The organism is Acidovorax sp. FG48, from assembly GCF_057809085.1.
The window spans coordinates 54804-110006 of record NZ_JBMDJH010000004.1; the positions used below are offsets into that span (position 1 = coordinate 54804).

Here is a 55203-nt window from a genome sequence, read left to right on the forward strand (position 1 = left end):
ATCGGCCCTCGACGGCCAGACACCGCGCGCCGCACTTGAGCAGGGCGTCCCAGCGAAACACATCCTGGCATTGGCAACGGCTGAGGCTCACTGAATGACCTCGCCTCATGAACCTGACAGACCTCAATCCGCCATTCATTGAACTTCCTGACCGCCAAATCTGGCACCGCATCCAGCGCACCAGCTGGCGCAAAGACAGCGTGCGAACGCGCGGGTTCATCCTCCCGCCCTTCGGCATTCCCACTGGCCGTTTCGATCTGTCCGACGAGCCCACTGCCTACCTCGCCGATAGCGAGCAGACCTCGTGCTACGAGGCGCTTTTTCGGCGGGACACGCGCAGCTACACGTTGGATCAGCTGCGGCAACGCTCATTGGTCGCATTTCGCACGGCTGCGGGCATCCGTCTTGTCGATCTGCGCGGGCTGGAGGAAAACTACCCAGTGCTGCAATCTCTGCGTTACGTGACCACGCAGGCCTTTGCCGCCGACGCCCGAAAGGCGGGAGCCCATGGTGTCATGTACGCATCCGCGCAGCACCCGTACCACGCGTGCATCTGCCTGTTCGAACGCGGTGTGGCCAGCATGACGAAGCTCTCAAGCACCCCGCTCGTGCAACCCGGCAGTGATCGGCTCCACCTCAGTGTTCTGCGCGCCGCCCTGGGCTCTCAAGTGGCCATCGTCTCGTGAAACAAGAGTGCAACCAATGCCCATGACCCCGCGCCCCTCAGTTGTGCGAACCGATGCCGCTGGCCTCGCCACCTTTCAAGGGGAGGCGCTGCTGGTGCTGGAGATATCCACGCGCGAAATTGAAACGGGCAACATCGCCAGCTCCCTGGAGCGCCTGCACGCAATCGCCGAGTCCCGAGAGACGGCCCTGCGTTACCAAGAGTGCCTGGTCATACAGGTGGTGGGGTATGACGCTGACACTCGTGAGTTGGCGGAAATCCCCGAGGTGCGCGCCTTCTTTGCCCGACTCGCCCAAGAATGGCCGCATTGGATGTGGTTCCTGCACAGGCATGTTGGGGCGATCCATCTGCTGTTGGCACTGCTGTGCAAGGTCAAGATCCATCGCCGGGGGAGCAGTACAGGGACCGAGTTTCTGGACCGCCATGAGCTTGCGGCCCAGATTGCTGACCTGTTCCAGCGCGGCAACGCCATGTTCGAGGCGTTCGGAATCAGCGAAGGTGAGGCCGAAGCTTCATGCGAGAGTGCTTGCGCTGAGTTGGTCCCCTAGAAGACACCTGCCCCGGCCTTCTCTAGATGATCAACCAAATAGGATGGCTGGGACCCCTTACCTGGCGCGGTATCAGCGGATATTCTGGGCTCGTGTGTCCACTACCATTTCCAAATGATTGAACCGCCCGTGACAACTAAATTCGATTTGTCGCCTGAATTGGAAACCGCAAAGGCCGAAAACAGCTCATCCTTTGGGCAGCGACTGAAATTGGAGAGGCTCAGGCTACAGCTATCTCAACAGGAAGTGGCGACACATTGCGGCGTCGCGAGGACAACGCAGAACATCTATGAAAGAGACGGACGCTCGCCAGGTTTAAGCTACGTGCAGAAACTCGGAGATCTAGGTTTCAATCTCCCCTACCTGCTGAACGCAAAACCACCGCCGCCATCTATCACTGAGGGACTTCAGGTAACCGCTGTGGCACTTGGGAACGCGTACCGCATCGTTGACGAATTCTGTGTAGACAGTGCTGGCAATCGATTTCCCCTGGAAAGTAGGCTCCAATTTTTTCAGCTTTTGTGCATGACCATGCACGAAGACTGTAGAAAAGATTCGACCATGGCCACGCTGCGGGATGCGATCAAGAAATTGCCCGCCACAGGATCTACCGAGCGAAAAGGTCAGTCCTGGTAGACGGACACACGCCGCAGCGTCTTCCCCAAAACGACCACCTCCACACTGCCGACCGTGTAGCCACCGAGATGCCATCGGCGGCTACCATCTGACGCCCGCTGCTGCTCCCCAAAGGCACCTGCCATCCGCTGCTCGAACGCAGACATGTCCTCTGCATTGACGCTGCAGGTGACACCCACCATACCCCTGCGAGGCGGGAAGTCGAATTGCACAGGTCCATCCACCGAACAGGGAACGAAACCGTCGCTCAAGCGGATGGGCGGCGGCATCCCGGCCTGGTAGCCCATGCCGCAACCGATTCCGCCTCCAAACGAATAGGCGCTGCAGTTGCTGATATCGAAGCCATAGAGATCGCCTGCATCTCTGGGTGACATCCCCAGCGGGGCGGCGACCGACACGCCGCCTTCAACCCCAGGCTTGGCGATGTAGACCATCAGGGCCGAACCGCAGCTGGGGTACAACCGCACCTTGTAGCTGGTGCCATCCTTGAGCTGGCTGGACACGTCGAAGAAGCCCTCTTGCGAAAACGAGGTCTTCACGTTCCATGGGCCCTCGTGCTCCAGGACCTTGCTGATGGCCTCGATCAGACTGGACTCTCGACAGGACCCGTTTTGGGTCCCAGCGAACCAGTTTGACTTGGCCTGCGCTGATTTCGTCACGTCATCGGTGCATCGCAGCCAGGACTTGTCAGAGTTGGCGGCGGCATAGGGCCCCCAGCACCAACCACGAGATTCCGCGATCTCCTCTGCGAGGTTTGCGCGGTTGCAGGGAGAACTGGGCTTGTCGGAGTCCTGCGTCGCGGCGCGGCACTCTACACGCTGGTGCAGGGCCTCTGCCTGCAGCTTCTCGTCGCTCATGGCACCGTATGCCTTCCGCACGTCTACGACGGTCGGTTCACCGCAACCGACCAGCGCCAATGCTGCGACTGACACCAGGGGGAACAGGAGAGGAAGTTTCATAGGGTTGAACGGTAACGCGCTGTGGTGAGCGTAGCTAGGAGCGTCCTCAACGTGCGCCCGTTGGCGTCCAGTTCGGTGAAGTCGTTCATGCTGGACGCCTAAAAGCAAAGGGCTGGCCATTGGTCAGCCCTTAGGCAAAGAAGCGAGCGAAATGTGAGAGCGCTGCTCTTCGCGAACCCCGCTCCAAGGATCAGTATCCCTTTTTTCTACCCGAGTGCATCACACGAAACGAATGCCGGTGGAAACTCGCAGCCCCGCTCTAAAAACTATGCCTGCGTTTATGCGCTCATGGTGCGCGGATTTCGTTAAGCTTTAGAAAATGATCACTTGATGGAGGACCAAATGGGACAACTGATAGCTAAGCGATACCGAACATCGATGATGGCTTACATGGCCGATCACACCTACGTGGAATGCGGAGCAGGCAAATCTTGGGGGTGCTTCGGCGGCTCCAAGAATGGGGAGGCAATCAGCGCGGGCGAAGGAAGTACGGCACGGGCAAACGCGATTGCAGAACCCAACGGCGAGGCCGGTGTCGGCCGTTATTTGATCGATGGCGTATGTCACCAAGCCGCCAACCGAATTCTCCTCCCTGCGAATCGACTTGTTACTGAGGCCCGTGGGTACTGGCTATCCGTATCGATATTTGGTACATATGGACGATCGGCTTTCAACATGAGGCCCGATGTCATGGGAGATCTTGAAGCTTGCGTTACCAGTAAAACCTCAACGACGCTCAGAGCTAGAGATATTCCTTCTGGCACGTTGCGTCTCATTCGCTCAAATAGAGCCTCAATGGCAAGATTCGATTTCAAAACGTCTTCATCAGAATTGGCGACATTCAATGTCAACCGTTTTATGAAAGATCTAAGCCTTCAACACCAAATACAATCTCCGAAATCTTCTTTGAGTGGGTTGAAGCTAGCCAAAAATACTACAGAGTTATTCTTGGATTTCATGGGTAAAGAGCTGCGGAATGACAAGATCGGACCAGTTGAGTATGTCCGCGAATTTGACAGAATGACTGACAAGTTTCAGGATGACGCTGCCAACGCACTTTCGACAGACGATTTCGTAAGAGTCTTCCGGGTCAGCCCCGAAGAACGCATTAGGCTCAGCGACCCCGAATCGGTTGATATGGCCTTCGGTCGAGGCGTTTTTTCGGCGGCTGCTAGTAAAGCTCCACGGTAACTGTGAACCAGATACCGCCCTCCAAACTACCGCATGGCCAAAAGTTAACGCCCGCAGAGTACGAGCGCGCTGTCATTTCCCTCTATCAATCTGCTCAGGGAACCGGTGACACTGCCGAAGAGCGGCGATCTTTGCGACGCAGCGAACTGAACCTTCAGATCGATCACAGACTAGGGGTTGATTTCCCGCAATCCAGGCGCGAGGAAATGTGGCGCATTCAGGAGCAGGCAGAGCGAAGGCGACTCCGCAGCCTGGCGAAAAGCCTTCTCGTACGACTCCTCCCCCGCTCCTTCGCTCTGAGCCGACTGTCCAGACTGGCTGACTTGCTCATCTCCGATTACTCCAAGGTTCTCACACCCGAAGAGCTGCGCGAATTCCTTGGACTGCATCCAAGCGAATGACGAAGGACGCCCCCTCCTGAAGACGCCGAGGGCAGACTTTAAGAAGAGTTAGGCAGGCAATTCTTTACTTGTCTCTTCTCGGACTTGCCGGGTATGTTGCGACCTCTACCAATTCCATTGAGAGGGCCAACATGATTCACATCAGAGCATTCCCCATACTTGGTGCCATTACAGTCGCCACCCTCACAGCCGGGTGCAGCACAACATCACCGGGTGTCACCTACTACGACGTTTCGACCCTTTCGAAAACAACGTCACAAAAAGATATGAGCGATGTGTTCGTTCTTGATAAAGCCACTCTCAAAGTCTCATTTCCTGCGGGCTCAAAACCCAAGAATCCCGATTCAAAAACCTCATCAGACACAACACCCCAATCAAATAGCGCTGCCGCTTCCGATGGAAATGCTAAAGCGACCAAGCCAGCGGAGGCATCGAAAGCTCAAGTCAAAGTAGAGCTGGAAATATCTGAAGACGCAAGTCGCCGCATTGGTATTGCAGGAACCAATGACTATCGAAAAACAACTATGGTCAACTTGACCAAGCGTGAAAACACTGACATGGTTAAATCGGTTGGAGTAGCGACAACCGAAAACCTGAAGAATAGCATCACCAAAATAGGCGCGCTTCTTACGGGGTTTGTAACAGTTTCAAGTGCAGGCAGCTGTTCAGATACCAGTATCGATATCGATACCAAAGGGAACCCAAATGAAATTTCAGGAACCAGCGGTGGTTCATGCATCAAATACAAAATAGGAAAACTTCCAGGCGATGCAATAAAATCCAGCGACATCCCCTGGGGAACTGAGGTTCCATATTTTTACTACGCCGCATGCAGAAGCGTTGACGTAACGATAAATGTACAGGGGGCGACGAGCGAAACGCTGAAGTTCAAGATGCCAGATCCGCACTTTGTTCAGGCAGTGCAAATACCATTCAAAGGATCCATTCAGAAGCACAGCACTTGTGGCGTGTCCACAGTAACTGAAGGAACCGCTAGTCCAACTGCCTCCATCGAAGCGTTAACCGAACTTATTACACAGATCAACGCCATAAAAGACGCCCGCGATAAAAATTGAGAGCCTACTGAATCGTGTGAGCAACGCGAGTGATCATTGTTTATTTAATTGACACAACAGCCAATCATCAATAGAATAATTCATCAATCAAACAATCGGAGGATTGAATGAGAATGGTGACAATTGAAATGGCTGCTCAAATGATGGGCGTTCCCGTTCAATGGGTGAATGGGATGATCAACAAAGGTGAGATCGAGTTGATCGATGGCGCAACGGGGCAACACATCGATGTGGCAGAAATCAATGTGAACGGCTGGAATGCAAGCCAAGACCTTGATGCAGTGTCCTATGGTCATGTGAACACACTGATGGTCAACCTGGGGCTTCGCACCCTTCACTAAAAAGATCCCTCCCAGGCCTGCATGGCCCTTCAAGCCACCCCAGTAGGGGTGGTTTTTTTTTGGTCGAATTGAGGACTTTGTGAGCAGCTCGGCGTTAGGTGAGGACACCTCTTCGTACCCACAGTACAGACTAGCTGCTTGCCGATCTGGCCTGCTCAACTGCCATCCGTGCAGACGCAGCAGCTTCAAGGTCGAGCATCACCGATGGCGGCGGTGACCAGGCCAGAACACAGTCTGGGTAAAACCCGGTGGGGCCACCATGTTCATTCAGAATGAATGGAATGTTCCCCCTTTTAACCACTCTTCCAAACAACCCTGTGAAGCCTGACTTTAAGACCACAGGAATACCCAAGTGCTTAAGGAATGGGCCAGGATCGCCCGCCACGACCTCGAAATACTCACCGTTGTGTGTTCCTGACCATTTACGACAGGACAAGTAGCAAGCATCTTCTGTTGGTGGATACCCAAGCGTCCACTCCGGGAGACTCAATTTTGGATGATCTTGCATGTTTAGCGCCCGAGTGACCGAGCGAATAGTGACAAAGACGGGTGAGCAGTCATCGGCGGACTTGCCCCCTCCCCCTCGGCCGTTGATTCTGAGACGACGCTTAAATCCGGCGCTGAAATCTCTTGGCGTGTATCGGATGCGACTTGATCGAGCTGCCCAGGTAGTTCGGCATTAGTCGAGGCTTTAGACAGCGGTTTTTTCTTCGATTTCGTGTGCTCTTTCGTCGAGGTGGACATGTTACTTAGTGAAGCATCATGCCCAGCGATCCGAGTTGCACTGGAACTTGATTGTGATTGCAAAAAGGCCAAGCCATGGCCTGCCAGATACCTAAGTCGCTCTGCTCTAGCGCGAATAGGCGTATTAGCAAGTTCCCTGTGCAATTCAGGAGTGGCAGCACCAACGATGGTCACCACCCTAATCTCTTCGATTTCCTGAACTTTCGCCCGGTCCATTACTGAGCACCAGCAAGAGCACCCATGAGCCAGAAACCTGTTGCATTGGCTTGAACTGGGGTCGATGGCATTACCACCTTCAAGCGGCTAAAAGCTTTGGATATGGCATCACGGAAGAATGGAGCGCCCCCCCCCACCATCACCACGATGTCCGGGGAGAGGTTCTCTGTCCGAAGGGACTTTTGGATTGCATCTGCAGTGACCGATGCAAGAGATTCGCTGGCTTTCTGAATGTACCCCTGGAGTTCAACCTTCTCGCCGAGCAAAAGCACGGAAGTTTTCCCCGTGCGCATGGCATTTTCGAGGGTTTCAATCTGTGGGCTCGCACCATGCTCTTCGGCAATCAGCTTAGCCGCCTGTTCGAGGAGAACCGAGGATGCTTTCACACTGGTTCCACTTGACTGCCGCTGCACTTCTCCATTACTGACCAGAACCCAGTCCAGAGAGTAAAAACCTGGATCAATAACGAGCACGCGTGCTTCATCGTCAATCTGCAAACCGACTTTCTCTTTTGAATGAGCCTGCTCATTCATAAAGGCCAGCAGGCCACCAACTGGCTGCGGAATCACCTTTACCGCCTTCACTTCTACAGATCGTTTTTGTGTGATCTTGTGGGTGCCCAAAAAACGCTTTTCGATTTCAGCGACATGTTCACCGTTTTTGAATTGAGAGACAGGCAAGCCCGTCACCAGCATATCCACGCTAGACATCTCACTCAACAAAAGACTGGCGTGAAATAGCGCTTTGTACGTATCAGTTGATGGGTAATCAGCATGCAATGGCCGTTCCCACATCGCAGCACGATCAGATGATACGCCTGCAATGAATGGTGTTTCACCCACAAGTACATGCAGAAAGTCATCCTGCATCTTCCCATCGAATCGTGTTCCAAAGCGATCAGCAGGAGCTGCACCTGCTGGTCGAACAATCGACTTCATTTCCTTGTCTGACTCCCCATAGACCATCTTCAGGTTGGAGTAACCAATGTCAAGACCAATAACTTTTTTTGCAGATGCCACAATCAATCCTTGATGAATGGAAGAACGAATGAATTGTAATGGAGACAATCAACAATTCATGTGTCATCTTCATTTTTTTGTGTACCGCTAGTGCACCGCCAGTGACATGAGGTTTTGCGGCCAATCCTGTTGCACGTGATCGCTTCCAACCTGGGGAACAGCACACTTTCGAGATCCCAAACGGTTCTTCACCACGCCCTCACGTACTCAACCACACCGTACGCATCGACATGGGGTGAGGTACGCAGAATTCGAAGCGGAACTAATAGTTCTACTTGGCAGACAGAACAGAACGTTAACGTTCCACCCTTGATCCCTCTGGAAGAAGCCAAACAGGCTCCATCTGCTAGAATGCACTGAAAACGAAAGCTAGTAGCTCCGCTATGCATGTAGATCGGAACTAATAGTTCTCCCAGAATCCTGCTTCCGGCATCGTAGCTAATATTGCTATTCTGCATGCACAGCGGAACTGAGGGGGAGGTGATCCCTTCTGCGAGGAGGCGGGCCCCAGTTCCGCTATACATGTCAAACGGATACCAGTAAACATTCCGATGGGAAGCAAGAATGAGAGAGCCACGTGAACGATTGATGGATGTACTGGAGGAGTGTCTGCACGATCTGCATAGGCAGGCTGTGGCCATAGTGGATGAACACTGGGCACAAGTGCTGAAGCATGAGCGTGGAGCCAAGTCCTGGGAGGACAAGAGCAGGCTACAGCTCGCCAGTCATCGCAAGGGCAACCACATCCAGCTGAAGTGGATTGGAATCCGTTGGTTTGGCGTAGGCAGCAACCGGAAGTCAGTCAAGGTATCAATCAAGCGTACTGGACGTGACCTATCCTATTCGAAAGCCGCCCTCAATCAATGGGCCCGCGATTGGGAAATCGATATCGTTATGGAAACAGAAGCGAAATTGACTTCCATTCGAAGACAAGCAGCCCACTACGTCAAAGCCATCACTTCCGCCCGATTCGCGAATGCGATTGCAACGAAATCCGATATGCCCGTTGAAGACGAAGAGCCCGGTGACGATTGATTGCGCCCTTCTTCATGTCTTCTGCCCCTCCCCCCCCTCTGGACATCAACCGTTGCCTCCGATTGGGCCTACCGGTAAGTCTTATATTGCGTCCTTACTTGCGGATTCATCCACCTGGAACCAAACGCAAATCGATTTAGACGCCGATCTTGCCGATTTGATGTTTTTTTACTGCTATGACTTCGAAACGGGGTTCCGTTGGTTGGGTCAAGCCACTCACTCTTCGTTTTCCGATCTTTGCATTGAAGTAAGTGCTGAGCCTGATACCTGGGGAGAGCACGTGAAAGACTTAGACCGGGTTGTCTCCACGTCTATTCATGAGCGGGTAACGTTGCAGCTGCTTGATAGCTTCGCGCCTGAGGACCTTGTTCCAACTGAATTGCTTCTTATGCAATCTCTGGCCTGTGTTGCTGCCACAATGGATTGGAGTGAAAGCACACCACATCACCCTGGAATGCACATCATCGCTATTCGCTACGTTGATATGCCACAAAGCCACTTTCACCTTCTACGCCTTTCTCAACGTGAAGTAAAACATAGCGGGCCCATGACGGACAACGAGTTCGTGACGTTTGCTGAAACTGTGGTCGCAGAAGATAAAGATGCCAATCCTAATTGGTTTAAGTAGGAAATTCCTTTACTTATTGCGCAATGGACGGAAAAATGGATGCAAGTAGCTTTGGGGCTCGCTTAAAGTCAGAGATTGACCGCTTGGGCATGGACAACCATCGACTCATGAAATTTACGGGCCTATCCAAAGTCGATTTGGAAAAATTGCTGCAGCGCAAGTCATCTCCTACTAGAGAAATAATGCGAAAACTCGCTAGCATCCCGAACATCAACATGGCTTATATTGAAGCAACGAAATCTGCCGTCAATGTCCCATCAAACAGGTATGAGGCTGCTGCACAGCTATTGACTAACCTGCCGGACGCAACCTTCGAGCCATTTGCATCGGCCCTCACTGCTGTCTATCAACCGTTTGTGGCCCCAATCACTGGTGCATCTACCGCTTCTTCTTACGAACAGAAACCAGGCTATACCTTCGGTATTCGATTGCGCAGTGAGAGAGAAAGACTTGGCTTAAGCCGATCTGAAATCAGTAGAATGTGTGATTTTCCCGGAGGGTCAATGATGAACTGGGAAAATGGTCGCTACTTGCCTAATGGTGAAGCCATGCTCAAGTTCTCTGAGAGAACTGAACTAGACATGGTTTACATCATGTCTGGGGTGCGTACTCTTAAGCTCACAGCTGAGGAGGAGGCACTTATAGAAAGACTTCGGCGAGTACCTCGACCAATCCGCCTTGCCGCGCATGCGCTGGTCGCCAAAGCAGCAGATAGTATTTAAGCGCGGTGGATGGATTTTGGCCTAGCTATCGCTTTTACGGACTGGTTTGCAAGTCAGATGAATGGCTTCAAATCGAGTACGACCAAGCCGTAAGGTTTAACCCCCATCAACCCCCAAAATACCGAAATGTCCGTCATGCCTGTTGCAGCCACATCGCCAACTGCGGATACACAGGAAGCCCCCTTGCTGTGGCATAAACCCCTGGACGCAGTGCGCAAAACCCGGCGTGGGAAAGCCCGTTGATGCCCGCGTAGGCCCCCGCACCCAAAGCGGTCCTCAGGAAGCCGCCTGTACCGTCGTATTCGTCGTCCTTGATGACAGTTTCAGGGGGAAGCCCCAGGTGCATACCAACCGCCCAGGCCCAGGCGGTAGCCTCTGCATCTCCGCACTGGATGGCCGCACGAGATATCGCTGAGTCAGGATCCGCGAAATCCACCTCCCTGAACATTTGCTCCATCGCAGCCGAAAGATCTCCTGTTGCGGCTCCTCTGAATCTCCCCGGCATGACTGCAAGATGTCCCGCCTCGTGAAGGACGTTTGACACACTGGCAGAGGGATCGACCAACAAAACCCCCTGCTCCACCTCAACCAGGTCCAGGAACCCTCTAGCGCCCCTTTTCCAGGCCCATGGCAGGCCGATAGCTCCTAAAAAGGCCAAACAGCGTGCCAGGGGCTCGCCAACGGCCCCACAGGGCTCAATCTCGCCAGCGTCAACCCGCTTCATTTCGCTCAAAACAAATTCCTCATTTGGTCGGACACACGGAGCCCCAAAAGGGACTCAACCTCAGCAACGTCTCCCAGACCGTCGTTTCGCGTTGTTGTGTGGGGATCTGCACCGTCTAAGGCCATTGAGACAGGGAGAGGCCTGGCCGCGCGCCGGAGACGAAGGCTGAGCTACTTTCCGAACGGCGCTGCAGTTGGACCCCTATCCCGCTAACCCGACACTCACACCGGCTCACAGCGAGTGACTTTCAGAAATTTCCACGAAAAAGCAGCCACCTTCGTGCAACTCCGCAATGGGAGCCAATGGAATGTCACTAATTATCAAGCAATGGAGCGTCATTGGTGAATTTTCATGAACCCTAGTGGACAGCATCAAAATCAATTCGAATTCATCAAACTCCACCCTACTTTTTCACTATGGGTAGCTGAATGAAGCACCCCAGGTGGACGCCCTTTCTGTAGTGCGAAGCACTCAAGAATGAAAATGACCCATGATCCGCAACGGCTTTACGATCAAAAACGGTCATGTAATATAAACGAATCGAACAGTCGCATACCGAAGGGCTTCAATGCTGTGGCTCGATCAATGGATGCTACTGGATTCCACGCACCAGTGCGCTATTACTTCGCACCCCGAGCAGTGCCTTCAACCCCTGCCCTTTTTCATTTGACGCGCGGCATGAAGTCTTGGTAACTTCACCTGCACTAGGAGGGGAAGATGTCTACGATTTCACGACGTTTGAAGGCCGTTGTGCTACTGTGTGCGAGTGCTATGTTGACAGGCAACGCACATGCGTTTATCGGCGCCTTTGTCTACGCAAAAGTCAAAACAGAATCAGAAATTATTGCCGGCCTCGACGAGAAAACGCGAAATCTCATTGAGGGGCTTCCCGCAAATTTGCGCGCTGAAGCCATCAAAGCACTCCAAGAGGCCCAACCCCTGATTGACAAAAGTGTGGCCAAGTACCTCGATGACGTGGATACACGCATAGCAAACCGTATCGATCAGGCAGGTTGTGTGGGCGTGGTTACCGCAGAAATCATCGTGGAGAAAATCAAAGGGCCGTGGGGCGAGAAAACCCCGATCACCACACTGAAACGGGACTACGACTCCAGAAAGCACTTTGACCCCAGAAACGTAGAAAACCTCGCGTTGACCTACGCCGATTTGGTTGGCTCTATCGTTCGCACAGGTTGCGGTGTCTACGACACCAAAGCCAAGGCCGTCATCAGTGAATTTCGCAGCGAAGTTGGGCAGAAGATGGATATGTGGCACCAGATCCGTAACTACTGCAAAACCCCTGACGAGTGCCTTGTGATACGCTATTCGGATGTAAGGAACCTCATAGCGAACAGTGAGCAAAGGGACCTTGATTTCACAAATGCTCGCACCGCCTTTGAGAAAGTAAAAGGCGTACCTGTATCCAAAGTTCGAAGAGGGTTCTTTGGCGGTCAATCTCTCGACTGGACGATCGATGAAGGTGAGCTGGTCAAACTCTACGTGATTGACCGAAGCATTGAGAATGCCCGCGCCTTGAGATCGCAGAACGCCAAGCTCTACGCAAGGGACGCGGGTATTTCGCTTGCAAAGGCGGAAGAATCACTCGCCCTGGCCACGTCAAAGCTACATCCCAGCATCAAAGCCCAGAACGACGAAGCCTCCAAAGTGGCCGACGCTACTGTTGCGTTTCGCGCGGGCGTCGTAGACAACGCCAATGCAGCTATCGCATCGCACGCGGACCAGAAATCCGAGGGTGACCGAATTTTGGCCAGATTCGCCCAGATTGAGAGGGATGCAGCTTCCGTGAAGGCCAAAGCCAAGGCCTACAACGATGCCATCGATGCCAAGGCCGAGCAAGAGCGCGCGCGCATAGCTGAGCAGCACAGATTGGAGAAGCTTGAACGGAGGAGCCCTAAGTAGCTCCCTGTTTGCTGGGGAAAGTGCTCTGATGAGGACGAGAAAAGTGTTCGGCGTTCTCTGATCGCTGCGCCCTTTCCATCACATCAATAAACCACCTGGAGGGAAACCAAGATGAAAGCTACCTGGCGCAAAGCCCTTTCAACGCTCATGTGCGCGGCACCTATCCTGTTAGGTACGGGCAATGCCAACGCGTTCGGCGCATTCTTCTACGCAAAGGTGAAAACTGAATCAGAGGTGATCGCCGGTTTAGACGAGCCGACACGCCAGCTCATCCAGTCCATGCCTGCAAATATCAGGGTCGAGGCAGTGAAAGCCCTGGCCGAGGCCCAGCCGATGATCGACAAGAGTGTTGCCAAGTACCTTGAAGACCTGGACACACGCATGGCGGACCGGATCGATCAGATTGGCTGCGTGCTCTCGAACACTGCCACAGACGCCATTGAGAAACTCAAGGGACCATGGGGGGATAAAGCCCCAGTGAGCACCCTGAAGAACGACTACGACACCCGAAAGTATTTCGACCCCAAGAAGGTCGAGAACCTGGCGATCAACTACGTGGATTTTGTCGCTGCATTGGCCAAAGCAGGATGTGGCGTATACGACCCTCAAGCCAAAGCCATCGTCACTGACCTTCGCAAGATTGTCAGGCAGCGGATGCTGATGTGGCAGCAAATCCGCGATTACTGCACCTCTCCCAGCGAGTGCCTGGAAAAGCGATACGCCTACACGCGCCAATTGATAGAAAACGCTGACCCAAGAGACCTGACATTTACCGGAGCCAAGTCGGCATTCGAGGAGGTAAATGGCAAGCCAGTGTCAAAAGTCGGCTCTGGCTTCTTCTCGGATCGCTCGCTCAAATGGACATTGGACGAAAACGAGCTGGTCAAGCTGTACGTGATCGATCGAAGTCTCGATGCCTCGCAATCCCTGCGCGCGCAAAACTCGAAGCTGTACATGCGCGACGCCAGTCTGGCATTGGCAAAAGCTGAGCAAGCCCTCGCGGTAGCCAAGCCCAAACTGAGTTCAACATCGACTGCGGACAACGATGCTGCGATCAAGAGCGCGGACGAGGCCCTCTCATACCGCAAAGAAGTCACAGATAACGCCACGGCGGCTGTGAACGCCCATGACTCGCAAAAGGTTGATGGAGCCCGTGTGCTTGCTCGTATGGGGCAGATCGTGGCTGATTCCATTGGGATCAAAGAATCCGCACAACGTTTCAAAGAACTCATCGCCAGGGCTGCAGCCGAAAAACACCGGTTAGAGTTGGAGAACAAGGTCGAATGCAAGGGCAAGAACGGCTGCGTCGGCGGCACCATCTCTCGCTGACACATCGAAGCGGGATACCTCACTTGTGAATTGACGAAGCAAAGGCCTGTCCATCGCACAGGGACCCGCCTTTGCTAAGGCCTTGATTTTGATTGTGATTTCGGAAATCGCGCCGCCAAATAGCCCCTGACTTGCTTTCCAAATCCCTGGGCGAAATCCGTCAGGTCAGCAGCTCAACCCGGTCCTTCTTCAACCGGTAGAGCATCACATTTATCCCCAAACGGTCAAAGGCCTCCTGCAGGCCATCTGGCAATGCCGTGTCTGCTGGAAGTACAACGGTGCGCACACATGCATCATCTGGCGCGTGCACCGAGAGCTGCCCTATGGCGGTGTACAGGTCACCACGGGATGTCCCAGACTTCACCTCCCAGACCTCTACGAGGCGGCCTTTGACCTTGACTCCCAGATCAATCAGACGGTCTTTTGTCAGAGAGCCCCCTCGCGGCATTCTTCGAGTCTCGGAAACCCACGTGGCCAGCGCGTCCACCACATCGCCGTGCCTCGACACGTAGTCGATGACCCGCGCCTTGGAAAACCCCCTCCGCCGCCCGCTGCTCTCGCGAAAGTAGGCCTGCAGCCTGGCAATCCGCCTTTTAACCTCGGGGCGTTCCATTACCCCTTCCCTCGCGGCCTCCTTGAACTCAACGATGCGCTGTACGTACGTGAGAGCCGACCGTGTAGCCCAGCGCCCCTCGACTGGCATGACCATCACACCATCGCGTGAGCCCCCAGACGAATCCACAACCTGGTGTATGTCCACTTCCGACCATGCCAGGAAGGTCACCTTGCCGACGCCTTTGGTTCCGCCCCCCACTCGCCCGGAATGAAACAGGTAGACGCGGCCGGTGTCCACGTGTCGCGCGAAGAAACCACTAATGGTATCGTGACGGCCCTCAAAGGGCACATTGATCTCCACGGCGATTTGCACCCCAGGGCCCTCACCGTGGCGACCGAACCAGTTCAAGCACTGCGGTATTCGGTTGTCTGGGCGAGGCTCGGGGAAAAACCACCAGCCGTCGCTGGCGTGAACCGTCTTCGAGGACATGCGCCCACCCTGCCAACCAATGTCCTTAACCAGTCGGCTGGAAAACTCACTGCGGATCGTTGCTTCAAGAGTCTTTTGGGCCTTTGCAATCTCGGCCTTGGATTCGAGGTAGACGTACAAGGGGACTCCTTGGGTTGGTCGGTTTCTGGGCGGTCCACCGGGGCTTACTCTGTTTCGAGCTTGGCCCCCGGAGCACTAAAACCTCACCGCTTTTTGAGACCCCGCGCGCAATCCACAAAGCTGCGAAGGGGATCAGAAATACCAGTGAGCCCCACCGTGACGACTTCGCCACCCGGTGGAGATATCCGCAGCGTCTTTTTCTCTCTCAGAAGCGACAGAAAGATGGCCGTCGCCGCCACCGGCAGATCGGAATCCAGAACCTGCCCATCACCGTAGGCATCGAGCTGCAGGGGTTTCTGGTCGTCGAAATCCAGTGTGGCCATGTGCTTGCTGTTGGCCTTGTAGCCCCAGCGCGTGTCGTAGAGGGTGATGTTGAGCTGCTCACGGTTGCCCAGGGCCTTTATCGAGATGTTCCGCGCGCCAGATTTCATGTTGTCGGCCGCAGACAGCGCGCAAACCGGTGTCCCACGGTTGGTGACCCCCTTGCTGAACTCCCAGGGGGTAAAGCCCGAGGCACTGTTCACCTTCCCTCCGGATGGCGCACTTGGTGGGGCTTTGAACTCGCTGTTGTGAACACGGCTGGTGCGTACGGCACCGTCGTCGAGGCTCTTGATCTTCAAAGTGATGAAGCCGTCCCCTCCTGCGCTCCAGCAGCCGGTGCCGTATGGGGTCACCTTCCCACCGGTTTCCATGCGTGCGATCGCGCCCATGTCATTGCGCCCGGTGCACTCGGGAAGGGTTGCAGGGTCGTCGTACAGCTCGAAAATGACTTTGCCCCCGGCCTTGGGGATGGTGGCAACCGAGGAGAGCCCCGCGTGGGTGGCACCGGCTGCGGTGATGAGCCAGGCGGCCAGGAATGGGGTAAGGGTGAAGCGCATGCTCTGGTGGGGGGCAGTTGATTGCCTCCATCATAGGAGCCCCCTCCTCCCGCTTCGACCAGCGCAGGGGGCTTTCGTGAACCTATTCACGCGCGACGCCAGCGAATAGGCCGATTGGGTGAGGCATTGGGGGCGATTAGGGTTTCTTCTCGTCCGTTCCCCAATGCAACCCATTGATTCGCAAGCGATGTTGAGCGCTTCGTTTGGGGTTCTCTGGAGGTGAATTGGGGATTGGGGCACGTGAGCCCCTAGAAAATGCACGTCTCTTTTTGCGTGCGATTTACCGGGTTAGCGTTTCATCGATCCCAATGAAATCAACAACTTAGCATTTTGCTCAAAAAATGAGCATCTCTTTATTCGTGCGAAACACCCGGTTAGCAAAAATGGGATGACACAGGGATACCACGCGCATGTTGCATATCACGCGCACGGTTGATAACATGGGCGTGTTATGAATCATGCGCGTGATACACGCTAGCAGATATGCCCAACCTGAACCTAACCAATGAGAGCGAAGCCACAGAGATCGCCATCCTCAAGGCCGCGTCGTCCTATGGACTTAAGCAGGCATGGGGGTATCAGGCCGGCATTCCAGGTTACCCAGACTACGTGTTGAGCGATGAGCAGGATGCCAAATATGTGGCTGAGGCAAAAGTCGTAAGGGATGGCCGAACTGATCGTGTGATCGCCCAGCTGAGCGTGGCGATCATCCAGTCCAGCCACTATGCCAAGAATATTCTTCACTCACAGCCCCTGGCCATCGTGTACGTGTCGAATGTGGTCCCCACAATGCTCCGTGGGGTCAGGGATTTCGTTGACCAATACGCGGCAGATGCAAACGTGGCCATCGTCACAGACGAGGGCGCAAGTCTTTTCCGGCTCAACGGAGTTTGGCAGCAAGACTCGGCGATGGACTCGCTGATGTTCGAGGCGAACGAACGGCGCTTCCTCGGCCTGAGCAAGGCGAGTGCTTCCCCCTTCAACCCCTTCTCCGATCTCAACCAGTGGATGCTGAAGGTACTCCTAGCGCGTGAAATCAGCCCTGATTTGCTCAAGGCACCTCGCGACCCCATCTACTCGGGAGCTGACCTTGCTCGCGCTGCAGATGCCTCCGCCATGAGCGCGAATCGACTGATTCAATACCTCAAGAAAGAGAGATTCCTGGCGGATGGCGCCACAGGCCTCACGCTGGGGAGGCGGGAGGAATTCTTCAGCCTATGGCGCTCAGCGTCGATGGCCTCACCCGCTGAATACAAGATGCGCTTTCGTGCTCGCGTGGCCACGGCAGGCCAGTTCGCGGTCTTGCTGAAAGAGCTTGGCGACAAAGCATGCCTGGGACTCTTTTCAGCGGCCGATCACCTGGGAATGGGACATGTAAGCGGCGTGCCCCCGTACATCTACATGCACAAGCTCCCCGCACTAGGAGCGAAGAACCCCGAATGGGAAAAGACCAGCGTGTGCACGCAGGGCCAAACCCCGGACTTCTTCGTTCGACGGGCCCTGGCGCCCATCTCCACTTTCCGAGGCGCGGTAGAGCGCGATGGCCAGCTGTGCGCCGATGTGATCCAGGTATGGCTCGATGTGGTCAACCACCCCTCTCGGGGCGCCGAGCAGGCCGAACACATCTACCGCACGGTGCTGCAACCACTTGTGGAGGCACGCTGATGAACGACCTTGAAGCATTCGCAAAGCTCGTCCAGGCGCTTGATCCGTGGCGCGCGCAGATGATTTTCATCGGAGGTTGGGGACACAGGCTGCACACCCTTCATCCGGACGCCCAAAAACAGGCCTTCGAGCCGGTGTTTACTCGCGATACGGACCTCGCGTTTGCCAATCGGGCGCCGCTGGAAGGCGACATCAAAGCCGCGCTGGCGGCCCATGGCTTCAAAGAGGATTTTTCTGGAACCTCCAAACCCCCTGCAGCGCACTACACGCTTGGCAATGAGCAAAACGGGTTCTACGCCGAGTTCCTAACCCCTCTGGTGGGGAGCCCCTACAAACGCAACGGCGAGCCGGATGCCACAACGTCTGTGGCCGGGATCTCCGCGCACAAGATCGCACACTTGGGCGTGCTGCTGGAAGACCCATGGATCGTGACTGTGGGCCCGGAGGTCGGCGTTCCCCTCGATCAACCGGTGGACCTGCAGGTAGCCAACCCGTTGTGCTTCATGGTCCAGAAGTTCCTCATCCTCAAGGACCGCAAGAAGAACAAGCGCCAGCAGGATCTGCTGTACGTGCATGACACCCTTATGCTCTTCGGCCACATGCTGCCGACGTTCAAGCAGACGTGGGGCTCTATCGTGAAACCCCGCCTTCACCCGCGCGAGGTGGCCACCGTTGAGCGCGAGATCCAGGAAGCGTTTTCTGAGGTCACCGATGACATCCAGGCAGCGAGCAAGATCCCGAGCGACCGCGATATCGACCCTGAAGACTTCTTGGCCACGTGCCAGTATTCATTCCAGACAATTCTGGAACCCTGAGCCCCAGACGTCCATACCAGAGGACCCACAAGATGAAATTGAGCCCCGAGCAGATGGCCATCGGCCGACAGCGCTTCCTTGAGGAGCATCCCCAGGTCAAGGCCCAGGTACTTGCGGTCCCTCAAGCTGTGGCCGACGCCTTGGGTGTCGAGCTGGCAGAAATTCGCCAATCGGACACTGACAAGGCCATCGCGGAGAAGGCAAAACAGGCGGGAGAGGACGCCCATGACTATTTCCTGCGCTACGCGCTGGACAGCGAGGAAGAACGCCAGATTTTCATTCAGGCCCGCCGTGACCAGGCAAGGCGGGCCATGGGCTTGGAGTGGGATGACACGACAGAGAAATGAAAAAATGACCACCCATAACCGGTGACCATACCTCATGGAAACGTTGTCCAGACACGCTATGGAGCCGATTTCCATGGTTCTGATATTCGGCGTTTTCGGTTGCAATACAGCCACATAGAGCACCAATGCACCCCGAAATTGACGACGAGTTCATGAGCATCCTCTGCGCGCTTGCAGGCTCAGGCGTAGAGATGGCTTTTGAGCGGCGCGGCGAAGGCACCACCACCTACCCGCTCCATGGCGAGGTGGTGGCCGTGGACGAAAGTGCCGGCACGATTCAAATCCTGCGCACCCGCACTCACGCTGGCGAAGTCCACACGATGGGGCTCCGCTACTTCCTGACCGCCACAGCGCCCGACTGCGATCCCCTGATCAACACACTCGCGAGGGCCCGACTTCAGGCCGACCTGCAAAAAGGGATCGCCCGTGAAGCAGCCCGTGAAACGGCAATTGAACAGGTCAAAGCCAGCGCGGGATCGATTCACATCCACAGCCTGACGCAATCCAGATACCAAGGCAACGCCACCGGAAGCATGGCTGGTTACCCTTCGAACAGGTACGTCTTCGCGGACAAAGTGGACCCCACCCGAACAGCCGGAATCATTGCCCGATCCATGGCAGATGCGACGCAGTTCATGGCATCCCAGGACCTTTTCATGAGCCTGGACGATTCGCTGGAGCTGGCAATCAAAGGACACGTACTGTGGCCCGCAGGAATAGCCTATGCCACGGTACAAAATCCTGAGGCCTGGAGAGCCCCATGGCAGGAGATATTCAAGGTCCTCGATGGACTCACCGCCCGAGCGCTGACGTTCTACCTTCAGAAAATACGAAGGGGCTCCCACTCAATCTCCGACACCGAGACCATCGGGAATGCCGCCATTCAGAGCCTCACGGCTCGCGGGCTTCTCCAGATCGAGGGGCGCCCCGCTTCCTATGAAGAGACCGTCAAGCGGATACCCGTTGTGGGGCTCAAGGAGCTTCTTCGGATTGCAGGTGCGAAATCAAAGCTGCCTACGCGGCTGCTCCTTGAAGCTGAAGTGCTCTCCGTCATGACGAACGATCTTCACGAGAAAGCGCTGCAACTCATGAGAGCCCCCAAAACGGTTGTAAGGGCCCCCTGCGGTCTGTCGAACGACGAGTTCGCACATGCAATCAAAGAGATGCGGGATTCGATTTTCATCATGCGCCAGTGGCTCCGCTCGACTTACGAGCTGGAGCGCGAGGACGAGTTGAGAGCACTCGCGGCCAGGATGTAGCGCGGGATGGGCGGTGAGCCCCGGCCCAGTCTCAGAAACTGTTGGAGCCAGTCTCATCAATTGTTGGAACGACGCGGCGACAGTCTCAGCAATCCGTGTTGCGCCTCACAGCCAGTCTCATCAATTGTTGTGATGGCGCGGGCGCTGGACCAGGTGTTCACGGTGCTGCAGCCCTGTTCGCCTTGCCGTTCCGGCACCATGCACACGGCGCTGGTGTTCATGACCGGCGTACCGTCGTTCACGAACAGTGGCATGGGCTGGTGCAGAACTACATCCCCTGGGGCGATGACGCCAGTTGGGGCAGGACCTGCGTCTCAAAAAGCTCAATGGGCGTTTTGCCTGAAAGCATCGTGTTCTCTGAATCCAGCTCGGCCAACTTCTCCGTGTAGCCGCCTACACCAGTGATCACGTAGGCTGCTGAGCCCCCATCGAACACACCCACTCGCCCGGGGAACTCCTCCATCCGCTTGAGCATGAGAGGGTTCCGAACCTGCAGGTACCTCCGAACGGAGAATCCGTGCCCCTGGCTCATCCTGACAAGCGGTGAAGCAATGTCTTCATCCTTCCATCGATAAGGAATGAGTTGCTTTTGCAGGATGAGTGGCGGAACGGCCTGCTCCATGGCCTTGTCGCCGTAGCTCTGTGCGCTGGCTGTGGTGTCTACGGCCAGGAACGGCGGCGCTACAACAAGAGCATGGGGGGCAACGAAATTTCCGGTGTCGAGGGCAAAGAAGAATCGCTTTTCGAGCGAGACACTGGGCGGAAAAGTCACCGTCATGGTCGCCTTCGCGCTGAAATTCCAGACGCCCAACTCGTCCAGCATGCGGGACAGAACACCGGAGGCAGTCACACACAGCCCGTGGCGGCCGTCTGCCTTGACCGCAGCACTGACCACCCTGGCCGCCACTTCAATCTTGCGCTGGGCGGTCTGCAGATCGGCATCGGAATAGGCCCGAACCTCCACGTAACGCGCATAGTCATCAAGAATCTCTGGTCGTACCCGCTCCACTGCGAGGAATGCAGCGCTGTCATGAAAGCCTGGCTTCGAAAAATCGATACCAAGTTCCTTGAAATGCCCCTCAAGCCGCGCCTGCTCTTTTGGATTGGTCAGAGGCCACCCCGCAGGGGTCGCATTCATGGCTTGGCCCGTGCTGGCCCCCGTGTTGCCCTGGGCCAACTTGCGGCGCCGTGCTTCTCCCATTTTTTTCTCCCGTTCCGTGTCGTTCGAAGGAACAATGATTGTCGTCGCTGGGGCTCAGCAACCCCTCGACAAGCGATAGACCTCATCACGAAAATCTCACAGAGGGCAATCACATGAGCGTGACCTACAAGACCATCGATGGATCCGACTGGCAGTGGGCTGAGACCTACGTCTATGCCGCTGCTACCTATGTGGTGGCGTGCCCGCCTGATCGGCGCGTGCAAGTTGGAATGGGCGTAAAAGCCTTTGGGGAGCCCCTAGGGGAAAAGGTCCGCTTCTCCGGCGAGAAGGAAATCACCGTGATTGGGGCTGGCCAACTGCACTTCCGGGTGGACGATGGACTCGGCCCCTGCCGTGTCGGGTTTTGTCAGAAGTCGAATCGGCCGGTGAGTTGGACTTGGACTTTCTAGTGCCATTGAGGTCTGCGAGGAGAAAACAGTGAAAAGCTGGCTACACAGAACTGACGCCGTGGGCGCCGAAGACCTGGAGGCGATGGCCCGGGAAGCTGGCCTGCTTGCGGCGGATGAAAAATTGAGCCCCCAGCTCCTGGCCTATACCCAGGCTGTTGTCGAGCAGTGCGCATCCATCGCCGATGCCTACGCACCCAACGACACCGAAGAGAATGCTGCGGACCACATTCGGGCCATGCTCCCATCCTGACGCCTGCGACGAGGCTTCATTGGCGACGGTTCGAACGGGACTATTTGGTCGTGGACAATGACATCGGAAAGTGAGATAAGACCTCGCACTCGCCCTGACATAGACGCGCCAATTGCTCCTCAGGCTCACCGCCGCCTGTCACGGCCCATCACCCATCCCAAGACAACAGGACGCAGAGCGATGAGCGCGAAGATCTACGACGCAGAAATGCAGTACCTCCTGATAGAGGAATGCAAATCCCTCGGTCTGGATGCGCAAGGCCGCGTTGCCTGGATCGACGACGCCCTGATGGGCCCATCAGGGGAGAGTCTCACCCCACTGCTGGTATATGGCCTTGTAGTCCCTGCCTACCGATACTCAACGCGGCTACTGGTGGATCCCAGATTTCCCCTGGCGATCGGCGAGTACCTATCACACGCCTGGGCAAAGCCCCAAACGCTTGGCATGCCTCTGCGGCTCGAAGTGAGGCCAGTGCTTATGGGTGCGGACAAGGGCTTTTCTCAATGGGCCAAGAGTCTCGGGGTTGAGTGCGTCGTAGCACAAAACCTCAAATCCATCGGTGCGTTTTCCACTTCAGTCAAGGATGTAGGTTTCGCCGCCATGGAGTGGAGGCGGGAAGATCTCAGCGGCGTGCCACACCCGCTGGCCGACGCGAACGCCTCACTGCGAGACCACGACACCACCATGCTGAGATGGATGATCGAGGGGTTCAATATGAGTGACTTGGAACTCGATCACTTCAGAGCCTGGCTCAACAGAGGTCAAAGATTCTTTGATCGGCCTGTTGCCCCCGCAATGGACTGGGATATCGATGCTTTGCCGCGCAGCCCCGAGCCCCAGAACCGACACAGGCAGGAAGAGTTGAACGAGCCTATGTGGCTGGAAGAACCCATTGAAGGGCTCAAAGAACTAATCAGCATGTGGCCCACTGGAAAGAAGCAGTTCTGCAAGGAAACGGGCGTGAGCGTTTCGGCGCTGAACAGGTGGATGTCTTGTAATGGGCCCATTGAGGAGTCCCAGTTTGAAGACCTTCGAACCGCCATCCATCTGGATGAGGATGAAGAGTTTGACTACAGCATCTACTTAGCAGGTGGGTGCCTCTTGATCGCCGACACCCCTAAGAACGTCATTGCCGTCTATGACGAACTCTCAGACGGTGGCGACCTGATGTACTCGTTTGAGGCCCAGAGCACCAGCACAGATTTCAATGGCTTCCGCGTCCTGGTCTTTGAGTCCTTCTCCAACAGTCCCACCATCATCCTCTTCAAGCGCGGCGAAAAAGCTGAAGCGGTACTCAACCGCAACGACCTCATCAATTTTCAGGGACCAGTGCATGTTCCACCAGAGATAGCGGCCTATCTGGAGACGATGATTGTCCATGCTGATCACGGCAAGTATGGCCACGTGGGGTGCGGCCTTAGAGAACTTTTTGGTGAGTGGCTGGATGACCAGGCAGACTCCCAAAACGGCATCACAGACTTTGCCCGTGAAGATGAAGATGCCGAGGATGAAACGGCCCGTCTAGTGCTTTCCTTGATGGTTTCCCGGGACTGGGCTCAGGAGTGCAACATCCTTGCTCAAGTGAAAGATGCATTGAATTCCAGATTGCCTGCACAGGCCATCGCATCCATGATCGAGAACGCATTTGCGGAGGGCTTCCGCATCGGTGGCAGTAGGCAATAGCCTGCTCAGCCCTGAGCGGTATCTGTCAGCGTTGACAGCGCCGTCTTGAAGGCTCTCCAGGCATCGGCTGCTACGCCAGTGTCACCCCCAGCTTTCATCCACTTCGCCCTCTCTCGGCGATCAAGACCGTTCCACCAGGACATGCCTTCCTCGCCATCCGTATCCTGGGTGGAGGGCGAATCACTGCGCTGCACAACGGCTTGCAGCTTCTCTTGGGCGTATTTGGCATGGGCCGTGGTGACCGTCCGCGCATTCTCGACAGCCCCGTGGATGCTATGGCGTGGCCCGCCCTGTTTCTGTGCCTCAAGGTATGGGGCTCGCCTCACATGCCAGCCAATGAACAGGCGAATCTTTTCCCGGGTCAAAGCAGAGCCCCTGCGCTGTGCGTCGGCGGCGAGGATCTTGTCGATGCCGATTGTGAGCGGCACGAAAACACCGGGTCCAAAAAGGTTTGGCCACAGAGTTGCTATCTCGCGGGCGACGGCTGTATCTGAGGCCTTGATGGCCCCAAGGTCGTTTGCACCTGTTGTCACGGTATTCACATTCATGGTGGGGTGGTTTGAGCTATTGAGGTGCAGCCTTGGATGCACCGACGACGTACTGTTTCTTGTCGGGGGCATCCCCGGCGAGCTTGTGCGCGTTGACCAGGACAGGAGGAATCAGCACCGGGCGGGTCTGCTGCAGCCCTTTTCCGAACCGCTGATTGAACCTGACGAAGCCGCGACGGTAGTGGGGCTTCACGCCATGCCGCCCATGAGAGAGGGATAGACCCAATCCCCCCGAGTCAACCGTCTCGGGCCCCACATGAATTGCATCCACGCTCGCGTTGAGTCGCTGATAGTGCTCCTTGCGACGCTTTTTGCGGTTGAGGGCCGCGAGAGCTGCCGCCGCCTCGGTGTGCTCGTTCTTACGCAGCACCCGCGCATCCCGCGAATTCATGTAGAGCATAACCCCGGCATAGAGGTCCAAAGCCTGCTTCAGCACACCATCATCAAGATCCATTTGACTGTGAAGGTCGGCCAGCGTGGACGATTCCCCAACTGCCACATTGAGGGTGGCCACCTCCACCAGGAACGGGTTTGATCCATCTGCAGGGCCGCTGGTAATGAAAGCGTCGAGCTGTAGGCGCTGCACGCCCGCCTCCTCCCACCGCTGAACCAGCACCCCGTCGATGCGGAACACCTCATCTTCTTCGTCAACGTCGCTTGTGTCGAGATAGGCCTCGGCAGGAACCCGGAACACCAGGTACATGACATCAAAGCCCCCCTGCAGGAATTGCGATGGGCAGTCCTCGCCGATATCGGTGTTTTGAAGGATGTCCACAAGCCCCGGCGTCACCTGAACGATGGCCCCACCTGCCAGCTTGAACTGCGCAGCCAATGCATGCGCTCGCTCCGGGAGCAACGCTAGGGCATAGGCATCCAGTGCCCAGGGCAGATCGTCAGGGACTCCCTGCCAGAACCGCACCATGTCTTTTTTCATGAGCGCGATCGGATCGCCAGGACGGCTCCAAGACTCCTTGAACGCTTGCCAGACTTGGGGCTGATAGTGCTTGCCCAGCGAGGTCATCACGCCGTACTTGTCGATGACAAGGATGAATGGCAACTTCTCAACCCCGGTGAGGTCAACATCAACCTCTGGGTCATCCCAATCCAGAGTTTGAATCAAGCAAGAGGCATCGCCTATGCCGGCAACACCGATCTTGACCATGGCGCCATCCAGGCCGACCGTATGCCCCGGATAGTCGTTGGCCCCAATCGGCGAGGCAAGCTCCGGCATGGTCACGTTCTGAATGCCTTGCGCGCGGCAGAAGTCAGCAATGATTTCCGCGTCCACTTCCAGCGAATTGCCAGAGCGTGGAATCCGCAGTGACTGCACCAGGATGTTCGCGCGGGACCAGATGGAAATCAGCAACTGGTCCATGTAGGGCAGACTATTCGGGATCAGCTTGGTGATTCTCGCTGAGGCGCCCTTGAGGTCTTCGCCAAGCTGGAATTTCAGGCGGCCTTGCACCACGTTGCTGATCACCTGCTCGTTCACCATGCGGCGAGCAAACTCATTCGCAGCGGGCGCTGAGAGGCACTCGGGGTGGATGTAGGTCTCGCCGTCGAACTCGTTTGCGGCCTCGGCCAGCAAACGGGTCATTGCGGGGGCCAGGGCCTTGTGGTCGAAGCCAGGGCACCAGATCTCCTCGTTGAACAGATCCGCCAGCGGCTCGTTTGTGCCAGTGACCACCGTTCCCCACAGGATATGGGCCAGGCCTGACTTGTCACCGGACGAGGCGCGTTCTTGGGCTTCAACGGCCCTTTCCGCAAAATCCTGGACTTCGTACAGCCGCCTCAGGTCTCCACGCGCCGCAGCTTCGGTTATTGTGATGCGTGTCGGGCCACCGAAGGCCAGTGGCGGCAAGCACATGGGCTTGGGGCCCCAATCAACCCCGAAGCCTCCGGCCTCGGCGCATTTGGTACGAAACGACTTGGCGATGGCGTCAGCGATCACCAAGTCCGCATCGAGCCGCACGAACATCAAACAGACCAACCACGCGAGCCCATGCTGGTAGCCCTCGGGGATTCTCGCGGCCAACCTGCCGCCATCGAGTCGGCTCACCACCACTGCTCGCGTGCCCACGGCGCCCAGGTGGCGGGCTATGGTGCGGTCATCAACCCTCTGCAGACTGTTCTCAATGGCGACAACGCGTGCCCAGTCCTTGTGGATCTGCGCATCAACAATGGCCTCCTGCACCAACATGCGCACGTCTCCGCCGTTGTTGATCTCCCGGGCAAGCTTTGCTGCCTCAGGGTTTGAAATGTGAGCTGCAAGACCTTGCGCACGAGGCGGTCGGTTGATCATGAAATTCCCTCCAAAATCGCACCTGATACCCCTTGCGGGGCTCAAAGACGCGCAAACATGCAAGCCCCCAAGGGATCCCTCAGCGGAGCCCCCTGCGGCCCGATATGGCGCTGCTGCCAGCCCTGCGCCTTCACCGAGGCCATCAGCTGCGCGTTGTAGACGTTCTCAAACTCGATGTGGCTGAGCGGGGGCTCCAGAGCCTTCAACCGCGCCAATAGCGCCCCCAGGAACCCCCTTCCCCGGAACTGTCTAGCCATGGTCACGTCGGCAATCACCAGCCCACGTCCCGCAAGTTGGTCAGGAGCCCAGGAGCGTGCGTACCGCGCCCTGACGGCGTTCGGTGCCAGGCATCGGTAGTACATCGTCAGATGATCATCAAGGAAGTGCTTGGAGCGCATTGGGAAGGCGCTCTCCCCTGTCTGGGAAAACGTCACCTCGATCTCTCCAACCACCCGATCGACTAGCTGCTCGCGCCAGGACTGGAAATCAAGTTCGCAGGCGGGAGTCATACTGCCAGCGGCGTTCTTTGAAGGCTTTGATGGCGCCCTTGGCCATCGCGGGGTGCCGGGGGTTGATCAGGACGTTGTATTCCTCGGGCACGATGGCCGAAGGCACCTGCAGCAGCGCCGAGGAGCCAGACTTCAGCCATTGGTCGCCGTAATCCAAGGTCACCATGCCCGGGGGCACCACATCCCAGCCCACCGGCAGCGTGGCAGGGTCTGCAATGGTGCGCTTTTTCCAGACATCCTTGGAGACCTCAATCCGCACCAGGATGCGATTCAAGGGCAGCATCGAGGCATTGAAGTGCACCAGAGTCTCCATTGCCGCCAAAGACACATTGGAGGCCGTGTAGAGCACCGGGGTGCCGGGACGATTCCAGCGGCCACCGGAAATCTCCGCTCCCTTGCCGGAGAGGCTGTCAGCTGTGAAGGTAGGTTCGTCGGATGCGATGCGCCAAAGATTCACCGTCATGCATAGGCCCCGCTGCGGATCTGGTCCAGCAGCTGGGAGACCAATGCCTGGCCCACCGCCGTATCCATGTACTCCGATGGCTTGCGCCCGCCCAGGGCGGGGAGCCCCTGCTCCATCCAGTTGGCCAGCCACGCAGCAGCATCGAACCCTTCAGGGTTGCCTGCGTCGTTCACCATAGCCTGTACCTGACCAATGAGACGGGACATGCCGATGACTTTCTCTGAGTCGTCGGTGGAGAGCAGCTTGGAAGTCGCGGTTTTGTTCCGCACAGTGGATGAGGCAAGCCCCAGGCGGTCTGCCATGCCTTCTTTGGGCAGTCCCATCTCGGACGACAACAGGCTCAGCATCTTTGGGGAGACGCCCGCTTTGGTGGCCTCCACAAGCGAGAACATTGAAGAGGAATACACATCCTGGAAATCCAGTAGGTGGCGCTGTTGAGAGTCAATAAAACGGTTGTTTGATTTGATCCACTCGTCAAGCTGATCATCAGCACGGAAGGTTGTAAGCGAGACCTTGCGTAGCTTGTTCATCTCGAAACTGATGCTGTCTTTGACGACAGCCGCAGCTTTCACCGTTTTCACCCTGAACCCTCCGGTATCCAGTGCTTTGACCAGGACTACATGAGTTTTCGTCGCTTCAGCATCGCTTTTCGTTTTAGAGGATGACTTCTTGGGTTTGGCGTGGGATGACTGGTGCAGAGTGGCCATAGAGCGCTCCTTTTAGCGAATAGTACCGCTCATTTGAGCGGAACGGTTATCGGCAAAGCGTCGCCCCGGCCTCGCAGCCCAGAAGCACTCGCCTGCGCTGCGCTTCTTCGGCCACCTTCTCCCGCACGATGGCCTCTACCTGAGCCCAGGCCTCATTGCGCGTCCGCAGAGCCCCGAATGCCCTTTTCACTTTCCGCTGCCTGGCGTGACCATCCACCGTCTCCATCCAGCAACCCACAATCGTTTTGGTATTGCGGTCCATGATCTCCGAAATGGGCAGCAGACTCTCACCGTCGTTGACCCTGCGATGCGAGCTGCGCACCCGCGCGTAGACATCAACATCAGCCCGCTCATAGGCTTCATCGCGATGGTATTGAGCCTGAATCAATGCGGCCTCAGGCCCGCCGTAGTCCGAGATGGGGAAGTAGGTGATACCGCCACCGCAGAAATACGGCAGCTGCACACGCCAAGCTGCCCAGGAAACGTGCCAGTCGATGTTCTTGAGGCTGGGGTCAGGGGGCTTCTCCCCGGTGGCCACAATCCGGTCGCGCAGGGCGACGAGCGCCGCGCGATCGAACGCTCCAAGCCAGCGACGTTGATCCGTGGCCACCTACAAAAAATACCGTTTACAGGCATTAACGCCGAAAATCAGACGCTTCAAGTCTTTGAATAGCCACTGACTCAAACTCATCGTTGGTCTGCCAGCCACTCAACCTGAAGCTGGAGATTTCCGAAAATGTCTTGGAGTCATGCAGATACAAAAACTTCAATTCATCGGGTTGCTGCTGATTTGCGCTGCGAAACCTTTCACAAGTAATCCTGCTTACTTTTCCAGACTTTATTCCAGCAGCTCCTTCGGCACTTACAACCTTGCAACTGTGCCTGAAATCATCAACCTCCGAAACAAAGGAGGTTGTAGACCGCATAACTGATTGATGCGTTGTTGAAAACTCAAAACTATTGCCTTCAGTAAAATTTAATGGATCGCCCTGAACAGTGAGACTAGTTAACACGCGTCTTTGGCTAATATTCTTAGACCCTTTTCTGTACGAAATTACACTGACAAGCCCGCCAAGTACCCCCACCTCCTGAATAATGGCACCTCCAAATGTTTTTCCGTGCTTATATAAAAACCCTTCGCCAAAATGCGAGAGCCAAGTCTGCATGAACTGAGATTCATAGTCGGTTTTGTAGTAACTGATCAAACTTGGGACTATCTCTGGAGCCGAAATCTTCATAGAGGCCAGCTTGCGCAAAGTAGTGGGCGGCACTAGAGCCCCAAGGATTGGAGAAGGAGCCCCCAACAAAGTTGGTGCCGTAGCGGATTCTTCTGGGGCTTGGCGAAATCGACGAAGGGCTGCGTTTGCAGATTTCCCGTAGTCATCCTTGCGATCAGCGAGTTGCAGATATAGCTTCCGCGCCATCAACGGGTCGGTATCTTCAAGTTGTTTCGCTGCCGCAAGAATGGCAGAGGGTTTGGGTTCGGATGGCGGCTTCTCTTTGTTCTGAGGTGGCCTAAACACTAAATTCTCCAGTGCCCTCCACTCCTTTTCCGCGACTGACATGATGGATGCAAGATTCTTCTCATGTTGCTGCTGGCGTGCCGCGTTCTGTGCGTCAATTTCCTGTTGCCGCTGCTGCGCTGCCTGGCGCCGCGCCTCAACCGCAGCGCGTTCAGCGTCAATCCTTTGCTGCCGAAGTGCTGACTCAGCCTCCCTGCTCTTGCAGACTGCGTTGCGATTCTCGCAATCGGCACTACAAGACTGGGTGGCAGTGGCTGCTGCGGAATTGCCCTTTGTTATCAGTGCGCCCAGTATTCCTCCGGTAACGCAGCCATTTGTGCAAGCCAGGAGTTCTTCAGTGCAATCCATTTGCGCATGAGCGGGTTGGCATAAAGCAATGAGGAGAACAATGTTGATAACTAGAGCACGCATCTGATCAGTCCTTTGAAAAGTACGCGCCACTGCGAAGTGAAGAAGACTCCAATGTTTCAGCAGTCAAACGGTCCACATCAGACTTCGGCCACATGCTTGCAGGCCCCTTGTTCGACCAGCGGCCATATTCACACTTGTACATCCACTTTCCGTAAACCACGAATGCGCCTTCACCGTAGTAGTTCAAGGTGGACCCGTCATCAGTGACTGCGGGTTTCGTGAAGTACGCACACCCTTTGCCCTCGTGATTGGCGTCAGGGTTTGGTTTTTGGAATGGTGCATTGGCCATGGTCGTACCACCACCAGAGCTACCGGCCGGATCATCCCCGTCGTTCCCACTGGCTGGCTGAGCGCCACCAGTACGCCCTCCGGTGGCGCCTGCGTTGCGCTGCTGCTGCCTCTCGGCCTCCCGCAGCCGGTTGTTCTCGTCTTGCAGGCGCTTCAACTCATCTGCATCCCTCTGGCGTGCCTGGGCGTCCTGATCCCGCGCGTTTTGATCCAGGTGGCGTTGCATCATCGCGGCCGGGTTGTCGGACGGTGAAGTTCCTCTGCGCTGGCCAGCATTTCCGCCGCCGCTGGATGATGGGCGGGCACCAGGAATCACTTCGACCCCAGTGCTTCTTGATTGCGCATAGGCATTGCTGAGGCTAACTAACCCTGCGAATAGCAGACCACTCGAAACAAGCACTGCTGAAAATTTCATATTCATTTACCGTTGAGTGAGTCGCCAGCACCCGAGCGGGAAAATTACTTCCCCCCCATTACGACTCCGGGTTGTGTAACAGGTTGACAAAAATACCTGAAGGCAATGTCGATGTAAACAAAAACAAAGAGGGGGCATTCACACATTCAGGCGAAAAATATCTGGCACACATGGTGTGCATGCACACTATAATGACACTCCATTTTTGAGCAAAGTCGTCCAATGAAGCCAACCCCACAAACGAAAGCACTCCTCATCTTTGGACAGCGGCTGGGGCAAATCACCATGTTGCTGTCTTTGGGGTACCTCTGCCTGCTGGGCCTGGGAGTGGTGACGGCCATGGCGGTACCTCATCGGTCGGGCGATCACCTGCTTGAGGAGGCCAAAGAGCATGCTTGGAAATTCATCCCATTGCTGGTGACCTTGGCGGCGATGCTTGGCTTATGCAGATGGATGCTGGGCAAGTTCCCTCCCGAGGGCGATGCCAGCAACACCCACCAGGAATGAGCACCGCAATGGCTTACGACGCACCGCCGATGCGTTCCGGGATCTTCTGCCGGATGGACGAGCGTGTCCTGGACGTAGCTGGCTGGTCATTCTTCGATGACCTCGACGGCGATATTTCGGCGCCGGAAGCCCTGCCCCTTGGCGGGGTCCAAGCCCAGGGCATGTTTGGACCACACACTGGGTTCATTCCACGTGAGCACGAGGCCCACGAACTTCGACTGAAGCGCCTGAAGCAGCTGGGAATCACATGAACGACCAACGCCGCAAAGCGATCGAGGCAGTTCTCATCGAGCTGGCCGATCTGCGCGCCCGGGTTGAGGCCATCCAGCAAGAAGAGCAGGAAGCCTTCGACAACATGCCTGAGGGGCTGCAGCAGACCCCGAACGGCCAGGCCAGCGAAGCAGCAGCTTCCGCACTCGACGACGCTTTAGGCGCCTTCGACGAGATTGCAAGCTCACTGGACGAAGCAAAAGCATGAGGAGCCCATCGCATGCAAGTACGAACCACCATTGAAATCTCTCAAGAAGTCCAGGTTGAGGTCAGCCTTGATGAAGTGATGGCTGAAATCGCCGCACTGGATGCCCCAGAGCGCGTCCCAGAGGCGCTGCGGCTCCTTACCCTTTGCATGGGCGCAGTGATGAAGGTCCCTGACGCCATCTTGGCCGAGATGAACACCGCCCAGAAGAAGGTCATCACGGATGCGCTGCGCACGCAGCTGGCCAGGTATGAAGCCCCATAACGAAACGCTACTGCCCATGCCCTTAAAACTCAGTGAGCCCCAAGAACTTCTCGTCAACAAGCTGAAGGGTGGAGCGCAACTGCGCCACCAACTGGATACAGGGCTCTTTCGCCTTCAGGACGGATCCAAGTCCCGCACGGTGCATCCGGCCACAGTGGAATCGCTGATACGGGCTGGTGTGATCTCCAAGTCCATGAGCGGGGACTGCCGGCTGGAGACAACCGCACTCCCATAGGCATAGCCGATGGCTGCAAGGTCCACTCTCTGTTAGCTGCGAATCCACTCTTTGCGCCCCAGATCAACACTCTGTTAGGCACCATTAAATTCGCCCGTGGAGGGGCCATGATTCTGACCGTCAAACAGCTTGCGGCGCTTCAAGAAGCTGGCAAGGACAAGATTTTCCAACTGCCCGGGCGCCGTAAGCACAGCCCCGGGGTCCTGGGCGCGCTCGTGAAGTCTGGGCTGCTGAAGGCGGAATCTGTGGGTGTCATCTGGACGATCACAGACGCTGGCCTCGCCGCGTTGGCGAAGGCCCAAGAGCCCAGTGTTCTCGGGAAGACGCGGAACCTTGAGCCCAACAAATGCCCGTCCTGCGATGCCCAGGCCACGATCGAGCATGGTGGGCGCCACTGGCGGGTACTGTGCGGCAGGAACACGAAAACCCCCCATACACCGTGCGACAAGGCTGGGCATGTGATGTTCACCAAGACAGAAGCCGTCCGGGTCTGGAACGAACTGAAGTAGCAAGGAGCCAGCCATGTCAATTGGGGAAGTGAAGCCAGGCACTCAGTTCGAGCGAGATGGCAAGAGGCGTGAGTTCGTGCGGGTCATTCCCGCGAACAGGTACACGTCCGAAGCGGTTGAATGGCGGCGCCCAGGCCAGGAATTTCGCAGCTCGGCCTGCAGCATGGCTGCATGGAAGAAATGGGCCAACGGAGCCCAGCAGCTTGAACAGGAGCAGCGCCATTTGGGAAATGGCAGTTGAGGTTTCGCACAAGCTGGGCGGCTTGATACGCCGCTCGTAGCCAAGGAATACAGATGACGACAAAGACAACCGGCGCGGAAATCAAGCGCTTCTACGCCGACCCCGCGTTCTGGCCCGAGGATGGTGGTGACACCTACCACGATGACGAAGAGGTCCGAGTCGATGGGGTGCCCCTGGATCCGGATAAGGGCATCGCAGAGATCCCTGATACAGCCGTGGTGACCATTGCTGGAGGTATCGTTTTCAGCCCCAAATGGGATGGCAATGAGCCTTCCTTCGAAACCTACTTCAAGCGCTGGAGGAAGGCGCAGTCTACGGTGAGCATCATCGTTGAGTGCGATGTGTCCAAGCGGGATGCCGTGGTGGCCGCAATCCGTGCGGCAGGCGGCAAAGTGTCCTGAAACCGAAAGCGAACCATGAAGATCGCAAAGCTGCTCGATGAAGCCGGCAGGCCGGTGCGGGAACCTGTCGCTGTGCCTGGCAGTGTCTCATTTGACGCGCGTGAAGGGGTGGCCCAGGCCTGGGCTGCGGATGGCCGCACCCTGATCGCCGAAATGGTGAAAGCACGGGTTGTATGGATGGGGCTAGCTGGGGCTCGGATTGAGGGCATGGAGCCTTTTGACGGCCCTGATGGCACCCAATACCGCGCCATGGAATGGCAACAGATCTACGGCCCCTCTAGCGGCCAAACAAAGGACTGATCGGATAAGACATGGGAACCAAAGACTTGACTCACGAAGCGTTGATCAAAGCTCTCAGTGAGAACACACCGCTGAGCCCCGAGCAGCGAAGCGCGTTGATTTCGGTCATAGCTGACGACAAGCACTGGCAGCGCGTGTTGGACGCGGAGACGCAACGGCTCAACACCACGATCACTGATCTCCGCGCGCTGCTTGATGAGCAGACTAGATTGCTCACCGACGTGAACGACGTTTGCGGGCGGGATGGTTTTGACGCGGAGTTGGAGGATGGGGAGTCGGAAATCATTGATCGCATCCGTGCTCACCTGAAGCGTGTGAATCCATCGAACGAAGCCCCAGCCGGTGCCAATCGACCCCAGGAAAACTCACGGTTTTTCGAAGAGGCTGTCGTTGGCGGCGCTGGAATGGGCATCCCCCCTGGTGCGGGAAATCCTCCGGCTGGCATGGGCGTTGTGCTGCTCTACGTGCCCTTGTCGGTGATGGATGGCAAATCGCCTATCGAAATGCAGGCTGACATGGGCTTGCCCTGGTCAGGGCCAAATGGCGAACCGTACTGGTTCCCAGAGAACCAGCCCACCGCGTGAACAAGAAAAACACCGGGCCCGCGCTGAACACGAACGCCAAACTGCTTGCAGGCATAGCGCGAAGGTCTTTGACACCTCATGCACCGAAGTGAAAAGCTGGAAGGCAATTGGAGATGAGTGAGTTGCTGGCCTATGCCCGAGAGTTTCGCGAGGCCGTACTACAAGGCTGCTCCAGTGAGAGGATGTGCGCGGCTCTTTCAGCCCCCTTGCACGCTGTACTTCTCGCCCGAGGCACAGCCAGCGAACTCGTGGTCTCTGACCTGGGTGAGTGCGAGCATGTCTTCCTGCGTCTTCCTGACGGCCTGGTGCTGGACCCCACGGCCGATCAGTTCAACACCTTCTCACGCGAGAAACATCCAGGGGTCTACTTTGGAGCCCCGGCACTGATCCACAAAGGGGCCATTCCATGGCCAGGGGGCCAGGAATGGCACGAGCTGATGAGGGAGTTGAAACGCCTCTACCCGGCGTTGGACGCCGCCGCTGTGGGCCGCACCGTGTCCCTCACGCTGAGAACACTCCCGCCAGGCCTGTGCGAGTTCACCCCGGCCACAGGCCAATAGGAAACCCAGCCGCAGGGAGAAGGCTCCGGGGAACGTACCGCAGAGAAATTTCCATTTACCTGCGGTAGCCAATCAGTTATTTTCCGGGCAGTGTCAGCCGACTATTGATTGGGGACGTTCTTTTGACGGTTCCCAGTCAGAAAATGCCCATGCCCCACTACAAAACCCTCATTTCTTCCTCGCTTCTCTGCGTTGCCATGGGCATCACATTGAATGCCTATGCGCAATCAAGAAGCACTGGGGTCGAAGTGATTCCTGGTGCCCGCCCATCATCCAGCGGCGGCGGAAGTGCTGGACAGCGCAGGGGCACATCCCCGGGCGACAACCCGGCCGCGATGATGCAGCGCCATCTGGACCAGAATGCCCGCGACCAGGACGCCCAGGCCCGTCAACGCGATGCCGAGGAGCTGAAGCGCCTGCAAGAAGAGAACAACCGGCTGAGGGAGGCCGAGAGGCAGCAGCAGCGCAACGCAGGCGCCTCCGGAGGGCGCGCGGGTGGGGCTCAACCAGCCAGTGGGAATGACGGGGATGACCCCGATGGTGGATCCGGCAGCGGTTCGCAAAATGCCTCGTTTCAACCGCTAAATCCAGATGGAAACCACGAGGGCAAAGCCTGTGCCTATTTCACGAAGCCTGCAATCCGGGAGGATGGTGGAGGGCTGAACTACTACGGTGACGGTGCCTATGTTGTCTACGGCAAGTGGATGTATAGGTGCGAGCACAGGCGCTGGAAGAATACCGGCCCCGCCAGTGTTCATTCAAAGTCAGAGGTGGAACGTCTTAAAGCTGAAAAGCAAGAATCATCCTCTCTGAAGAGCGGCGCGTACTTCTCCAAGGACTGATCTGATGCGCTCGATTCTCTCTGCTCTTTTGCTGTTCCTCGCGGTGAGCCAATCAGCCAATGCCCAGATGAGTTGTGCAGAGGAGCTACTTGCGTGCACCAATGGCTGCGTGGCCGGTGGTCTTCTCGGGGCTCTGGCCACCAGAGGCAACTCCGCCGCAGCAACTGCAATGCAGTCATGCAGCATGGATTGTGAATCGCGAAATGCTGCATGCACCAGGCGCGAAGACGAGGCTGCGATCAGGCAGCAGAGAATTGATGCAGAGCGCGCAGCAGTTGAGGCTCGGCGCCAAGCTGCTGAACAGCGGCAACGAGAGATTGCCGCTCAACAAAATGAACAGATGCTGGCCAGACAGCGCGAGACCGACCAAGTAGTTGATCGGATCATGACCAGGGCTGCGAAAGAATTGAACGCTCTCAAAAGCTTCATTGCAGGAAGCTCCACCACCATCAATGCAAAGCCCCCCTCAGAGCCGAAGCCTGCCGCTGTTCTGGCGGCAGCAAAGCAGCTGGAGGATACGGATCCGTTAATGGCGAGAAGACTTTACTTGCAACTGGCTGAGCGCAAAGATGAGTTCGGTAAAGCAGCCGGGAATGCATTACGCAGGTTCAGAGATGACCCTGGAGACTCAGGAAGAAAAACATCCTATCTTGGTGAGCCACCTGCGATTATTGCGTCATTCATACCTAAATCAACCAGAGACAAACTCGCAGCAATTCGAATCGAGTCACCTGATGCAGTTTCATCCAACGTCAAATACATTATAGAGGATGGTAGTAAGCCATCCTCTATAAGGGAAGTAAGAAGCATCGGAGACGGGTATATCTTTACCGAAGATGGATCTGAGACGTACTCTGTATCAATTTTAGGTGGGCTGGTAGATGTCGTCTCGTATCGATCTTCAAGTTTTGGCGATACCAAACGCACACTTAAAGATATCACCTTGAAAGGAAATCCATTTCTTTTCGAGAAAGGCAATGAATTTGCCTACACCTATACATACAACTTCCACTTGAAGAGCAAGCAGGGTAAACCGAGTGTAAGCGCCCCAGAAATATATCATGCCGATTGCATAACGACGGCGATTACCGAGGAATTCGCCTCCATCCTATGCAAGCGTAAGCATCTACTTTCATGGGACGGGCGGAGGTACGACGATCTGCCGCCAAATATTGCAACATACGCATACATTCATAAAATCAAATTATTTTCGATAATAAAGGAATTTGAAGTCCCACCCAATAAATCCAGTAAAAATTGGGATTCGTATGAAATCAAACTCCTCACAGACTGAGGTCTGCAAAAATAAATGCTAGTAGAAGCGCCATTTCTGGCGCGTTTCTCTAATTGGGTTAAATAGTTCACTATATCAAGGTCTACATCTCTTTCAAGATCACCGGTTTGGTTCGCCGAATAGGCTGATCTGCTATGAGATAGTGCCCATCTGCTCGTAGCTGCTGCTGAGCTTTCACTTCCGAGCGCCACTTGAAGATGCTCTGGCGCTTGGACTCTAGGAGATCGACGGCACGATCCATCCTCTCCACCTCCCGGGCGCGTGCGAGCATCTCTTCCGCCTGAGCCAGCCCCTCCAGAACCATGTATGCAAGCAGTGGTGCACGCCAGCCCACAAGGGCAGCATCTGCATCCTGGGGATCCACAGCGCTGGCGCAGAAAGCGGAATACACCAGAAAGCCCGCGACCGATTCAATCTCGGGGAACCCCTTCCCGACCTTGGAGCACACGATGCCCACTGTCAGATCCGCATAGCCCTGCAGCTCTGGTGCTGCCTCCTTGGCCTCGCGGCCACGGATCGTCAGGGCATATCGCTTCGATTCATCCTCTATGAAGGCTTCATGGTCAAGGTATTGGTCCAACTCACGCGCAGGGGCGAGCCCCAGCGAGGCTTGGACTAACGACTCGTTTGTCCATCGGGTAGCCGCGTCTTCAGCAAGGCGGTAGAGGTCTTGCAACTCTGCGGCAACAGCGCTGCGCAGGGCCTCAACACCCGCTGGAAAAACATCGAGCCCTGGGGCGTCTGGCCAGTTGCTCAGCACGGCGGGGATACCGCCACGCGATGACAACCAGGTGGGAATTAGTCCGGGGCCCAGGAACATGCGCTGCTGGTGCCGGACATAGACCTGCCCTTGCTCAATGAACATCCCCTCCTCGCCGGCGTCCAGCACTGCGTGATCTTCCCAGTAGGCGACCGCGCAGAGGGGCTGCAGGGTGTTTTTCAAAAGTGAAGACAGCCGATCGGCATCCGCGCCGATATCGAATCCCTGGAAGCTGTACGACGGCAGGAAGGCGTTGATGTGGGTTGCCCCCCCAGGAACCTTCGGGACGAAAACTTGTTGGCCGCACATGAGGTCGGCCAGCGCCTCGAAGATATCGTCGCTCTGCGCGTCGTAGACCACGGGGATGATGCCGCCCAGCGCCCAGTTGTCGATAACGCGGCCGATGACACGGTTCTCCTCGTTCATAAGCCAGCGGATGGAAAGCCCAATGGGTAGGCGTTTGTCCCTTTTGATGGTCTGGGCCAGCGGGGCGAACGCCTGAGGTAGCAACTCCCTCGTCACGAAGGCCCGGAAAACTTCTGTCCTCGACTGGAGCCCCCCGTAGCCCTCTTCCATCACCAGGTCATCCTGGAAGTCAGCTGGCAAGGCATCGACCAAGCTGGTTAAGAGGGGCCACGAGAACGCACGCTTATCTGGCAGGACAGCGAAGGTGTAGGGTGGGGCTCCGCAGTCGAGAAGTTCGGCTGTGCGCGGGTGCCAATCGGAACCGAATAGGGTTCCAGCCTCGTCAAGCACCAGCATGCGGCCGGAGGCCTTGACGGACTTTTGGGCCTCCTCGAAGGCCGCCTCTGGCGTGCTGGCATCGACTTCCAACATGTTCAGCCGCAAGCCCTTGACCGCCTCGCGTGCATCCGCCAGGGGCAGCGGCGCAAGGCGCGATAGCTTCCAGGCCACGCTGTCGGCTATCTGCTCGCGGGTAGCGGGCTTGGGTGGCGAAAGAAGACGCCCCTTGGCCAACTGCTGCAGGTCATGCAGGGAGCGGTAGCCGAGTAGCTGAGAGAGCTTGCCCTGGGCCTGCATGAGGCTCAGCTTGCCGTGAGGCCAGGCCTTGACCAGGGAGCGGGAAATTGCAGAAAAGCGGCCCGAGTCGAGGTCCGCCTGTGAGACAGCGATACGCATGATTCCTTCTTTCCGGTGGCGTCGGAAATCTTCAGGGGCTGGCTTGCCGGGGGGTGCGCCACCATGAAAAACGGAGTTGCGTTCAACGGTCGGGGAGCGTGGTCTCTGACGTAGCCTTTACCAATGCCAGCGGTGCGGATGAGACCAATCCGGTCGCCAATCTTGCCACAGATGGAAGTGGATAGGAAGGACAGCGACCACGCTCGCGCCCACGGAGACCAAAGGAAAAATGGGTTTGTGAGTGCTGGTGGCTGTCCCGCAAAATAGACCAGCTCCAAAGAACAACCAAGGGGAATGAATGCAGCGGCTCCTGTACCACGCACCTGAAAATCCAAGCACGGAATCGCCCTTCGATCGCGCGATCGTCCAGGTGGTACAGGGCCAGCAAGTGAGCATCGTCAGCCCCTACATTGGGGTGCAGTACCTCCATCGGCTGATCGGAATGTCCACCTCGTGGAGACTGATTTCGGATGTGCTGGAGTGGCTGTCTGCAACTCCCGTCAGGGAACGCGGCTCTGTCTACGAATTCCTGAAGGAACACGATGGCCTGGTGCACCACTACCCTGCGATCCACGCCAAGACCGTGGTGAGCCGCGTGGGGGCCTACACGGGCTCCGCGAACCTGACGGATGCGGGTGTGTTGCGCCGCACAGAATTCGGCGTGCTCCTGACCGATCCAGGCCAGGTGCAAGAGATCCAGCAGTGGTTCGATGCCATCTGGAGCCAGACCTCACCGCCTCCACTGCAGAAGGTCTTGGACCTGATTGCCGAGCTGGACCAAATCTCTCACATCGCGGCAGATTTCGCGGATCTGAAGGCCACTCAGCTGGAGTCTGGAGCACGACGAGTGCGAGCCAAGCTGGTGAAGATCTTGGGACACGAGCCCCAACCCGTCAAACAAAGACTGGAGAAGGCTACCCCGGCCATGGCCCCAACCACTGCTCAGGTGCCTACATCGGGTTCATCAGCAGAGGAGGACCAAGTATCTGAACCAGTTTCTCAGCCGGAGGTAGTTCTTCCACGAACGATAACCGTTGTCAGGTCGGTCCCAGGCGAGGACTCAAGGCTCGTGCGCATTCCAGTCAAACGCGATGACGCTTCTTCGGCTCACCCACCCTCAACTTTCGATCTGGAGGCTGAACTCGATACCTACATCTCAAGGCATGCAGGTACCTCATTCACCTTCGAGGAGGCGCTGAAGGCCATGCGCCTCAAACAGCCAACGCTAAGGGCGCGTGAGGCGTATTTCGTCCTTCTTGAGTCCTGTGCGTCACACCCAAGAACCCTGTTTTCGTCCACTGCGCTGAACCGTCTTGTCTACAGCAATGGGCGATTCATCCAGAGCAACAGGGAACTGCTCACGGCCGGACTTCGACCTGTGGATGAGCTGGTTGGCCAGATCATTGACGCTCTCTCTTTCGAGACGCCTGTCGCAACTCTTGACTTTCACACCGACATGGGCATGCCGGTGGGCACCTTTCGAACGGTACTCACGGGCATGGTCAACGCTGGGTTCTTAATCGAAGAGGGAGGTCTACGCCTTGCTGAAAAAGCCACTTGGAGCGCACGCCTGAAATTGCTCTCTCGGGCTCATTCCAAATGGGAAGCACGACTTGCAAAGCACCGGATTGGGGTGGGGCAGTTACACACATCTTCACCACCAAATGATTTCCACGACATTCAGGAAACGAATGCGACGCCAGGACGGGCCTTGGCGGGAGATCCCTTAGATGCTGCGGATGCGATATCAGACAGTGAATCAGACTCAAGCATCCGCCTCTATCGCTTCGATACGTTTTTTGAATACTTGGCTAAGGAATTTCAGAATACGAGTGGAAATTCCACGATCCCCCTTGAGCGGATCAAACGTCAACTACAAATCAAGACCAGTCTTTCCTCTACGGACGTTTCTCGTTTATTGGATGGGACATATCCATTCTTCCGAAGCCCTTTCATTGTCATGGGAACACAATCCCGTGACTTTGTGAAAGTCGTGCCTGACATTCTGGACAACCCTGATCTTACCAAGCTCCCCCGAACGTCCGCCGTTATCAATCAATATCCTGCACTGAGAGCTTTAGCACAACCCCCGCGACCATTGACCCTGAAAACCAAAGAAGAAAAGACAATCACTCCAATTGCCCCACGATTCAGGAATCTAACGATTGAACAGGCCGACGACGCCTACCTGCGTATCTGCCGATGGATATTCAAAAAGCTCAATCCGCACTCATCAGCAATGCCTGAAAATTCTTGGGTGACATTTCTCGGGCGCAGTGGTGTCAGAGCAGAACTTGTCCGTTATCTAATATTTAGAAGCGGAGGAACACTGCTCAATCTCTTTCAAGTCACTGAAGCAGATCAAAGGGGCGTAAAAATACGCCTTATTCAAGTTAATTTGTCACGTTTCCCTAAAACTAACAACTACCTCACCGGTGTCGCTTGGCAGTCTGGCGTTCAGCACGAATGCTTTCCAAACTTGGAAATTCTTCACAATGAAGCGTTGGCAAAGTTTGAGCACTCAACAATAAATCACTTCCTAGCCAATCCATCCAACGCTGATAGTTCTTATGCCTCAATTCTTGATTTCATCGCCAAGAAGATACCACCACAGACCAGATTCAGAGCACCCCACGACATCGCAAAAGCCTTAGCGCCTACGCAAGTCAAGCACTCGATAATTCTCTATTTACTCGGAATTAATCACACTCCAGAAAATCAACTGGTCCGAGTTAGAAGTGACAGACGAGGCTTCCTCCTGGAAGTCGATGAATCTCAACTTGGAAAATATCTGAAGTGCCAGAGGTTTTTTAGAAAAGTCTCTGCAGGTGAAATCACCGCTCACCCATGGCTCGTAGATGAGCGAAGTGTTTTCTATCCGAAGACCACAGCAGCTACAGAGGGTAAGCAAGACATCGCTCAGAAAATTCAGGCCAAGCCTGCGGATGCGCTGCAATCCACTCCTGACTTCAGCAACAAAGAAAGAATTCTTCGTGAACTGGACAGGCTGTATTCAGAGCTTTTCCAGATTTACATAAAATATGGGAGTTCAGCGATGAAAGCTGATGGAGCGGATGAGGAAATGGAGAGTATGGCATTGGGCAAGTATCTGCAGATAATTAAATTAGGCCAAAGCAAACCAGAGCTACAGCCTGTTCTTTCACTACGGATGCACGAAGTCCCATCCAAGGCGCAGGAGTTGGTTATCTATGGCAGCTACCGCGACCATATCCATCAGTACCCAGGTCTCCAGCGGCTGCTATCAAATAGCCCGATCAAAGTCCGTGAAGTTTAGGATCCAGAGGCCGCAAACGCCTGAACCGACCTCGCAGACAGCGCCAAGGCCGAGTAGTAGGCTTCATCCATCTCGTGCAGTGCCAGACCCATGTCATAGGCCTCCTCACCATCAACCGAGAAGACCACAGAGCCCCCACCCCGCGCCACGTTGAATTCACGGCCGCGATAGAAGGTGGCGGCCACCAAAGGGGCTCCTGGCTTTTCGAACAATGCGAATGGGCCGCTGTTGGCGAGCGCACTGGCATCCATGGCGGGCTCATCAGGGTCCCCGGCGTGGAACACTTTGGTCTTTTCGTCCCATACGTATAGCCGAAAGCAACCAGCGCTGCGCAGGGGCTCCGGCGCGGTCGTGTTCCACCAGGCGCACAGCGACTGAACACCAGGATGGGTTTCGTACTGCCCAACCTCGAAGTCCACTCCGTCCTGGCGCAACTTGCGGGTGACGGCCAGGGCAAAATCCAGAACAGCCCCCTCGCCCCTCAGGGTTTCCTGGCCCTTGACCAGCTCAAGGCCTGTCCGCGTGGCCAGCTTCGACGTTGATACGCGCGTCCCATGAAAATCCGCAATGCTCGACAGGGACAGGGGCTTGGAGGCGTCGCGAGGGATCTTGACTGGGTTGTTCCAGATCCCGAAGAACCATTCATGGCCCCGGTAGAGCACGACAAACTTCTGGCCCACAGGGCTTTCAGGAGCAGCGGCGCACGCTTCGTCCAGCGTCGCAGCGTGGATGTTCGACTCTTTGTACCAACGCAGGAATGGCTGGTACCGGTCCAAGGCCTGTAGGTCCGCCAGCAGCGCCAAGGCTTCTGCGCGCTCAGGATAGCCGTCCGCTAGCTCCGTATGCGAGCCGTGGTGGGGTTCGCGCATGAGAACGCCATCGACCGACAAATCCGGGTGTTCAAACAGAATGAGCGTTGGGAAGTCGCGGCTGGGGTCCACCGCAGTGATATCCCACGGCAGAGCCCACTCGCGGCACAAAGCCACGGTGATTTTGTTGTCAGCGAATGGAGACCCGGCGAGCACGCCCTCCAGGTATTGGAGGGGGGACTCATCAACACCGGCCAGCTGCCACACCATCTCCAGATGGTTGATGTGCACCGTTGCATCAACGCCATCAGTGCCCGGGGTCACCGCCACAAATCGGAACCTCCGGTGCACGTGACCATGCTCATCAGCAGGGAAGGTGCAACCGCTGATCAGATCCCGGAGTTGCAGGCGTTGGGCTTCATTCATAAGGGCTCCACAGGTGCGTTTCAGATGCTCCCTAGGTTACGCACCAGCGCCCAAAAACCCCCCTTGAAAAACGCCCCGTTAGGCAGCATCACCGGCATCGCTGCCAGCGTCTCCCATGGTGGCCCTGGAGCTGGCCTCGACAAGCCTAGAAGCCGACTCCTGGTACGCCAGAACCCTGGCATGCAACTCAACGGCAGCATCGATCAGATCCTGCTCTACCTCGGCCACTGTCCATTTCTTCCCATGGCTCATGTGCGACTTCATGATTTCGGAAAGCTCAGGGGGGATCACCTCCTGAATCTCCTCAGGAACCTCGCAATAGTCGGAGGCATGTTGATAGTCCCACCCCCACCAGTACCAACCCTCTGGCCTGTATCCATCGCCCCCGGGGCCCCGGAAAGTGATGCTCCCGTGGACCTGGAGCACCAGCTCGTCAATTTCCGCCATCCAGTGCTCATTGGGCACGCCAATGTAGGCGCAGAGCCCCACGAAACGATGAATGATCAGGCCCCGAAAGGGTGTTCCAGCCAGGAGGCTATCGAAGAGCGGAGGCTTCAGCATGTCCTACGCCACAACGTCGGTTTCGGCCTGAAGCAGCCACTTCTGCGCCAAGGCACGGAATGCAGGTTCAATGGCTTTGGCCTGGGCCGCGCCAGCAGCCACATTTCGCTGGTGGCCACCAGCCTGGCCATCCTCCCAGTAGCGGCGGGCATAGGCAACCATCGCATCTACGCCCTCCCCTCCCGCCCCAACGGCCAACGTCCTCATGGCCGCGCCGACGTGATCGCCTGCCCCTGGAATGCGGTCATCGCCGAGAGCTGCGCACCAGCCGTGGGCAGTGGGCGCATTTGCCTCATCGAAAGCGCCAAAGACCTTCATGATCGCAGTGGCCAGCACCAACGGGTGGCCGGGGTAGACCATGGGGGATCCGGAGAGGTCAAGGATGACGTTTCGGCCGTGGATATGGGGCTCAGCAGGGGTAAGGTCTAAACTTCCCATAGATGGGGTCCATACAACGCAAAGACGACAGCCTAATGCAAGGGCGAGCACAGCAATGTGCAGTTCGCCGAAAAACGACGAGCAGCGCAATGCTGCCCGCCCTGGCGACTATCGAGTGAGACGACCGTGCCTTCAAACCTTTTCATCAAGTGTCTTGGCGTACCTCGATAGGAAGATACCGTCTTCCACGAGTTTGAGTTGGATCGCTTCCTGAATTCGCTGGTCCATCTCCATCCCAACAGGCTCATCTTTTGCCGCGATTTCGACCATCCCCAAAATGCCTGGTGCCGACACCTTGGACTTGCTTCCCAAGTTCTTCAGTAGGGCCGGCCCATACTGCCGGAACGCGACACGGGTTTCAGGCGAATGCCTGGCTGAGCCAACAAAAATGAAGTGGATGGCCTCCAGTTTTGGCAAATGCTCCGATATCCCGGGCAATTGAAGAGACCAGAGTCCGTATGGGGAAACCTCCACAACATCGGTACGCACGTCCATGAAGTTGCGCTCCTCATAGGTCAGGTTGAGATCAAGCTTCGAAGACGCCTTGCATGAAGCGCTTCGCTTGGGCACCTTCAACGCAAGCATTGGCCCCTTTTCAGGCTTGAACCAAGAGATACCGGTGCTGGTGAGCATGGCCCGAATCGAAATCTCCTTGCCAGCAAGGTATTCGCTATTGAATTCAAGTTGAATACCCAAGGAAAACGCACGCTCATCCCACCGGTTTCGATTTGCTTTTGGAATATTCGTCGGCATTAAAGTGACGAATGCTCGATCAGAGGCAAGATGCTCGAACACTTCTTTATGGCTATCTCGGTCGATCCGAATCTCGCATATTGCATTCAAACTGACATCCACAGGCGTATGCCTGCGGTCATCTAGCATCAGCTCGTACTGTCGTTCAATATGCTCTGGCCGCGTGCTTGAAAGATCAATCGCTCGTAGCTGGATCCATTCGTACTCGAATGCCGAATTCGCTTCGGCAAGGGCTGCTAGTTGGCCCTTCCCAAATTCGAGATCTGCCCACATTGCAGCTTCGTAAACATCAGTGACTTTGGTGAGCAGTACGCTGCCCTCAGATTTCTCTAGATCATCCCGCTGACGCTGCGCGGTTGTGATGGCCGAGCGAATGCTGGCCAGTTCCGTGATGAGTTGAGTGCGCTCGATCAGAAGACTGTTCCTTGCATCCACCATGGCGAAGAACTGGTCCATGATGAGACGCAAGCGGTCAGCCTCTGCCATCCCCTTGTAAGGCTCAATCATCTTGTTGAAGTCATCCCGGGTCATGCTGACCCGAACTTCGTCTGAAGGGGGCTGTAGGTCGTCACCGCCTAGAAAATCCTTGGCTTTATTGGCAAAGTCAGCGAGATCATTTGCGCCCTTCGCTATGCCATCGAGGGTTGTTTTGACCTCGTTTGCGTCTTCGATCAGCCCTTTGTAGTCCTTCTCGGTCTTGGAGTCCTTGTTGAGCCACTTGAAGGCTTCTGCTCCGCCGGCAAGGGCCGAAGCAGCTGTAGCACCTCCTGATGCGACCGTCGCCACCACCAATGACACTGCGATCAGAACGTTCAGGAACGAACCGCAGGGGTTTTTCCGGGCAACGGCTTCCTTGAAATCATGGTCCGCCGTCTGAACCTTCAGCCAAATAGCCACATAAGATGCGGCCATCGAATCTAGTTGATTGCTGACATCTTTCAGGCGGCTATCCAACTGCTCCTTGCGTACCTTCCCAAGATTGGTGACCAATTCAGCGTGGTAAAGCACATCATTCACCGCCTTCTGGACCGTCTCGACTTGCAAGTTCTCAGCCCGCATTTCGGCCAGGTAGTACCGGAAGCGGAATCGACTTTCCAATCTCTTTTGGAGGCTATCCAGATGGAATTCGATCGGGCGCATGGAGCAATAGACACCTTGGATTCCAACCGGTGGAAGGCCCGATGCGATACGCCCAAGGGTGCTGGCCAGGCGCATTCGCAATTCACGTGCTTGAGTGTCAGCAGCTTCACTTGAGATGGCAAACAGCCATGAAGCCTTGTCTGCGGCTTCGACCTCATTTCCTTGAAGGTGGGTCATGTCTGCATCAAGCGCCAGCAGCTTCAGCCCTTTGACGGGAATCGACAGCGGGTGACCGAAGACGCGACCAAGGGTTACAGAACCAGGATTTCCTGCTTTCCCAACGGGAACCGGATCCAGGATTGGTGATGCATCCTTCCCTCTTGGACCACTGGCCCTTCTATCTGGACTGATGCCGCAATCCATGCCCCATCGAAGGGGTACTGCGCCGGTCGAAAGCACACCAGGACTCGGAACGCACACCTCAATATGCCCCCCTAGCCCCCCTTCACCAGGTGCCCCGGGCTTGCCATGGGCGGAACCGGCCACCTGCTCGCCACCATTGATCTGGGCGGTGACGAGTTCACCTCCTGAATCGACATGGATCCGGATTTGGCCACCGTTGCCTGAAGTGCCAGGAATGCCAGCTCTCCCAGGAGCCCCAGCGTCGCCACCCGCCCCTCCCTCCGTGTCGATCTCATCGTGAGGGAACCCATGCTTGCCATTTGCGCCATTGGCGCCAGGTTGTGCCTTGCCACCACGACCACCAACTGCCATCAACACCAGAGGCCCATCAAGCTCTTTAAAAAGAACATCGATGGAGCCTGTGACACCTGCGTCACCGCCGTTCGAACCGTTTGGAGCGGGAGAGGACGTTTCCAGAGGAGTGGGTGGGGGGCTCTGTAGCGCATCAACACCATCAACGCCAGAGACGTTGATCAAGGCCTGCTTCCCCCCCAGGGCCTTTCGAGCGATCAGCGTGACAACCGCGCCAGGGGCAACAATGGGCGAGTCTAGACGCAGAACATCAGCGTGGACCAAGACGATTTTCCGGCCACCAATGCGGGGGTTAATCTCCGACGCACTGATGTCCTTTGCGACTATCTCCAAGGTTGTCTCGCTGTCGCTGACAACTCGATCTTCGGTAATCCGAATGCCCATGATGATCCCTCCAGGAAGTAGAGGGAGAAATCCTGCTCAACAGCATGTGAAAAGACAAGCGCAAAAGTGCCAAGCTGGTTTTCAACGCCACCAGGGCCCACGATCAGGACGCTACCGTTCCATCTTCCAGAAGTGTCGTTGTCTCTTCGTCGATCACGTTGTCGCACCACAGGTGCTTCTCGATGTAGTGCAGCGCTGCCAACAATGTGTCGAAATCGTGCCTGTCCTCTTCCGTCCCGTAGGACTGAGACACCAGTCGCGCCTTACCGGTTTTCTTGGCGTAGCGCAGCTCCCACGAGCGCAGTTCTGGCTCTTGGTGGGAGACTGCAAATCGCACCCACCCCTCCCGCGAACCACCCTTGATGGGCTTCATCGCGGGGGTAAAGTAGATCACCGCCGCCGCGACTCGATCAACAGCCCCGCGCTCACCCCTGTTCAGGCCGAACCGCAGCACCGTTTGGTTGGTGTCTGTCCAGGTGCCACCAAGACCAAAGCCCCACCTCCCCGCCACCTCACCCAATGCCCTGTAGAAGACCATCGTGCTGCCCTCGCCCGAGTTCATCAACTCCGCCAGATCCGGATGTTCCCCCCAGCTCTGCAGCTGCGACATGGCAATGGCTTCACGGATGTCTTCAACCAGGTTGCTCGCACGTTCTTCCGCCCGCTCAGCCGCTTTGACCGCCTTCTGCGCGATCGCCAGTTTTTCTTGGGCCTGCACGAGCTGGGCGCGCAGCGAGGCAAGGCTGTCTGTGACTTGGATGTTCATGGGGTTGGCTCTGCCTGAGGAATAAAAATGGAGCGGGCGGTGATCACCTTCTCCGCGAACGTCACAGGTCCTGCATGGGCATCCACCTTCAGAACCCCTTTATTGCACGCCAACCAAAGCAGACTATCCACCGTCGCGATGCGATCACCAGTGGATTCGGCGAGTGGCCGGCATAAAGCCATGCAGGCGGGGAAACGGTACTTCACCGAGCGCCGAGGTCGATCCGCAAACCCTGCCAGGCGCGATTGCCAGAGATCAGGCTTCACCAGGTCGGCCCCAAAATTCTTGGCCAGCTGGAACTGGGTATCGTCCCCCACGAACGGTAGAGACCCGCACCACTCCACCAGGGCCTCCACGCTGCCAACGGACACAACCCCCTGCAGGGATTCGAAATCCTTTTCGCGTTCGTTCCATGCCCGTTCGATTGCAGCTGCTTTTGCCCGGTACCCAAACGCCTCCACGACCGGTCTGCCATCGTTGATAGCGTCCCATACCTTGCGCTCGATGGTGCGTGCCGCCTGTGCCGAGCGGCCTGCACACAGGATGATCCAGATGACCTCACTGGCCATCCTCTCGGGTGAGACCGGGGGAGAGAACGTCTTCTCCGACCAGTCCACCATCTGCAGAGCATCGGTGTCGTTGGCCAGCATCCAAGCCCGCAGCTCGGTGTACATGGCCACCGGAACACGCGTTGACGGATCAGGGACTGTGAAAACGGCCATCTGGAGAAAACTTTAACCGGTTAAATAATCGTTATGAGTCTTTATGAGTGGCTGCAGAACGGAGCCCCGAGACAGATCGCACCAAGGCTGGCACTCAGCATCACCCAGCCGACGTTGAAACAGGCAACTCGCTATTCATGTGGGGGGCGAATCTGCAAGCGTGAAGCATCAGTGAAGAGTGGGGGCGGTTTCTTCTGCCAAGCTGAAAACGGTTTGCACATCGCCGCCACACACCTTGGGAGCCGAAACCACTAAGTCAGCTGCCATCAGCAGCGTGAGTGCATTCGATGCCTGGGCGAGGCCACCCAGCGCGCGGGCCGCATCGGACATCAAAAACCCGCTGCGCTCGCCATGGCAGGTGGCATGAGGCATGTGGAGCGGCCGGAGGGCCTCAATCGCATCAGTCAATGTCATGGTCCCATCCAAAACCTGGGTCATGCAGCAGAGGGCGAAGGGAGGAAACCAATCCCGGAGAGCACATCGTTCTTCCCGCCAACATCCTGCAGCAGAAGGGCCGTGGTCAAGCGGCGCTTCGTGTACTCAAACGACTGTGCAGAGTCGCCCGCCACATGCGCGTAGTCTGCAAGCGTCGGCTTGGCTTTGACTGTGCGAACGTGGGTGGCCAAATTCACCATCTCCATGGCGCAATCCAGGTGGGCCAACATCGAGGCCTGCACTTCGGAGAACCACTGCTCCTTGGGAATGTGCTGTGAATACGCCTCCCGTTGTTTGACCACGGTACGGGACTTCAGCGTCCTGATCAGGAAGCCAAACTCGTTACCGGCCTGTCGCTCCTCGACGAACTCCACACAATCCTTGGGCGAGGCGAAAAGGTAGTAGCTGCTATGACCGTTGAGCCTGGCAACCTTGAAAGCGGGGTATTGCGAAGTCATGTTATTGGCCGTCTACAAAAGGGAGCTTCGCGGGTGGAATTGACATCCTCGCGAGCCATCTATCAGCTTGAGAGGGGCCACAACTACACAGGGGCAAAAGCCACAAGAACCATCCCCACCGTCGTAAAAATCAACCCCAACATGAAAAGCGCCTTGCGGTGTTCTGCGGAGCGGCGCCGGAACACGATGCGGGCCGTGAGCCAAAGCCCGAATCCAAACATGCACGCGAAGCCCGTGCCCTCAAGCGCCCGAGTCCAAGAAAACATGGGTTGGAACACAACGTCCCAATCAATGTCAATAAAGGCCGCAGGAAGTTTGGGCGTAGTTATGACGGCGTGGAAGCGCAAACCGATCGCGTAGAGGGCCCCATAGATGAGCGACCATGCAAACCAAAGGTAAGGTACTTGGACCACATCGCGAGGCGGATACAAACCGAGAACGTCTTGCTTTTCCATTGAGGGCTTTCTGTATTCAGACGGGGTGGCAAGCGCCAGAAGACGATGCACGCTGGATGTCGGGGTTCAAATCGAAAGGCCCCCCCGTAGTTAAGGCAACCGATTGCATTCGGACCCATTGTCTCAAGATTCAATCAGAATTGCCACACAAAATAAAGGATGTGGAAATATGTGCACATCAGTCGCTTACGGCCTGCGGAGCTATCGCTGAGCCCTAGCGATTCCTCTTGTGGGGCGGAGAGAGCTGCAGGACAGGTAGCACTGACTCAATTCCTCGGCGGACCATCGCGTCAACAACCTGCGTGCGGTCGTCACCAAAAAGGCCGGTACCCACAAGCTGATCCACGTACTGATTGATGTGTCCGCTCGCACGGATAACCACCTGATCATCACCCAGCTTCACCCAGGACTTTTCGCTCGATGGTTTGATGGCAAGCTCCTCCGCTGCCTCCATCGGAGACGCTCCATCGCTGCCCCCTTCACCGAAGATCCTCTGCAAGTATGGATCATCGAGCTTGATCACCTCATCGGCCACCATGGCAGGCATGCCGTGATCCGTAATCAGTAGGTAGCGAACGGCGGTGCGAAAGTCGTTGAGCGTCACGGGGGCCTCGGCAGACAAGGGGCTGTGCGCCGCAGGAACCTCTGCCTTTCTTGACTTGTTGGGGGGCATGGTGGGGCTCATTGGGGGACTGATGACGCCTGAAGGTTCCGTCTGGCCTGCAACCCTCTGGATGATCGCTGCTCTGCACATTGGAGGGCATTCAGCTTTTCATGCCGCCGCTCGATCGCCCGGAACTCCTCCCCGTTCAACTCACGGCCTTGGTCGAGAACCCGCTTGACGAACAGTGATGTCGCAGGATCGGTCTCGGCGTATTTGCTGATCTCATCGTAGGCCTGCAGGGGCACATCCTCAAAGGAATGGCTCGCCACAAAGAACAGGTCGTAGGGGGGCGCTGAGCCAGAAACCTGCCCATGGACGAACCATGAGAAGGGAATTACGTTCAATCCCAAAAACAGCACGCCCAGTCGTTGAGCATCCTGCAAGAGAAGCTCTAGACCAACCAGTGTGAAAGAGGTTGAGAGCATCGCGATGCAGATGTTCCTGCGCTTGGCCATCTTGTCTGCGCTGCGCTCCCAAGCTGCCCTGCTTGCCTCAAACTCGGCCTTCAACCCTGCCCACTGCACGGTTGTGAGGGGCTCCTCCTCCACGTTGACAAACTCTGCACGCAGCTTGGCCCAATCGGAAAATGTAGGGTTCATGGTCAGCCCCGACGTTGCTTGCCAGACCACAAGACCATCAGTACGCCTGCAGCCGCGCGCAGAACAGTCCGGGTTTTCATAGAGATGACTTTCGAGTTTCTTGTTGGTACAGCAGCGAGAGAACCCTGGATCAGGCGTTCTTCAACGGGTATCCCAGCGCCTTGATCAGCTCCAGCTGACCGTCCATGACAAGGACCTGCACCAGATCGTTTTGGGAGACCAACTTAGGAGCTGGGAGTGATTGCAGAGCCCCCTTCTTGTCCACCCAGAAGTTCACAGCAAACAACTTACCGTTCGAGGACTCGGCCCAAACGATCCAGTTCCTGGTGCGATTCGTTTCAGCCAGGTGGTGAGGCACCCTCTGGACATACAGGATTTCGCTCTTTGCGCCATCCCAAACAACTGCAGCGCCGTCGATGGCGGTGACGGCCGACCACCCTTTGAACTGGATCGGGACGGTGGTTGGAGCGGCCTCCATGCCCTCCTCTATCGCCACAGATTCGAGGTGGTTGTCGTACAGAGTGGCGCCCGTACCAACAACCAGGCAGACCGCAAACATCCAACGCATGAAGGTGGATTTTTTCATTTCGAGTTGAGGTTTCATGCCGGATTTACAGGAATGCCGATGCGCTTGAGAACGTCCAACTCTCGCTTCTCGACAAGCATGTCGATGACTTCAGTCTGCTGGACCACATTGGGCTTCTCTGCGGGGAATACCTCGCCCTCATTGCCAACGACGTATGGCACTGTGAAATACCGGCCCGAGGGCGTCCTGGCCCAGACGATCACGCATTCCCAGCAGCGAGACCCGTTCAGTTGCAGGTATAGAAGCTCACTCGAAGAACCGCTCCAGGCGACAGCCTCGCCCCCTTCACGGGTGATCGAAGTCCAAGCGGAATGGAAATGGTTTTTGACAAGTGCCGGAGCACGCTCAAGAGCGCTGCGTCTTTCAGCTGCTTCTCTCTGATCCCAGAGATGCTGCAAGAACCAAGGCCCAAGAATCACCGTCACAACCAGTACATGGAGTCGATACCTTCTGAAGAACTTCCTCATCCGGCCCCCGTTACAGAATAAATCCCAAGCTCTTCAACTCCAACTCAATGGCCAGCATGTCCAACTGGCGGGCATTCAGCACTGCATCCAACACTTCGGCATCCTTCTCAAGAATCCGGGAGTGCCAGAGGAAGCCCAGTCCGGTCGCGCCACAGGTCAGCGCTGCAGCTACAACTGCCGCTATGGTCATCCAGTCGGCGCCGTCCAATCCCAATGTCGCCTTCCCCAGCTCGGATTCCAGGAAGATCCCGAAGACCACCATGAGCGCGGCTGTAGCCAAGAAGGAGAGCCCAATATCGCGGTAGTAGCTGGGACTCATCGTGCTGTCAAAATAGCTGTAGACCAGCTCCCGATCGCCCTCCGAGAGGGAGCTGAGAACATCCTGTCGTTTGGGTGAGTTGCCCACCTTCAGGGCATTGAGTTCGCGATGAGAATGCATGGGGAAATTGTCGGGGTGGCATGCCCAAAAACACCCCGCGAAACACGCCCAAATCGGTCGCATCTCGGCGGACGATCGCTTTCGCCGCTCTCTGCTTGCCCTATTCCCCAAGACTGCTGGTAGCCGCACTGGAAGTCATTGCCGTCCGACAGGGGCATCACTGGTTCCAAAGAGCCCCTTGCGCTTGAGGCGGGCGCGAAGTGAGCGATCTGTAACCACAACGGTTTTCTCATCACCGTGTGCACCGCTGACCGTGTACGCCAGGTCATAGCTGTCGATCGACGAACGTCGGCAACCTGTTATGCGGGCGCCGACACCAAGCCGTGCCTTTTGTAGCGCCAGCGCATTCGCTTCATTGCATGCCGCAGTCGATGTAAGGGCGTGGCCCATGGAACGACCGTTGCGGCACCTCAGACAGACGCATACCCCGCTGTGAGCCTGTTCGACCGTCACTCAGCACTCCATTCGCGAAGACGCTTGGCAAAAGATCCACTCTCATGGCATGAGCAGTTCACTCGCCTTGAGCGCGCCAACGCCCAGATGGACGATGCAACCGTGGGTTCGCCCAACGGGTGCAACACGGTGCGCCAGTAGCGGGCGTTTTGTGCCTTTTGGCACTCGCCGCCTTCGTTCAACCCAGCGCCGTCTTCATCCAGGGACTGCAGAAGCGAGTCAACCTCAGCCTTCGAGTGCAGGAATCGGGGCAGGAAGTGCCTCTCGAAATGAATGTCCTTGATGAAGTCCCAGTCGAACAATCGCCGTTCTGAGACCAGCTGCTGCGAAATTACCTCCACGGAGGAGTGCAGCGACAGGGACAGTCCTTGCACTTGTGGGGCAGAAATAGAAGACGCTGGTGCAGCAATCATGGTTTCGATGCTCCAGCAGCGGGGATTTCGATCTCGAATTTGCTCATGAATGCCTCCCATAGCCCGCGTTATTGAGGGTTTCAGTCTAGGAGAAAAATCCCGAAACTGCAACACGATACGCCGGATGTGCTGCTATTGCATAGCCGGGAAGAACCATTGCAAACTTACAAAATGAGCGTGATATCTGAAGCTGCCAAAGAAATGTTGACGTTGGCATTTCCTCTTTGGATGGGATGGTGGGTGCCGAACTCTTGCGCCGCGTGACAACTGACAGAGGCTCTGTGGAGTGGTCCACAGGCTCAACGGGCAACCTTGCTGGCAGGTCAGGTATTTCTCTGCGCTTGAGGGTAAGATTGGCGCATGGTCGAAAGGCCACCGCGCACAACAGGCGCATCCCACCCGCCAAAGGGAAGCTGGCAACGGCACTGTTCTGAATTTCTTGCACAACCTGGTTTACTTCGGGTTCTTGCGACGGTAGGCGGGTGTCGTTTTGCATGGGCCCGTGGAGTAACACCATGTTGAACACGCCCCCCTCTACCCTTGATGGCCTCAAGCGCCATGCCAAGAAGCTCAGTAAAACCCTGGGCATCCCCCTGTACCAAGCGCAGCAACAAGCCGCCGTCTTCTGTGGTTATCCGACTTTTGCTGTCGCCCAGAAATCACTTGCTGGGAACCCGCCCCCGGGAACAGCCCGGATCTCCAGCCCCAAGCACAGGCTCTATGTTTCCACCTGGTGGACTGACCCTGAAACCCACCAATCTGGCCGCGAGGTCTGGTGGGTTGACCTCAGCGCGCCCTTCTCTGAACTGCTGACCCCTACGCATATGCGCCAGCCGGGTGCTTTCGCACGGCTGACGCCCCTGGCCGAAGACCACCTCTTTTACGACTACAGGCACAACTCACAGGAACGCGCACGGCACTACGTTTGCCACTGCCTGCGAACCTGGATGTTTGCGGACGCCACCAAGTTGCGCCCATCCACGACCAACAGCCGGGTCTACCCGGAGGGCAAGTCCAGCAATGCCATACCGGGCAAAGACCACTACAGCGGCTGGTATGACCCCGTGTCAAAGGGCTACGTGTTCGTGGATGAACCGTACG

The 55203-nt window shown here is 56.4% G+C and carries 62 protein-coding genes (2 of these 62 running past the window's edge); 32 read left to right on the plus strand and 30 right to left on the minus strand.

Annotated features, from left to right (window positions below; all coding sequences use genetic code 11):
* The 4 genes from ACODSU_RS07085 to ACODSU_RS07100 form a co-directional block, all read left to right on the plus strand.
* Positions 1 to 94, plus strand: partial view of a hypothetical protein gene (locus ACODSU_RS07085; RefSeq protein ID WP_060985853.1) — the 3' portion only. Its footprint begins 377 nt before the window's first position; 94 of the gene's 471 nt are visible here — the last part of the coding sequence; the start codon falls outside the window, past its left edge; the stop codon is at positions 92 to 94.
* Between the two features lie 13 nt (positions 95 to 107).
* The gene (locus tag ACODSU_RS07090) at positions 108 to 686 is read left to right on the plus strand and encodes an RES family NAD+ phosphorylase (protein ID WP_488841111.1); all 579 of its coding nucleotides are present in this window, start codon (positions 108 to 110) and stop codon (positions 684 to 686) included.
* A gap of 22 nt (positions 687 to 708) precedes the next feature.
* The gene (locus tag ACODSU_RS07095) at positions 709 to 1233 is read left to right on the plus strand and encodes a chlororespiratory reduction 6 domain-containing protein (RefSeq protein ID WP_488841113.1); all 525 of its coding nucleotides are present in this window, start codon (positions 709 to 711) and stop codon (positions 1231 to 1233) included.
* A gap of 114 nt (positions 1234 to 1347) precedes the next feature.
* Entirely contained in the window at positions 1348 to 1869 is a 522-nt protein-coding gene (locus ACODSU_RS07100; RefSeq protein WP_488841115.1) for a helix-turn-helix domain-containing protein, read from the plus strand.
* On the opposite strand, the gene ACODSU_RS07105 is transcribed toward ACODSU_RS07100, so the two are convergent.
* Positions 1857 to 2726 carry a hypothetical protein gene (locus ACODSU_RS07105; RefSeq protein ID WP_488841117.1) on the minus strand — a complete coding sequence of 290 codons (870 nt, stop codon included), beginning with the start codon at positions 2724 to 2726 and terminating at the stop codon, positions 1857 to 1859. The two genes, ACODSU_RS07100 and ACODSU_RS07105, sit on opposite strands and share 13 nt — an antisense overlap.
* A 492-nt stretch (positions 2727 to 3218) precedes the next feature.
* On the opposite strand from ACODSU_RS07105, the gene ACODSU_RS07110 reads away from it, so the two are divergent.
* From ACODSU_RS07110 to ACODSU_RS07120, 3 genes are all read left to right on the plus strand, one after another.
* Positions 3219 to 4019 (plus strand): hypothetical protein, encoded by an 801-nt coding sequence (locus ACODSU_RS07110; protein WP_488841119.1) that lies wholly within the window; start codon positions 3219 to 3221, stop codon positions 4017 to 4019.
* A 532-nt stretch (positions 4020 to 4551) separates the two neighbouring features.
* Positions 4552 to 5496 (plus strand): hypothetical protein, encoded by a 945-nt coding sequence (locus ACODSU_RS07115; RefSeq protein WP_488841121.1) that lies wholly within the window; start codon positions 4552 to 4554, stop codon positions 5494 to 5496.
* Positions 5497 to 5609: 113 nt separating this feature from the next.
* A complete protein-coding gene (locus tag ACODSU_RS07120) occupies positions 5610 to 5837 on the plus strand; it encodes a hypothetical protein (protein ID WP_488841123.1) in 228 nt (75 codons plus the stop codon).
* 959 nt (positions 5838 to 6796) lie between these two features.
* On the opposite strand, the gene ACODSU_RS07125 is transcribed toward ACODSU_RS07120, so the two are convergent.
* The gene (locus tag ACODSU_RS07125) at positions 6797 to 7816 is read right to left on the minus strand and encodes a ParM/StbA family protein (RefSeq protein ID WP_488841125.1); all 1020 of its coding nucleotides are present in this window, start codon (positions 7814 to 7816) and stop codon (positions 6797 to 6799) included.
* A gap of 564 nt (positions 7817 to 8380) precedes the next feature.
* Between ACODSU_RS07125 and mobI the strand changes: the two genes are divergently transcribed.
* The 5 genes from mobI (at position 8381) to ACODSU_RS07150 (ending at position 14174) form a co-directional block, all read left to right on the plus strand.
* Positions 8381 to 8851 carry a conjugative transfer protein MobI(A/C) gene (gene mobI / locus ACODSU_RS07130; protein ID WP_488841127.1) on the plus strand — a complete coding sequence of 157 codons (471 nt, stop codon included), beginning with the start codon at positions 8381 to 8383 and terminating at the stop codon, positions 8849 to 8851.
* On the plus strand, positions 8841 to 9479 hold the full coding sequence (locus tag ACODSU_RS07135) for a hypothetical protein (protein WP_488841129.1): 639 nt from the start codon (positions 8841 to 8843) through the stop codon (positions 9477 to 9479). Before mobI ends, ACODSU_RS07135 begins: the two co-directional genes overlap by 11 nt.
* 23 nt (positions 9480 to 9502) lie before the next feature.
* Positions 9503 to 10201, plus strand: coding sequence for a helix-turn-helix domain-containing protein (locus ACODSU_RS07140; protein WP_488841131.1), 699 nt, complete (start codon positions 9503 to 9505; stop codon positions 10199 to 10201).
* Positions 10202 to 11642: 1441 nt separating this feature from the next.
* On the plus strand, positions 11643 to 12845 hold the full coding sequence (locus tag ACODSU_RS07145; RefSeq protein ID WP_488841133.1) for a hypothetical protein: 1203 nt from the start codon (positions 11643 to 11645) through the stop codon (positions 12843 to 12845).
* 111 nt (positions 12846 to 12956) lie between these two features.
* Positions 12957 to 14174, plus strand: a complete 1218-nt coding sequence (locus ACODSU_RS07150; protein ID WP_488841135.1) for a hypothetical protein — start codon at positions 12957 to 12959, stop codon at positions 14172 to 14174.
* Positions 14175 to 14334: 160 nt separating this feature from the next.
* Here ACODSU_RS07150 and ACODSU_RS07155 read toward each other — a convergent pair whose 3' ends face one another.
* Both ACODSU_RS07155 and ACODSU_RS07160 read right to left on the minus strand, forming a co-directional pair.
* Positions 14335 to 15339 carry a hypothetical protein gene (locus ACODSU_RS07155; protein ID WP_488841137.1) on the minus strand — a complete coding sequence of 335 codons (1005 nt, stop codon included), beginning with the start codon at positions 15337 to 15339 and terminating at the stop codon, positions 14335 to 14337.
* Between the two features lie 83 nt (positions 15340 to 15422).
* The gene (locus ACODSU_RS07160) at positions 15423 to 16217 is read right to left on the minus strand and encodes a hypothetical protein (RefSeq protein WP_488841139.1); all 795 of its coding nucleotides are present in this window, start codon (positions 16215 to 16217) and stop codon (positions 15423 to 15425) included.
* A 483-nt stretch (positions 16218 to 16700) separates the two neighbouring features.
* Here ACODSU_RS07160 and ACODSU_RS07165 point away from each other — a divergent pair, with 483 nt between their 5' ends.
* The 4 genes from ACODSU_RS07165 to ACODSU_RS07180 all read left to right on the plus strand — a co-directional run bounded on the left by ACODSU_RS07165 (position 16701) and on the right by ACODSU_RS07180 (position 20303).
* The gene (locus ACODSU_RS07165) at positions 16701 to 17882 is read left to right on the plus strand and encodes a hypothetical protein (RefSeq protein ID WP_488841141.1); all 1182 of its coding nucleotides are present in this window, start codon (positions 16701 to 16703) and stop codon (positions 17880 to 17882) included.
* Positions 17882 to 18697: a GSU2403 family nucleotidyltransferase fold protein gene (locus ACODSU_RS07170; protein ID WP_488841143.1), complete on the plus strand. Its 816-nt coding sequence runs from the start codon at positions 17882 to 17884 to the stop codon at positions 18695 to 18697. Before ACODSU_RS07165 ends, ACODSU_RS07170 begins: the two co-directional genes overlap by 1 nt.
* 32 nt (positions 18698 to 18729) lie before the next feature.
* Entirely contained in the window at positions 18730 to 19044 is a 315-nt protein-coding gene (locus ACODSU_RS07175; RefSeq protein WP_488841145.1) for a DUF6388 family protein, read from the plus strand.
* Positions 19045 to 19169: 125 nt separating this feature from the next.
* Complete coding sequence (locus ACODSU_RS07180; RefSeq protein WP_488841147.1) at positions 19170 to 20303, plus strand: hypothetical protein; 1134 nt, start codon at positions 19170 to 19172, stop codon at positions 20301 to 20303.
* A gap of 56 nt (positions 20304 to 20359) precedes the next feature.
* Here the strand turns inward: ACODSU_RS07180 and ACODSU_RS07185 are convergent, their stop codons facing one another.
* Both ACODSU_RS07185 and ACODSU_RS07190 read right to left on the minus strand, forming a co-directional pair.
* A complete protein-coding gene (locus tag ACODSU_RS07185) occupies positions 20360 to 20557 on the minus strand; it encodes a hypothetical protein (RefSeq protein ID WP_488841149.1) in 198 nt (65 codons plus the stop codon).
* A gap of 14 nt (positions 20558 to 20571) precedes the next feature.
* Complete coding sequence (locus ACODSU_RS07190) at positions 20572 to 21441, minus strand: hypothetical protein (protein ID WP_488841151.1); 870 nt, start codon at positions 21439 to 21441, stop codon at positions 20572 to 20574.
* A 176-nt stretch (positions 21442 to 21617) separates the two neighbouring features.
* Here ACODSU_RS07190 and ACODSU_RS07195 point away from each other — a divergent pair, with 176 nt between their 5' ends.
* From ACODSU_RS07195 to ACODSU_RS07205, 3 genes are all read left to right on the plus strand, one after another.
* Positions 21618 to 21914 (plus strand): hypothetical protein, encoded by a 297-nt coding sequence (locus ACODSU_RS07195; protein WP_488841153.1) that lies wholly within the window; start codon positions 21618 to 21620, stop codon positions 21912 to 21914.
* A gap of 58 nt (positions 21915 to 21972) precedes the next feature.
* Positions 21973 to 22164: a hypothetical protein gene (locus ACODSU_RS07200; RefSeq protein WP_488841155.1), complete on the plus strand. Its 192-nt coding sequence runs from the start codon at positions 21973 to 21975 to the stop codon at positions 22162 to 22164.
* A 180-nt stretch (positions 22165 to 22344) separates the two neighbouring features.
* Positions 22345 to 23847 carry a hypothetical protein gene (locus ACODSU_RS07205; RefSeq protein ID WP_488841157.1) on the plus strand — a complete coding sequence of 501 codons (1503 nt, stop codon included), beginning with the start codon at positions 22345 to 22347 and terminating at the stop codon, positions 23845 to 23847.
* A gap of 5 nt (positions 23848 to 23852) precedes the next feature.
* Here ACODSU_RS07205 and ACODSU_RS07210 read toward each other — a convergent pair whose 3' ends face one another.
* From ACODSU_RS07210 to ACODSU_RS07245, 8 genes are read right to left on the minus strand one after another with little or no spacing between them, the layout of a single operon-like run.
* On the minus strand, positions 23853 to 24395 hold the full coding sequence (locus ACODSU_RS07210; RefSeq protein ID WP_488841159.1) for a ProQ/FINO family protein: 543 nt from the start codon (positions 24393 to 24395) through the stop codon (positions 23853 to 23855).
* A gap of 16 nt (positions 24396 to 24411) precedes the next feature.
* Positions 24412 to 26697 carry an AcrVA2 family anti-CRISPR protein gene (locus ACODSU_RS07215; protein WP_488841161.1) on the minus strand — a complete coding sequence of 762 codons (2286 nt, stop codon included), beginning with the start codon at positions 26695 to 26697 and terminating at the stop codon, positions 24412 to 24414.
* Between the two features lie 41 nt (positions 26698 to 26738).
* The gene (locus tag ACODSU_RS07220; protein WP_488841163.1) at positions 26739 to 27206 is read right to left on the minus strand and encodes a hypothetical protein; all 468 of its coding nucleotides are present in this window, start codon (positions 27204 to 27206) and stop codon (positions 26739 to 26741) included.
* Positions 27184 to 27669, minus strand: coding sequence for an RES family NAD+ phosphorylase (locus tag ACODSU_RS07225; protein ID WP_488841165.1), 486 nt, complete (start codon positions 27667 to 27669; stop codon positions 27184 to 27186). Before ACODSU_RS07225 ends, ACODSU_RS07220 begins: the two co-directional genes overlap by 23 nt.
* Positions 27666 to 28376: an antitoxin Xre/MbcA/ParS toxin-binding domain-containing protein gene (locus ACODSU_RS07230; RefSeq protein ID WP_488841167.1), complete on the minus strand. Its 711-nt coding sequence runs from the start codon at positions 28374 to 28376 to the stop codon at positions 27666 to 27668. The genes ACODSU_RS07225 and ACODSU_RS07230 overlap by 4 nt, the downstream gene beginning before the upstream one ends.
* 46 nt (positions 28377 to 28422) lie before the next feature.
* Positions 28423 to 28986 (minus strand): hypothetical protein, encoded by a 564-nt coding sequence (locus ACODSU_RS07235; RefSeq protein ID WP_488841169.1) that lies wholly within the window; start codon positions 28984 to 28986, stop codon positions 28423 to 28425.
* Positions 28987 to 29011: 25 nt separating this feature from the next.
* Positions 29012 to 30310, minus strand: a complete 1299-nt coding sequence (locus tag ACODSU_RS07240) for a hypothetical protein (RefSeq protein WP_488841172.1) — start codon at positions 30308 to 30310, stop codon at positions 29012 to 29014.
* A gap of 4 nt (positions 30311 to 30314) precedes the next feature.
* Positions 30315 to 31019 (minus strand): hypothetical protein, encoded by a 705-nt coding sequence (locus tag ACODSU_RS07245; RefSeq protein WP_488841174.1) that lies wholly within the window; start codon positions 31017 to 31019, stop codon positions 30315 to 30317.
* Positions 31020 to 31235: 216 nt separating this feature from the next.
* On the opposite strand from ACODSU_RS07245, the gene ACODSU_RS07250 reads away from it, so the two are divergent.
* The 11 genes from ACODSU_RS07250 to ACODSU_RS07300 all read left to right on the plus strand — a co-directional run bounded on the left by ACODSU_RS07250 (position 31236) and on the right by ACODSU_RS07300 (position 37225).
* Positions 31236 to 31520 carry a hypothetical protein gene (locus tag ACODSU_RS07250; RefSeq protein ID WP_488841176.1) on the plus strand — a complete coding sequence of 95 codons (285 nt, stop codon included), beginning with the start codon at positions 31236 to 31238 and terminating at the stop codon, positions 31518 to 31520.
* A gap of 8 nt (positions 31521 to 31528) precedes the next feature.
* The gene (locus ACODSU_RS07255; protein WP_488841178.1) at positions 31529 to 31771 is read left to right on the plus strand and encodes a hypothetical protein; all 243 of its coding nucleotides are present in this window, start codon (positions 31529 to 31531) and stop codon (positions 31769 to 31771) included.
* Complete coding sequence (locus tag ACODSU_RS07260) at positions 31768 to 31998, plus strand: hypothetical protein (protein ID WP_488841180.1); 231 nt, start codon at positions 31768 to 31770, stop codon at positions 31996 to 31998. The genes ACODSU_RS07255 and ACODSU_RS07260 overlap by 4 nt, the downstream gene beginning before the upstream one ends.
* A 12-nt stretch (positions 31999 to 32010) precedes the next feature.
* Positions 32011 to 32259 carry a hypothetical protein gene (locus ACODSU_RS07265; RefSeq protein ID WP_488841182.1) on the plus strand — a complete coding sequence of 83 codons (249 nt, stop codon included), beginning with the start codon at positions 32011 to 32013 and terminating at the stop codon, positions 32257 to 32259.
* Between the two features lie 342 nt (positions 32260 to 32601).
* Positions 32602 to 33003: a hypothetical protein gene (locus ACODSU_RS07270; RefSeq protein ID WP_488841184.1), complete on the plus strand. Its 402-nt coding sequence runs from the start codon at positions 32602 to 32604 to the stop codon at positions 33001 to 33003.
* 294 nt (positions 33004 to 33297) lie between these two features.
* Positions 33298 to 33645, plus strand: coding sequence for a hypothetical protein (locus ACODSU_RS07275; RefSeq protein ID WP_488841186.1), 348 nt, complete (start codon positions 33298 to 33300; stop codon positions 33643 to 33645).
* A 15-nt stretch (positions 33646 to 33660) separates the two neighbouring features.
* Positions 33661 to 33945 (plus strand): hypothetical protein, encoded by a 285-nt coding sequence (locus tag ACODSU_RS07280; RefSeq protein ID WP_488841189.1) that lies wholly within the window; start codon positions 33661 to 33663, stop codon positions 33943 to 33945.
* Positions 33946 to 33956: 11 nt separating this feature from the next.
* On the plus strand, positions 33957 to 34529 hold the full coding sequence (locus ACODSU_RS07285) for a hypothetical protein (protein ID WP_488841191.1): 573 nt from the start codon (positions 33957 to 33959) through the stop codon (positions 34527 to 34529).
* Between the two features lie 113 nt (positions 34530 to 34642).
* The gene (locus tag ACODSU_RS07290) at positions 34643 to 35089 is read left to right on the plus strand and encodes a hypothetical protein (RefSeq protein ID WP_488841193.1); all 447 of its coding nucleotides are present in this window, start codon (positions 34643 to 34645) and stop codon (positions 35087 to 35089) included.
* 149 nt (positions 35090 to 35238) lie between these two features.
* Positions 35239 to 35931, plus strand: a complete 693-nt coding sequence (locus ACODSU_RS07295; protein ID WP_488841195.1) for a hypothetical protein — start codon at positions 35239 to 35241, stop codon at positions 35929 to 35931.
* Positions 35932 to 35935: 4 nt separating this feature from the next.
* Positions 35936 to 37225 carry a hypothetical protein gene (locus ACODSU_RS07300; protein WP_488841197.1) on the plus strand — a complete coding sequence of 430 codons (1290 nt, stop codon included), beginning with the start codon at positions 35936 to 35938 and terminating at the stop codon, positions 37223 to 37225.
* Positions 37226 to 37307: 82 nt separating this feature from the next.
* Here the strand turns inward: ACODSU_RS07300 and ACODSU_RS07305 are convergent, their stop codons facing one another.
* Entirely contained in the window at positions 37308 to 39125 is a 1818-nt protein-coding gene (locus ACODSU_RS07305; RefSeq protein ID WP_488841199.1) for a hypothetical protein, read from the minus strand.
* Between the two features lie 298 nt (positions 39126 to 39423).
* On the opposite strand from ACODSU_RS07305, the gene ACODSU_RS07310 reads away from it, so the two are divergent.
* Positions 39424 to 42420, plus strand: a complete 2997-nt coding sequence (locus ACODSU_RS07310; RefSeq protein WP_488841201.1) for a phospholipase D-like domain-containing protein — start codon at positions 39424 to 39426, stop codon at positions 42418 to 42420.
* Here the strand turns inward: ACODSU_RS07310 and ACODSU_RS07315 are convergent.
* The 15 genes from ACODSU_RS07315 to ACODSU_RS07385 all read right to left on the minus strand — a co-directional run bounded on the left by ACODSU_RS07315 (position 42417) and on the right by ACODSU_RS07385 (position 54102).
* Complete coding sequence (locus tag ACODSU_RS07315; RefSeq protein ID WP_488841203.1) at positions 42417 to 43655, minus strand: hypothetical protein; 1239 nt, start codon at positions 43653 to 43655, stop codon at positions 42417 to 42419. The two genes, ACODSU_RS07310 and ACODSU_RS07315, sit on opposite strands and share 4 nt — an antisense overlap.
* Before the next feature lie 78 nt (positions 43656 to 43733).
* Complete coding sequence (locus tag ACODSU_RS07320; protein WP_488841205.1) at positions 43734 to 44216, minus strand: hypothetical protein; 483 nt, start codon at positions 44214 to 44216, stop codon at positions 43734 to 43736.
* A 3-nt stretch (positions 44217 to 44219) separates the two neighbouring features.
* The gene (locus ACODSU_RS07325) at positions 44220 to 44576 is read right to left on the minus strand and encodes a hypothetical protein (RefSeq protein ID WP_488841207.1); all 357 of its coding nucleotides are present in this window, start codon (positions 44574 to 44576) and stop codon (positions 44220 to 44222) included.
* 210 nt (positions 44577 to 44786) lie between these two features.
* The gene (locus ACODSU_RS07330; protein WP_488841209.1) at positions 44787 to 47645 is read right to left on the minus strand and encodes a hypothetical protein; all 2859 of its coding nucleotides are present in this window, start codon (positions 47643 to 47645) and stop codon (positions 44787 to 44789) included.
* Between the two features lie 103 nt (positions 47646 to 47748).
* Entirely contained in the window at positions 47749 to 48411 is a 663-nt protein-coding gene (locus ACODSU_RS07335) for a hypothetical protein (protein ID WP_488841211.1), read from the minus strand.
* Positions 48408 to 49085 carry a hypothetical protein gene (locus ACODSU_RS07340; protein WP_488841213.1) on the minus strand — a complete coding sequence of 226 codons (678 nt, stop codon included), beginning with the start codon at positions 49083 to 49085 and terminating at the stop codon, positions 48408 to 48410. Before ACODSU_RS07340 ends, ACODSU_RS07335 begins: the two co-directional genes overlap by 4 nt.
* 216 nt (positions 49086 to 49301) lie before the next feature.
* Complete coding sequence (locus tag ACODSU_RS07345; RefSeq protein ID WP_488841215.1) at positions 49302 to 49547, minus strand: hypothetical protein; 246 nt, start codon at positions 49545 to 49547, stop codon at positions 49302 to 49304.
* A gap of 20 nt (positions 49548 to 49567) precedes the next feature.
* Positions 49568 to 50026, minus strand: a complete 459-nt coding sequence (locus ACODSU_RS07350) for a hypothetical protein (protein ID WP_488841217.1) — start codon at positions 50024 to 50026, stop codon at positions 49568 to 49570.
* An 83-nt stretch (positions 50027 to 50109) separates the two neighbouring features.
* Entirely contained in the window at positions 50110 to 50481 is a 372-nt protein-coding gene (locus ACODSU_RS07355; protein WP_488841219.1) for a hypothetical protein, read from the minus strand.
* Between the two features lie 214 nt (positions 50482 to 50695).
* Positions 50696 to 51154, minus strand: coding sequence for a hypothetical protein (locus ACODSU_RS07360; protein WP_488841221.1), 459 nt, complete (start codon positions 51152 to 51154; stop codon positions 50696 to 50698).
* 8 nt (positions 51155 to 51162) lie between these two features.
* Entirely contained in the window at positions 51163 to 51744 is a 582-nt protein-coding gene (locus ACODSU_RS07365; protein WP_488841223.1) for a hypothetical protein, read from the minus strand.
* Between the two features lie 130 nt (positions 51745 to 51874).
* Complete coding sequence (locus ACODSU_RS07370) at positions 51875 to 52348, minus strand: hypothetical protein (protein WP_488841225.1); 474 nt, start codon at positions 52346 to 52348, stop codon at positions 51875 to 51877.
* A complete protein-coding gene (locus ACODSU_RS07375; protein ID WP_488841227.1) occupies positions 52345 to 52797 on the minus strand; it encodes a hypothetical protein in 453 nt (150 codons plus the stop codon). The genes ACODSU_RS07370 and ACODSU_RS07375 overlap by 4 nt, the downstream gene beginning before the upstream one ends.
* 10 nt (positions 52798 to 52807) lie before the next feature.
* On the minus strand, positions 52808 to 53236 hold the full coding sequence (locus tag ACODSU_RS07380) for a hypothetical protein (protein WP_488841229.1): 429 nt from the start codon (positions 53234 to 53236) through the stop codon (positions 52808 to 52810).
* A gap of 449 nt (positions 53237 to 53685) precedes the next feature.
* The gene (locus ACODSU_RS07385; protein WP_488841231.1) at positions 53686 to 54102 is read right to left on the minus strand and encodes a hypothetical protein; all 417 of its coding nucleotides are present in this window, start codon (positions 54100 to 54102) and stop codon (positions 53686 to 53688) included.
* A gap of 515 nt (positions 54103 to 54617) precedes the next feature.
* On the opposite strand from ACODSU_RS07385, the gene ACODSU_RS07390 reads away from it, so the two are divergent.
* Positions 54618 to 55203: the 5' portion of a DUF5623 domain-containing protein gene (locus ACODSU_RS07390; RefSeq protein WP_488841233.1), read on the plus strand. The gene runs 704 nt beyond the window's last position; only the first 586 of its 1290 coding nucleotides appear in the window; it begins with the start codon at positions 54618 to 54620; its stop codon lies off the right edge, out of view.

Bases quoted from the DNA above. Each gene is read 5' to 3' on its own strand.
- ACODSU_RS07270 (WP_488841184.1), top strand. From the start codon at position 32,602: ATGATTCTGACCGTCAAACAGCTTGCGGCGCTTCAAGAAGCTGGCAAG.
- ACODSU_RS07095 (WP_488841113.1), top strand. From the start codon at position 709: ATGACCCCGCGCCCCTCAGTTGTGCGAACCGATGCCGCTGGCCTCGCC.
- ACODSU_RS07185 (WP_488841149.1), bottom strand. From the start codon at position 20,557: ATGCCACTGTTCGTGAACGACGGTACGCCGGTCATGAACACCAGCGCC.
- ACODSU_RS07115 (WP_488841121.1), top strand. From the start codon at position 4,552: ATGATTCACATCAGAGCATTCCCCATACTTGGTGCCATTACAGTCGCC.
- ACODSU_RS07365 (WP_488841223.1), bottom strand. From the start codon at position 51,744: ATGAACCCTACATTTTCCGATTGGGCCAAGCTGCGTGCAGAGTTTGTC.
- ACODSU_RS07275 (WP_488841186.1), top strand. From the start codon at position 33,298: ATGACGACAAAGACAACCGGCGCGGAAATCAAGCGCTTCTACGCCGAC.
- ACODSU_RS07300 (WP_488841197.1), top strand. From the start codon at position 35,936: ATGCGCTCGATTCTCTCTGCTCTTTTGCTGTTCCTCGCGGTGAGCCAA.
- ACODSU_RS07385 (WP_488841231.1), bottom strand. From the start codon at position 54,102: ATGATTGCTGCACCAGCGTCTTCTATTTCTGCCCCACAAGTGCAAGGA.
- ACODSU_RS07355 (WP_488841219.1), bottom strand. From the start codon at position 50,481: ATGGAAAAGCAAGACGTTCTCGGTTTGTATCCGCCTCGCGATGTGGTC.
- ACODSU_RS07345 (WP_488841215.1), bottom strand. From the start codon at position 49,547: ATGACATTGACTGATGCGATTGAGGCCCTCCGGCCGCTCCACATGCCT.
- ACODSU_RS07120 (WP_488841123.1), top strand. From the start codon at position 5,610: ATGGTGACAATTGAAATGGCTGCTCAAATGATGGGCGTTCCCGTTCAA.
- ACODSU_RS07105 (WP_488841117.1), bottom strand. From the start codon at position 2,726: ATGAGCGACGAGAAGCTGCAGGCAGAGGCCCTGCACCAGCGTGTAGAG.
- ACODSU_RS07180 (WP_488841147.1), top strand. From the start codon at position 19,170: ATGCACCCCGAAATTGACGACGAGTTCATGAGCATCCTCTGCGCGCTT.
- ACODSU_RS07350 (WP_488841217.1), bottom strand. From the start codon at position 50,026: ATGACTTCGCAATACCCCGCTTTCAAGGTTGCCAGGCTCAACGGTCAT.
- ACODSU_RS07230 (WP_488841167.1), bottom strand. From the start codon at position 28,376: ATGGCCACTCTGCACCAGTCATCCCACGCCAAACCCAAGAAGTCATCC.
- ACODSU_RS07310 (WP_488841201.1), top strand. From the start codon at position 39,424: ATGCAGCGGCTCCTGTACCACGCACCTGAAAATCCAAGCACGGAATCG.
- ACODSU_RS07340 (WP_488841213.1), bottom strand. From the start codon at position 49,085: ATGTACACCGAGCTGCGGGCTTGGATGCTGGCCAACGACACCGATGCT.
- ACODSU_RS07245 (WP_488841174.1), bottom strand. From the start codon at position 31,019: ATGAATATGAAATTTTCAGCAGTGCTTGTTTCGAGTGGTCTGCTATTC.
- ACODSU_RS07380 (WP_488841229.1), bottom strand. From the start codon at position 53,236: ATGCATTCTCATCGCGAACTCAATGCCCTGAAGGTGGGCAACTCACCC.
- ACODSU_RS07260 (WP_488841180.1), top strand. From the start codon at position 31,768: ATGAACGACCAACGCCGCAAAGCGATCGAGGCAGTTCTCATCGAGCTG.
- ACODSU_RS07145 (WP_488841133.1), top strand. From the start codon at position 11,643: ATGTCTACGATTTCACGACGTTTGAAGGCCGTTGTGCTACTGTGTGCG.
- ACODSU_RS07250 (WP_488841176.1), top strand. From the start codon at position 31,236: ATGAAGCCAACCCCACAAACGAAAGCACTCCTCATCTTTGGACAGCGG.
- ACODSU_RS07335 (WP_488841211.1), bottom strand. From the start codon at position 48,411: ATGAACATCCAAGTCACAGACAGCCTTGCCTCGCTGCGCGCCCAGCTC.
- ACODSU_RS07325 (WP_488841207.1), bottom strand. From the start codon at position 44,576: ATGGTCTACCCCGGCCACCCGTTGGTGCTGGCCACTGCGATCATGAAG.
- ACODSU_RS07110 (WP_488841119.1), top strand. From the start codon at position 3,219: ATGGCCGATCACACCTACGTGGAATGCGGAGCAGGCAAATCTTGGGGG.
- ACODSU_RS07225 (WP_488841165.1), bottom strand. From the start codon at position 27,669: ATGACGGTGAATCTTTGGCGCATCGCATCCGACGAACCTACCTTCACA.
- ACODSU_RS07290 (WP_488841193.1), top strand. From the start codon at position 34,643: ATGAGTGAGTTGCTGGCCTATGCCCGAGAGTTTCGCGAGGCCGTACTA.
- ACODSU_RS07280 (WP_488841189.1), top strand. From the start codon at position 33,661: ATGAAGATCGCAAAGCTGCTCGATGAAGCCGGCAGGCCGGTGCGGGAA.
- ACODSU_RS07205 (WP_488841157.1), top strand. From the start codon at position 22,345: ATGAGCGCGAAGATCTACGACGCAGAAATGCAGTACCTCCTGATAGAG.
- ACODSU_RS07370 (WP_488841225.1), bottom strand. From the start codon at position 52,348: ATGAAACCTCAACTCGAAATGAAAAAATCCACCTTCATGCGTTGGATG.
- ACODSU_RS07240 (WP_488841172.1), bottom strand. From the start codon at position 30,310: ATGCGTGCTCTAGTTATCAACATTGTTCTCCTCATTGCTTTATGCCAA.
- ACODSU_RS07215 (WP_488841161.1), bottom strand. From the start codon at position 26,697: ATGATCAACCGACCGCCTCGTGCGCAAGGTCTTGCAGCTCACATTTCA.
- ACODSU_RS07100 (WP_488841115.1), top strand. From the start codon at position 1,348: ATGATTGAACCGCCCGTGACAACTAAATTCGATTTGTCGCCTGAATTG.
- ACODSU_RS07375 (WP_488841227.1), bottom strand. From the start codon at position 52,797: ATGAGGAAGTTCTTCAGAAGGTATCGACTCCATGTACTGGTTGTGACG.
- ACODSU_RS07150 (WP_488841135.1), top strand. From the start codon at position 12,957: ATGAAAGCTACCTGGCGCAAAGCCCTTTCAACGCTCATGTGCGCGGCA.
- ACODSU_RS07165 (WP_488841141.1), top strand. From the start codon at position 16,701: ATGCCCAACCTGAACCTAACCAATGAGAGCGAAGCCACAGAGATCGCC.
- ACODSU_RS07255 (WP_488841178.1), top strand. From the start codon at position 31,529: ATGGCTTACGACGCACCGCCGATGCGTTCCGGGATCTTCTGCCGGATG.
- mobI (WP_488841127.1), top strand. From the start codon at position 8,381: ATGAGAGAGCCACGTGAACGATTGATGGATGTACTGGAGGAGTGTCTG.
- ACODSU_RS07170 (WP_488841143.1), top strand. From the start codon at position 17,882: ATGAACGACCTTGAAGCATTCGCAAAGCTCGTCCAGGCGCTTGATCCG.
- ACODSU_RS07330 (WP_488841209.1), bottom strand. From the start codon at position 47,645: ATGGGCATTCGGATTACCGAAGATCGAGTTGTCAGCGACAGCGAGACA.
- ACODSU_RS07140 (WP_488841131.1), top strand. From the start codon at position 9,503: ATGGACGGAAAAATGGATGCAAGTAGCTTTGGGGCTCGCTTAAAGTCA.
- ACODSU_RS07190 (WP_488841151.1), bottom strand. From the start codon at position 21,441: ATGAATGCGACCCCTGCGGGGTGGCCTCTGACCAATCCAAAAGAGCAG.
- ACODSU_RS07265 (WP_488841182.1), top strand. From the start codon at position 32,011: ATGCAAGTACGAACCACCATTGAAATCTCTCAAGAAGTCCAGGTTGAG.
- ACODSU_RS07090 (WP_488841111.1), top strand. From the start codon at position 108: ATGAACCTGACAGACCTCAATCCGCCATTCATTGAACTTCCTGACCGC.
- ACODSU_RS07160 (WP_488841139.1), bottom strand. From the start codon at position 16,217: ATGCGCTTCACCCTTACCCCATTCCTGGCCGCCTGGCTCATCACCGCA.
- ACODSU_RS07295 (WP_488841195.1), top strand. From the start codon at position 35,239: ATGCCCCACTACAAAACCCTCATTTCTTCCTCGCTTCTCTGCGTTGCC.
- ACODSU_RS07220 (WP_488841163.1), bottom strand. From the start codon at position 27,206: ATGACTCCCGCCTGCGAACTTGATTTCCAGTCCTGGCGCGAGCAGCTA.
- ACODSU_RS07210 (WP_488841159.1), bottom strand. From the start codon at position 24,395: ATGAATGTGAATACCGTGACAACAGGTGCAAACGACCTTGGGGCCATC.
- ACODSU_RS07175 (WP_488841145.1), top strand. From the start codon at position 18,730: ATGAAATTGAGCCCCGAGCAGATGGCCATCGGCCGACAGCGCTTCCTT.
- ACODSU_RS07195 (WP_488841153.1), top strand. From the start codon at position 21,618: ATGAGCGTGACCTACAAGACCATCGATGGATCCGACTGGCAGTGGGCT.
- ACODSU_RS07320 (WP_488841205.1), bottom strand. From the start codon at position 44,216: ATGCTGAAGCCTCCGCTCTTCGATAGCCTCCTGGCTGGAACACCCTTT.
- ACODSU_RS07285 (WP_488841191.1), top strand. From the start codon at position 33,957: ATGGGAACCAAAGACTTGACTCACGAAGCGTTGATCAAAGCTCTCAGT.
- ACODSU_RS07360 (WP_488841221.1), bottom strand. From the start codon at position 51,154: ATGCCCCCCAACAAGTCAAGAAAGGCAGAGGTTCCTGCGGCGCACAGC.
- ACODSU_RS07315 (WP_488841203.1), bottom strand. From the start codon at position 43,655: ATGAATGAAGCCCAACGCCTGCAACTCCGGGATCTGATCAGCGGTTGC.
- ACODSU_RS07305 (WP_488841199.1), bottom strand. From the start codon at position 39,125: ATGCGTATCGCTGTCTCACAGGCGGACCTCGACTCGGGCCGCTTTTCT.